Origin of the sequence: Pelagicoccus sp. SDUM812002, assembly GCF_031127835.1 — a bacterium.
In the GTDB taxonomy this organism is placed as follows: Bacteria; Verrucomicrobiota; Verrucomicrobiia; order Opitutales; family Opitutaceae; genus Pelagicoccus.
On sequence record NZ_JARXHX010000003.1, the window covers coordinates 286,738 to 344,408 of the forward strand.

At 52.2% G+C, this 57,671-nt stretch carries 53 protein-coding genes, 1 tRNA gene and 1 pseudogene (2 of these 55 only partly in view); 19 read left to right on the top strand and 36 right to left on the bottom strand.

Going from position 1 to position 57,671, the window contains the following annotated elements; all coding sequences use genetic code 11:
- A protein-coding gene (locus QEH53_RS06785) for a carbohydrate kinase family protein (protein ID WP_309022396.1) crosses the window boundary here: on the bottom strand, positions 1-167 show its 5' portion. It extends 121 nt beyond the left edge of the window; only the first 167 of its 288 coding nucleotides appear in the window; the start codon lies at positions 165-167; its stop codon lies off the left edge, out of view.
- Positions 167-298: a hypothetical protein gene (locus QEH53_RS06790; protein ID WP_309022397.1), complete on the bottom strand. Its 132-nt coding sequence runs from the start codon at positions 296-298 to the stop codon at positions 167-169. The genes QEH53_RS06785 and QEH53_RS06790 overlap by 1 nt, the downstream gene beginning before the upstream one ends.
- 88 nt (positions 299-386) lie before the next feature.
- Between QEH53_RS06790 and QEH53_RS24415 the strand changes: the two are divergent.
- Together QEH53_RS24415 and QEH53_RS24420 are read left to right on the top strand one after the other, a co-directional pair.
- Positions 387-617 (top strand): annotated as a pseudogene (locus QEH53_RS24415) (integrase core domain-containing protein); the annotation flags it as partial.
- Between the two features lie 111 nt (positions 618-728).
- Complete coding sequence (locus QEH53_RS24420) at positions 729-923, top strand: GyrI-like domain-containing protein (protein ID WP_369426428.1); 195 nt, start codon at positions 729-731, stop codon at positions 921-923.
- Here QEH53_RS24420 and QEH53_RS06795 read toward each other — a convergent pair.
- From QEH53_RS06795 to QEH53_RS06840, 10 genes are all read right to left on the bottom strand, one after another.
- On the bottom strand, positions 915-1,793 hold the full coding sequence (locus tag QEH53_RS06795; RefSeq protein ID WP_309022398.1) for a carbohydrate kinase: 879 nt from the start codon (positions 1,791-1,793) through the stop codon (positions 915-917). The two genes, QEH53_RS24420 and QEH53_RS06795, sit on opposite strands and share 9 nt — an antisense overlap.
- A complete protein-coding gene (locus QEH53_RS06800) occupies positions 1,790-3,853 on the bottom strand; it encodes an HAD-IIB family hydrolase (RefSeq protein WP_309022399.1) in 2,064 nt (687 codons plus the stop codon). The genes QEH53_RS06795 and QEH53_RS06800 overlap by 4 nt, the downstream gene beginning before the upstream one ends.
- A 20-nt stretch (positions 3,854-3,873) precedes the next feature.
- Entirely contained in the window at positions 3,874-5,232 is a 1,359-nt protein-coding gene (locus tag QEH53_RS06805) for a glycosyltransferase (RefSeq protein ID WP_309022400.1), read from the bottom strand.
- A 177-nt stretch (positions 5,233-5,409) separates the two neighbouring features.
- Positions 5,410-6,036, bottom strand: a complete 627-nt coding sequence (locus tag QEH53_RS06810; protein WP_309022401.1) for a mechanosensitive ion channel domain-containing protein — start codon at positions 6,034-6,036, stop codon at positions 5,410-5,412.
- Positions 6,037-6,094: 58 nt separating this feature from the next.
- A complete protein-coding gene (locus QEH53_RS06815; RefSeq protein WP_309022402.1) occupies positions 6,095-6,826 on the bottom strand; it encodes a PRC-barrel domain-containing protein in 732 nt (243 codons plus the stop codon).
- A gap of 53 nt (positions 6,827-6,879) precedes the next feature.
- Complete coding sequence (locus QEH53_RS06820; protein WP_309022403.1) at positions 6,880-7,404, bottom strand: hypothetical protein; 525 nt, start codon at positions 7,402-7,404, stop codon at positions 6,880-6,882.
- 20 nt (positions 7,405-7,424) lie between these two features.
- On the bottom strand, positions 7,425-7,601 hold the full coding sequence (locus tag QEH53_RS06825) for a DUF1328 domain-containing protein (protein WP_309022404.1): 177 nt from the start codon (positions 7,599-7,601) through the stop codon (positions 7,425-7,427).
- Between the two features lie 256 nt (positions 7,602-7,857).
- Entirely contained in the window at positions 7,858-9,645 is a 1,788-nt protein-coding gene (locus tag QEH53_RS06830) for an ATP-binding protein (protein WP_309022405.1), read from the bottom strand.
- Between the two features lie 31 nt (positions 9,646-9,676).
- Entirely contained in the window at positions 9,677-11,029 is a 1,353-nt protein-coding gene (locus QEH53_RS06835; RefSeq protein ID WP_309022406.1) for a sigma-54 dependent transcriptional regulator, read from the bottom strand.
- A gap of 52 nt (positions 11,030-11,081) precedes the next feature.
- The gene (locus QEH53_RS06840; RefSeq protein WP_309022407.1) at positions 11,082-11,630 is read right to left on the bottom strand and encodes a DNA starvation/stationary phase protection protein; all 549 of its coding nucleotides are present in this window, start codon (positions 11,628-11,630) and stop codon (positions 11,082-11,084) included.
- A gap of 270 nt (positions 11,631-11,900) precedes the next feature.
- Here QEH53_RS06840 and QEH53_RS06845 point away from each other — a divergent pair, with 270 nt between their 5' ends.
- Both QEH53_RS06845 and nhaC read left to right on the top strand, forming a co-directional pair.
- Positions 11,901-13,190: a glycosyltransferase gene (locus QEH53_RS06845; protein ID WP_309022408.1), complete on the top strand. Its 1,290-nt coding sequence runs from the start codon at positions 11,901-11,903 to the stop codon at positions 13,188-13,190.
- A 216-nt stretch (positions 13,191-13,406) separates the two neighbouring features.
- Entirely contained in the window at positions 13,407-14,927 is a 1,521-nt protein-coding gene (gene nhaC / locus QEH53_RS06850; protein WP_309022409.1) for a Na+/H+ antiporter NhaC, read from the top strand.
- Between the two features lie 39 nt (positions 14,928-14,966).
- Here nhaC and proB read toward each other — a convergent pair whose 3' ends face one another.
- The 5 genes from proB to QEH53_RS06875 form a co-directional block, all read right to left on the bottom strand.
- Entirely contained in the window at positions 14,967-16,055 is a 1,089-nt protein-coding gene (gene proB / locus QEH53_RS06855) for a glutamate 5-kinase (protein ID WP_309022410.1), read from the bottom strand.
- Positions 16,056-16,580: 525 nt separating this feature from the next.
- Positions 16,581-16,655 (bottom strand) — tRNA-Met (locus tag QEH53_RS06860).
- A 140-nt stretch (positions 16,656-16,795) separates the two neighbouring features.
- Positions 16,796-17,758 (bottom strand): alpha/beta hydrolase-fold protein, encoded by a 963-nt coding sequence (locus tag QEH53_RS06865; RefSeq protein WP_309022411.1) that lies wholly within the window; start codon positions 17,756-17,758, stop codon positions 16,796-16,798.
- Positions 17,759-17,839: 81 nt separating this feature from the next.
- Positions 17,840-19,219: a DUF1552 domain-containing protein gene (locus QEH53_RS06870; protein WP_309022412.1), complete on the bottom strand. Its 1,380-nt coding sequence runs from the start codon at positions 19,217-19,219 to the stop codon at positions 17,840-17,842.
- Positions 19,220-19,230: 11 nt separating this feature from the next.
- A complete protein-coding gene (locus tag QEH53_RS06875) occupies positions 19,231-21,756 on the bottom strand; it encodes a DUF1592 domain-containing protein (RefSeq protein WP_309022413.1) in 2,526 nt (841 codons plus the stop codon).
- 481 nt (positions 21,757-22,237) lie between these two features.
- On the opposite strand from QEH53_RS06875, the gene QEH53_RS06880 reads away from it, so the two are divergent.
- Positions 22,238-22,885 carry a response regulator transcription factor gene (locus QEH53_RS06880; RefSeq protein WP_309022414.1) on the top strand — a complete coding sequence of 216 codons (648 nt, stop codon included), beginning with the start codon at positions 22,238-22,240 and terminating at the stop codon, positions 22,883-22,885.
- A gap of 88 nt (positions 22,886-22,973) precedes the next feature.
- Here the strand turns inward: QEH53_RS06880 and QEH53_RS06885 are convergent, their stop codons facing one another.
- The gene (locus QEH53_RS06885; protein WP_309022415.1) at positions 22,974-23,819 is read right to left on the bottom strand and encodes a CbiX/SirB N-terminal domain-containing protein; all 846 of its coding nucleotides are present in this window, start codon (positions 23,817-23,819) and stop codon (positions 22,974-22,976) included.
- Between the two features lie 93 nt (positions 23,820-23,912).
- Between QEH53_RS06885 and QEH53_RS06890 the strand changes: the two genes are divergently transcribed.
- Complete coding sequence (locus tag QEH53_RS06890; protein WP_309022416.1) at positions 23,913-24,488, top strand: OmpA family protein; 576 nt, start codon at positions 23,913-23,915, stop codon at positions 24,486-24,488.
- 304 nt (positions 24,489-24,792) lie between these two features.
- Positions 24,793-25,251: a hypothetical protein gene (locus QEH53_RS06895; RefSeq protein WP_309022417.1), complete on the top strand. Its 459-nt coding sequence runs from the start codon at positions 24,793-24,795 to the stop codon at positions 25,249-25,251.
- 102 nt (positions 25,252-25,353) lie between these two features.
- Here the strand turns inward: QEH53_RS06895 and xerD are convergent, their stop codons facing one another.
- Positions 25,354-26,277 carry a site-specific tyrosine recombinase XerD gene (gene xerD, locus QEH53_RS06900; RefSeq protein WP_309022418.1) on the bottom strand — a complete coding sequence of 308 codons (924 nt, stop codon included), beginning with the start codon at positions 26,275-26,277 and terminating at the stop codon, positions 25,354-25,356.
- Between the two features lie 44 nt (positions 26,278-26,321).
- Entirely contained in the window at positions 26,322-26,594 is a 273-nt protein-coding gene (gene infA / locus QEH53_RS06905; protein ID WP_185659066.1) for a translation initiation factor IF-1, read from the bottom strand.
- Between the two features lie 115 nt (positions 26,595-26,709).
- Here infA and tadA point away from each other — a divergent pair, with 115 nt between their 5' ends.
- Together tadA and QEH53_RS06915 are read left to right on the top strand one after the other, a co-directional pair.
- On the top strand, positions 26,710-27,243 hold the full coding sequence (tadA, locus tag QEH53_RS06910) for a tRNA adenosine(34) deaminase TadA (RefSeq protein WP_309022419.1): 534 nt from the start codon (positions 26,710-26,712) through the stop codon (positions 27,241-27,243).
- A 70-nt stretch (positions 27,244-27,313) separates the two neighbouring features.
- Entirely contained in the window at positions 27,314-27,919 is a 606-nt protein-coding gene (locus QEH53_RS06915; RefSeq protein ID WP_309022420.1) for a superoxide dismutase, read from the top strand.
- 109 nt (positions 27,920-28,028) lie between these two features.
- Here the strand turns inward: QEH53_RS06915 and QEH53_RS06920 are convergent, their stop codons facing one another.
- Positions 28,029-29,201, bottom strand: a complete 1,173-nt coding sequence (locus QEH53_RS06920; protein WP_309022421.1) for a hypothetical protein — start codon at positions 29,199-29,201, stop codon at positions 28,029-28,031.
- A gap of 182 nt (positions 29,202-29,383) precedes the next feature.
- On the opposite strand from QEH53_RS06920, the gene QEH53_RS06925 reads away from it, so the two are divergent.
- Together QEH53_RS06925 and QEH53_RS06930 are read left to right on the top strand one after the other, a co-directional pair.
- Positions 29,384-30,436 (top strand): Mrp/NBP35 family ATP-binding protein, encoded by a 1,053-nt coding sequence (locus QEH53_RS06925; RefSeq protein ID WP_309022422.1) that lies wholly within the window; start codon positions 29,384-29,386, stop codon positions 30,434-30,436.
- A 168-nt stretch (positions 30,437-30,604) separates the two neighbouring features.
- Complete coding sequence (locus QEH53_RS06930) at positions 30,605-30,826, top strand: hypothetical protein (RefSeq protein ID WP_309022423.1); 222 nt, start codon at positions 30,605-30,607, stop codon at positions 30,824-30,826.
- 107 nt (positions 30,827-30,933) lie between these two features.
- Here the strand turns inward: QEH53_RS06930 and rpmG are convergent, their stop codons facing one another.
- The 5 genes from rpmG to hisG all read right to left on the bottom strand — a co-directional run bounded on the left by rpmG (position 30,934) and on the right by hisG (position 35,943).
- Entirely contained in the window at positions 30,934-31,101 is a 168-nt protein-coding gene (gene rpmG / locus QEH53_RS06935; protein WP_008102793.1) for a 50S ribosomal protein L33, read from the bottom strand.
- An 85-nt stretch (positions 31,102-31,186) separates the two neighbouring features.
- The gene (locus tag QEH53_RS06940; RefSeq protein WP_309022424.1) at positions 31,187-32,551 is read right to left on the bottom strand and encodes a PTS sugar transporter subunit IIA; all 1,365 of its coding nucleotides are present in this window, start codon (positions 32,549-32,551) and stop codon (positions 31,187-31,189) included.
- 41 nt (positions 32,552-32,592) lie between these two features.
- On the bottom strand, positions 32,593-32,967 hold the full coding sequence (locus tag QEH53_RS06945; RefSeq protein ID WP_309004687.1) for an NADH-quinone oxidoreductase subunit A: 375 nt from the start codon (positions 32,965-32,967) through the stop codon (positions 32,593-32,595).
- A 215-nt stretch (positions 32,968-33,182) separates the two neighbouring features.
- Positions 33,183-34,832, bottom strand: a complete 1,650-nt coding sequence (gene rpsA / locus QEH53_RS06950; protein ID WP_309022425.1) for a 30S ribosomal protein S1 — start codon at positions 34,830-34,832, stop codon at positions 33,183-33,185.
- A gap of 250 nt (positions 34,833-35,082) precedes the next feature.
- The gene (gene hisG, locus QEH53_RS06955; protein ID WP_345785708.1) at positions 35,083-35,943 is read right to left on the bottom strand and encodes an ATP phosphoribosyltransferase; all 861 of its coding nucleotides are present in this window, start codon (positions 35,941-35,943) and stop codon (positions 35,083-35,085) included.
- A 260-nt stretch (positions 35,944-36,203) separates the two neighbouring features.
- Between hisG and QEH53_RS06960 the strand changes: the two genes are divergently transcribed.
- Positions 36,204-36,953, top strand: a complete 750-nt coding sequence (locus QEH53_RS06960; RefSeq protein WP_309022427.1) for a response regulator transcription factor — start codon at positions 36,204-36,206, stop codon at positions 36,951-36,953.
- A gap of 87 nt (positions 36,954-37,040) precedes the next feature.
- On the opposite strand, the gene QEH53_RS06965 is transcribed toward QEH53_RS06960, so the two are convergent.
- Positions 37,041-37,208: a hypothetical protein gene (locus QEH53_RS06965; protein ID WP_309022428.1), complete on the bottom strand. Its 168-nt coding sequence runs from the start codon at positions 37,206-37,208 to the stop codon at positions 37,041-37,043.
- A gap of 139 nt (positions 37,209-37,347) precedes the next feature.
- Here QEH53_RS06965 and hemF point away from each other — a divergent pair, with 139 nt between their 5' ends.
- The 3 genes from hemF to hemG all read left to right on the top strand — a co-directional run bounded on the left by hemF (position 37,348) and on the right by hemG (position 41,154).
- Entirely contained in the window at positions 37,348-38,277 is a 930-nt protein-coding gene (gene hemF, locus QEH53_RS06970; RefSeq protein ID WP_345785705.1) for an oxygen-dependent coproporphyrinogen oxidase, read from the top strand.
- A gap of 42 nt (positions 38,278-38,319) precedes the next feature.
- A complete protein-coding gene (hemE, locus tag QEH53_RS06975) occupies positions 38,320-39,348 on the top strand; it encodes a uroporphyrinogen decarboxylase (protein ID WP_309022430.1) in 1,029 nt (342 codons plus the stop codon).
- A 447-nt stretch (positions 39,349-39,795) separates the two neighbouring features.
- Positions 39,796-41,154 (top strand): protoporphyrinogen oxidase, encoded by a 1,359-nt coding sequence (gene hemG / locus QEH53_RS06980; RefSeq protein ID WP_309022431.1) that lies wholly within the window; start codon positions 39,796-39,798, stop codon positions 41,152-41,154.
- A gap of 81 nt (positions 41,155-41,235) precedes the next feature.
- Here the strand turns inward: hemG and QEH53_RS06985 are convergent, their stop codons facing one another.
- Genes QEH53_RS06985 through QEH53_RS06995 form a run of 3 tightly spaced genes read right to left on the bottom strand, consistent with a single transcriptional unit; the run spans position 41,236 to position 45,098 of the window.
- Positions 41,236-41,910: a response regulator transcription factor gene (locus QEH53_RS06985; protein ID WP_309022432.1), complete on the bottom strand. Its 675-nt coding sequence runs from the start codon at positions 41,908-41,910 to the stop codon at positions 41,236-41,238.
- Positions 41,903-43,633, bottom strand: a complete 1,731-nt coding sequence (locus QEH53_RS06990; RefSeq protein ID WP_309022433.1) for a HAMP domain-containing sensor histidine kinase — start codon at positions 43,631-43,633, stop codon at positions 41,903-41,905. The genes QEH53_RS06985 and QEH53_RS06990 overlap by 8 nt, the downstream gene beginning before the upstream one ends.
- Entirely contained in the window at positions 43,626-45,098 is a 1,473-nt protein-coding gene (locus tag QEH53_RS06995; protein ID WP_309022434.1) for a hypothetical protein, read from the bottom strand. The genes QEH53_RS06990 and QEH53_RS06995 overlap by 8 nt, the downstream gene beginning before the upstream one ends.
- A gap of 136 nt (positions 45,099-45,234) precedes the next feature.
- Between QEH53_RS06995 and rsmG the strand changes: the two genes are divergently transcribed.
- Complete coding sequence (rsmG, locus tag QEH53_RS07000; protein WP_309022435.1) at positions 45,235-45,873, top strand: 16S rRNA (guanine(527)-N(7))-methyltransferase RsmG; 639 nt, start codon at positions 45,235-45,237, stop codon at positions 45,871-45,873.
- A 65-nt stretch (positions 45,874-45,938) separates the two neighbouring features.
- On the top strand, positions 45,939-48,392 hold the full coding sequence (locus tag QEH53_RS07005; protein WP_309022436.1) for an SNF2-related protein: 2,454 nt from the start codon (positions 45,939-45,941) through the stop codon (positions 48,390-48,392).
- Here QEH53_RS07005 and QEH53_RS07010 read toward each other — a convergent pair.
- From QEH53_RS07010 to QEH53_RS07030, 5 genes are all read right to left on the bottom strand, one after another.
- Positions 48,384-49,100: a class I SAM-dependent methyltransferase gene (locus QEH53_RS07010; RefSeq protein WP_309022437.1), complete on the bottom strand. Its 717-nt coding sequence runs from the start codon at positions 49,098-49,100 to the stop codon at positions 48,384-48,386. The genes QEH53_RS07005 and QEH53_RS07010 overlap by 9 nt on opposite strands.
- An 8-nt stretch (positions 49,101-49,108) precedes the next feature.
- Complete coding sequence (gene ilvB / locus QEH53_RS07015; protein ID WP_309022438.1) at positions 49,109-50,797, bottom strand: acetolactate synthase large subunit; 1,689 nt, start codon at positions 50,795-50,797, stop codon at positions 49,109-49,111.
- A 324-nt stretch (positions 50,798-51,121) separates the two neighbouring features.
- Complete coding sequence (locus QEH53_RS07020) at positions 51,122-52,021, bottom strand: hypothetical protein (protein ID WP_309022440.1); 900 nt, start codon at positions 52,019-52,021, stop codon at positions 51,122-51,124.
- 36 nt (positions 52,022-52,057) lie between these two features.
- Positions 52,058-53,260, bottom strand: a complete 1,203-nt coding sequence (locus QEH53_RS07025; RefSeq protein ID WP_309022441.1) for an aminopeptidase — start codon at positions 53,258-53,260, stop codon at positions 52,058-52,060.
- Between the two features lie 58 nt (positions 53,261-53,318).
- A complete protein-coding gene (locus QEH53_RS07030; protein ID WP_309022442.1) occupies positions 53,319-53,777 on the bottom strand; it encodes a RidA family protein in 459 nt (152 codons plus the stop codon).
- Between the two features lie 125 nt (positions 53,778-53,902).
- On the opposite strand from QEH53_RS07030, the gene QEH53_RS07035 reads away from it, so the two are divergent.
- Both QEH53_RS07035 and QEH53_RS07040 read left to right on the top strand, forming a co-directional pair.
- Positions 53,903-54,679 (top strand): SAM-dependent chlorinase/fluorinase, encoded by a 777-nt coding sequence (locus QEH53_RS07035; protein ID WP_309022443.1) that lies wholly within the window; start codon positions 53,903-53,905, stop codon positions 54,677-54,679.
- A gap of 161 nt (positions 54,680-54,840) precedes the next feature.
- Positions 54,841-56,355, top strand: coding sequence for a hypothetical protein (locus QEH53_RS07040; protein ID WP_309022444.1), 1,515 nt, complete (start codon positions 54,841-54,843; stop codon positions 56,353-56,355).
- A gap of 1 nt (position 56,356) precedes the next feature.
- Here the strand turns inward: QEH53_RS07040 and QEH53_RS07045 are convergent, their stop codons facing one another.
- Positions 56,357-57,671: the end of an insulinase family protein gene (locus QEH53_RS07045; RefSeq protein WP_309022445.1), read on the bottom strand. Its footprint extends 1,571 nt past the window's final position; 1,315 of the gene's 2,886 nt are visible here — the last part of the coding sequence; its start codon lies beyond the right edge, outside the window; it ends in the stop codon at positions 56,357-56,359.

Below are 57,671 nucleotides of genomic sequence, written 5' to 3' on the forward strand. Positions count from 1 at the left end.
ATCGTTAACGCAGCCGTAAAAAAATCGCCCGCCCCAATCGTATCCGCCACCTTAACGGCCTCGCCTTTCCCTGAAAAAACTTCTCCATTACGCAAAAGCATCGCTCCGTCTTTTCCACGCCTCACACAAAGCAATTCAACGGCTGTCAGTTTCTGCAGCTCTCGCATCACATCTTCCAGGCTCCGTCGCTCACGCCGCTTAAAGCGACCAGCTCCTCTTCATTGACTTTCAAGACATCCGCTCGCTTCGCTAATCTCAAAGCCAACTCTACGTCGTCAAACGGCGCGCGCAAATTCACGTCGCACACCTTCAAGCCTTCGAGCGATCAGGCATGATCTCTAAAAGCTGAAGGTTCACATCGCTTCGAGCCGCCAAGCTTCCATAGCCGCTTTCGAAACGACTGCCTGAATCGGGAATGGTTTTTGAACCTTCTCGACGCCCGCTCCTGCATCGAAATATTCCGCGACGAGTACAATACGCTTCGTCCTCACAGCAGCCTTTCATATAAATCACCAATAGAAATATACGCCCCCGAAGGCTTCGCCTCGGCTCAGGCTACGCCTGTCCCTCACCGAAGCCTTGCAATAAACAATAATCCACTACCGATGTTAACCTAGGCAACTTGAGACTAACATTTTGACTGGTCCACCTGCAGGGGGCTTCCCAATCCCGGCGGCCTTTTGCCAAATTCGAACACATCGATCGCGTCGATACGATCGCGATAAACGATGGCCTACATCTACGGAAAATGGTTTCCGGAAAGTAAACGCCTGGAGGCCAACGGTCCCGACCTCGAACGCTACGATAACCGCTTTGATCCAGAGAGCGAACAAAGTGTGCTCGAAATCCTGATCCCAATTTCACGTAATAACCGTGGTGTGGGTCCTACACCTCGGTCCGATGAGGCTAGCCGTTTAAGATAAAACCTTTTTGGCCACGTATTCAGGCTGAGCACCGTCTGCAGACGCGACAAAGGAGCTGAGCTTCAAGGCACGTTTGAGACAAACCTCTAGTCTTCGCTTCTCCAGTATGCCGATTGTGAGGGCAGCTGTAAACGAGTCCCCTGCGCCGATTGTGTCAGCAACCACTACATCTTCGGTGGGCAATGAGAAAAACCTGCCATTCTTCCAAAGCACAGCGCCTTCCTTGCCGAGCGTTACAGAGATGACCTTAACCCCTGTGCGGCGATGAAGGCTCTGCACCTGTTCCAGCAATTCAGCTTCTCCATTCCCACTCAGAACGCTAAGTTCATCTTCGTTCACCTTGAGCACGTCGGCGAACTTCGAAAGTTCCAAAGCACGGTCGGGGTCATCGTACGGCGGACGCAGATTTACATCACAAACCTTTAACGCCTTAGTGCTCTCCAAAATTGCCTTGATGAGCTCGAAATTGGACGGGGAACGGGTCGCCAAACTCCCAAAAACAATGGCATCTGCACTGTCTAGGACTGACTTGTCCGAATCGCCTACATCAATTTCATCCCAAGCAACCTTTTCCACAATTTCGTAGGTGGCGTCCCCTAAATCATCCAAACTAGCCACGGAGACCCCAGTCGGGAAATGCGGATGCTTCTTCAGCAAATCCGTTTCAATCCCAGATGCTTCGATGCGGCGTAACGCCTCGTCTCCCAGAAAGTCCTTTCCCACGGAGCTCGATATGTACGATTTAGCTCCCAAGCGCCCAGCATGATAGGCAACGTTGAGGGGCGCTCCTCCAAGGAAGAGCCCTCTGGGCAGGCAGTCCCATAAAACCTCCCCGAAAGTTACGATTATCTTCGTATTCGTTTCTTTCATACAATCTTGAGCAACTGACAAGCCCTAACAAATTCTGAACAGGACCATGCCTGATACATCTTACCCATCGGCCGTCCCGTCTCACCGTGATTCCATTCGTTGAATTCCCACGATGCAGATATGCCGGTTTCGTTAACTTTCGCTAGTTTCAGCAATTCCGCTACCGCAAGATCGCGAAAACCCAACTTATGGATGAACTGTACCCACATTGCCCCTACAAACGGCCAGATTCCGCCATTGTGGTAGTGATTCGGCAAATTGAGCAAATTCACGGTATAATAGGGCTTCCAATCTGGATCGCCAGCCTGAACTACAGGATACAGATTCCGCACGGGATAAGGATCATTGACCCCTACGCCCCACATAAAGCGGAAGGCCTTCTGAGCCTGATCCGTACCAAGTACATCAAAGAGAAAGGCGAGCACATTCCCATAGACGTCGCATCTCCAATCAAAAGAGAATGGCGTTGTTTGGGCTAACAGATAATGCGTGTCGCCCATGTTGAGCTGCTGGTCAGCGAAGGAATACTCGCCATCTTTGTGACCATTCGTGGATGGCCAAAACTTACGCAGGATGGTGCGCTTAATGTGGCTGGCCCACCTCAGGTAATCGCCAGCCATCTCCCACCGGCCCAGCATTTCCATGAGACGGCCGTAACATATATTAGCTCGGTACCAGAGTACTTCATCATACAATGGATTGTAACTTCTGCCGAAAAGGTCGGTCCAATCCCCCGCTTCCGGTACCTCAATCAAACCGTCGTTGTTAGAGTCTTGAGCACTAAGCCAGTCCATGGCGCGCTGAAGGTTCTTGGCCTGGTCACGCAAAAAGGGTAAATCCCCGGTCGTTCGAACGTATTCAAAAATCGCTATGATCAACCAAATGCCGCTATCGATGGAGCAGATTCCGCCCACTCCAGAGTAGTCAGGCACCTTTGTATCGATTGAGACATTACTCGGTACCTGACCGGTCAGGGAAAGGTGATCTAGTAGAGTCGTCAGCGTTGCTTTCTGACACTCGCGAATGTCTTCGTCGTTCAGCTTCAAGGAGCCGATGACAGTGATCGATCCGTCCCTACCCCAAACGCTCCTATAGTTCGCATCGGTCCCTTCCGTCACGTTATCGTCAAGCGAGCAGGCGGAGAAACCCATTGGAGTCATATTGCGACGCAGACCTTCGACCGCTTTTTTGTAAGCCAGCCTCAGGTATTCGCGATCCGCTTCGCTTATGTCTCCGATATGCTCCTCTCTGATCAACCTCAGGGTGTCCCGATGCATCGAGGGGTCTCGGGGCAAGTCGCAATGATCTTGCTCGGGCTCGCACACACTATCAATCGCACCATAGTGTATTAAACCTTCCAATACGCCATCCGCACAGACCCCGTCTGCTCGGTAGACGTCGAGACCTACGGTGCGTTCGTGAAGCTCCGGCTGGGCATTGCCCACCACAATCCCGCGAATCGACTTCTTACGGAACATCGCGCTGTCGTTACCCGTGTCCCCTGCCACGATAACTTCGCTCGGCTTGATCTTAAGACGCTTGATAAACCAAGTCAGGGCATTTCCCTTGTTCGCGTACTTCGGGACAACGTCCAGATCTCGGTTGGAGGAATAAATAATGTTAACGTCAAGCCCGGCGCGTTCCAAAGACGCCTCAATTTCATGAAGCTGGTCTTGGGTCGCATCGCGGAGAAACCAGCTGCTCTTGTAAGGACCTTGAAAGTGCTTCGGCTGGACACTCGTGTTAGCGAATGAGCCAACCGCTGCAGCGGCTTTGTCCCTATCCCAACCTTCTTCCAAAATTTCCGTGAAGTCCTTGACCTTTTCTTTCTTGCGATAGTCGTAGATGAGCGTGCCCACCCCGCAAATCAGATAGTCGGGCGCCAACAAATCGCCGTGTTCGATCAATTCGAGCATGTCGTCGAGTAAACGACCCGTATTATAGCATAGAAGAGGTCGACGTTTCTCAGGACAGGCCATCCAAGACGCATTGAATCGCTCCAACGCGTCAGGCTTACCAATCAACGTACCGTCGATGTCGGTAGAAAATAATTTTACCATTTGCGGTTTCTAAAAAAGCTCTAAGCGACAGGCATTAGTTTTTCAGGACTGCTCGGGTCGCCATGTATCCCCTCAACAACTGCAATCAATTGCTGAGCGATGCCCGACCAAGTAAATAAGCTACGAGCTTTTTGCGAGCCGTTTTCGGAAATTCGCTGGCTGATCTTCGGGTAAGCTAGAACCTTGCACATCGTAATACCAAAATCTTGGGCATCGAACGAGTCAGCGTACAAGGCATCTTTTCCGTATTCAAGCGTTCGATACAATCCGCCATTCGTGGTAACGATCGTGGGCGCCCCACTTGCCATAGCTTCCACCGCGGTCATACCAAAGGGTTCATAACGGCTGGGTAAACAGAACAGGTCGCTCGAGCGGTAGAAGTCAGGCATGAGCTCGTCGTCAAGCGACTGCGTAATCGTCACACGGTCCTCCAAACCTAGGTCGTGAATCTGCTTCACGATATCGTTAAGCATGGGATCCTCAGCCTGCCCCTCCGCTTCCGATCCCAGAGGCATGAAAAGTCTCACGTCATTGAAACGCTTCGCAACGATAGCGAATGCGTCTACCAACAAATCGAAACCCTTGTTACGGCTCAGACGCCCAATACTCGTGATGACCCTTCCTTCAAAACCAAACTTTTCTCGGAGCGACTCGCGCGATGCGTCGCTAACGGGATAGAAACGCGTGTCGTCGTAGCCTGGCGGGATCATAGCTACCTTGTCTCTTGGAAGACCATAGTCATCGAAGAACATGTCCATTTGTATCGGAGACGTGGCGACAACCATCGCGCACTCGTCATAGACCTTCTGTTCGTGCTCGATGCGCGTGGTGAAATTGTAAACGGAATCGAAGCTTTCCTTATCTTCCGGAAAATCTGTTTCCATCTTGAGTCGCTTCCACGTACCCACGGAGTGAGGCGTGTGGACGTGCGGGCAGCCTACTGCGTCCGATACAATTTCGCCAGCGATCCCAGCATCCCAGTAGTGAGAGTTGACAAACTCATAGCCCAGTCCATCGGCATTCATCTTGGCCAGGGCATTGCGAGACCACTCGGGAATCCACTTGTGCAAAAACTCCTTCGCGATGAACTCTTCTCCTCCACAAGGGACTCGTAGAATACGAACCCCTTCATCCACCTCTTCTTCGCTAGCTTGACCTTCAAACTGCCGCGTCCAGATATCCACTTGGTAACCCAATTGTGCGAGTTTGCGGGACAGCTCGATTACAAACACCACTTGCCCTCCGGTGTCTGGCATTCCCAATGGCGGCTCCGCTGCCACATACCCATGGGTCGAGATCATTGCTATGCGTTTGCCCTCATCGGCAACCTGCGTCTCGAGTTTAAATTTCTCAACGAACGACTCTGGCGTTACTTTCATGTTTTTTTTTCTTTCTAGTTCCCGAACTCCCGACTCAATCGGGCAGCTTACAATACACATGATGCACTTTGCAACGTGGACTTTGACCTCTTAAGCGTTAAGCCTTTCGAAATCAAAGACGCTCCTCCGGTCGCTAGATCCGTGCCAAGCGACGCGGAACCGGAGGGGTATCGAAACCTAACGAGCTGCCGCCTTAGACGGCTTCGCTGTTTCGATGCCTTCCAAGTTCGCCTTCGAATGATCGATGGCGCTCGAGTCATCGTCGTCCACGCTCTTCGCCTCGAAGCGATCAGGGTCTGCAGGTCGCAAGAGACTCTTCTGAAAAAATTGGTTATTCGGAACCTTGTACATATCCCCATTGCCCTTGCGAACTGTCGTGAAAAGGAAATTTATGTCAGTCACTCTCCCCATGACTTCTTCTCCTACGATCGCAACGTAATCACCTAATTTAAAGGGTTGCACCAGCAGGATGAGGAATGTCGCCGATATGTTGCTGAGCACACTCCAAACCGCTACAAAACCAATGGCCACCAATCCAAGCGTAGTGGATACAAGCGTCCAAAAGTTTCCAATGGGAATACCGTAAGCCGTAAGGCAGAGCAGTAAGGCAATCAAAATCACCACGTACCTCGCCAAGAGCCTGAGCGGTAGCACGAGAGCCTGCGACACTTTAGACCTAGAATTGAGAGCTCGGAACGCTCTGGAAATCACCAGCCAAAACGTATACGTGCCCACGATAATCACTAAAGTAGCGAGTGCATCTCCAAGGAAACGCTCCCATTCGAATTCTGTCCAATATTCCATCCTAAGTTTAGTAGTCGCTTGCTAGCCTTTCACTATCCAAGCATCCTTTCAAAGCACACTAGTAGGAAGATAAATCTACTTTTTGCTGATCCCCCAAAGTCAAACGCCCCTCACTAAGATCGGCACTGGGACTCTCTTGTAGGTGATAAGAACTACACTTGGTGCAAAAGCTCTTACTCGCGTAGTCTACGCTCAGCGAGATGTCCTTTTGCTTAGTGGAAACCAAACGTACACCGCCAGACTCGGATGGCTTTGTATCCACTGCCAAATACGCGACGGAGAAGTCGCTCAGATCAAGGATCAAGTCGCATGCACGACCCAGAGATTTTTCTCCATTCCTCACCTCGTAGCCCAGGACCTCTTTCAGCGATCGAAGATTGGGCTCCATTTCCTGGGGCATACTTTCCTTAGGCAATGGATCATCGGCAGGGTACCCAGAGGCTATTCCGGTGGTTTCTCTGCCGGGCGCACTCAGCCAATAGGGGGCGAGCTGATAGTGCTTCAAAGCAGCTGTCTCCACCGCTCGCGAGAATGGCACCTCACTCTCAAATTCCGGAGCTGAGTCGAGTACCTGCTTGCTAATAAGCAATGGAAACACCCCCTGATTCGCCGCCAATTCGACCCGATCAATACTCTCCGGCGAGACCAGACTCCGTTTCTTGAATACAAAGCCTCCATCCACTGCGACGACGTGGCGTAATTTCCAAGCACCGTCCTCGAAGTAAAGATCGTCGCAACTTCCAGACTCCTCCCCTTTGCAATGCAAGGGAAGACCCATCATATAATCCATACTGTATAACATTGTTTCCTCCTCTGTTTTCAGTGAAATGACAAAACCAGCTTCTAATCCGAAACCTTGTTTTTCAATTCCTGCAGCGACTCAGTGAACGAGTCCCATTTCTTCTTGGTTTCGAGCTTCACCTCGCTCCACCCTTTCTCGGTCGCGTTCTTAGTTTTCTCGAGCTGGAGTTTCAAATCAGTCCTCTCCTCTTTCAACGCTTCCAGAGCCTCGCGGGCCTTAACTCGACCCTCCGCAGTGCTTCCTTCAACTTTCTCGGTGAGCAACTCAACTTGCTGGTCGAGGGCAATGAATTGCCTATTCAGAAATTCGACGGCGTCCTCCTTTTTACCATGGGTCAGGTCTGAAAAGTCGCTCCACGCAGATTGGGTAGCATCCTTAGCGTAAGTCGCTGCTTGCTGAGTCGCATCGAAAGCCTTGTTCAACGACTCCTTCGTCGATTCAGTGACGTTCATATCCGTTTCGTCCGACTTATCGTTGTCGCTGCATGCAGAGCCCCATGCGAGACACGCAAGGGCTACCGCGGAATAGGCTAATCTTTTGCCCAGAATTCTATTCGAGTGCTTCATAAAGTGTAGGGAGTAAATGGCTACCTAGGTTCCTCACCGGATCCCCACCGCGCTAAGAGAACGGATACGACCCATACCGACAGAAACAGGAAGAAAAGGACTTGGGCGACGGGAGCGGCAGCACCGGATACGCCACCGAACCCTAGGGCGGCGGAGATTATCGCTAAAATCAAAAATACAGGAGAGTATCTCAACATGCTGTTTTGTCCCTAAACGTTACTCGTTTCCGAAACGGTTGCACAACGCCTCTACGGTTCATGACAGTCCATCCGCAAGTCCTGCGCCAGACGGATGGGAGGGCATGCGTCCCACGTTCGAGAGCAGTGAAAGAAGATATTGAAGTGGAACGACTACTTCTCGCCTTGCAGATTGCATAGGGAGAATGTGGCCATCTTGCCCAATGCAAGAAAAGTGGATCGATTGAGTCTGTAACAAATCCTTGCTAAACAGGAGCTAAACCGCAGCAGAATCAATTTTTTCACGTGAATCTACCGGATCGATCTCCAGGAAAAAATCACACCCTCGCGGGCTTAGCGGAGCACAGCCAACACTCCCGTCGTGTGCGATGGCTATGTCCTTCACAATAGACAAGCCAAGCCCAACACCGTCGATCTTGCGGTGTCGGCGCGAGCGGTAGAACTTCTCAAATACAATCTCCCGATCCTCCTCGCTCAGGCCCGGCCCCTCGTCCCTGACACCGAAACGAACACGAGATCCTACCAAGCAAGCGTACACTTCCACCTTCGACCCCGCAGGACTGAACTTGATCGCGTTCGAGACGTAATTCGAAAGTCCTACCTCGATCGCTTTTAGATCCACTGAAACCTTGGGCAACGTCTCTTCGACCTGAGAAACCAGTTGAATGTCTTTGCTTTGCGAGGCCATCGAAAACGCATCGATCACTGACGAGATTATTCGTAGTGGAGATTCCACGACAGAATCAAGCCTAGGCGATTTGCGTTCTAGACGAGCGATTTCGAGAAAGTGATCCAGTAGTCGTCGCAAGCGAGCCAGATCGTCAACCGCCATTTGCAACATGTCCTCCTGGTCATTGGTCAATTCACCGAGGCTCTTTTCCAAAACAAGGTGCAGCGCCATAGTCGCGCTTGTTACAGGCGTTTTGATCTCGTGGCTGACGGTCGCTACCATGTCGCTCTTCAATTCGTCTGATAGACGCAATTGGGTGATATCCTGCAGTACCAACCCACACTCGATTTCGTCGACAGCGTCACTATCGACTCGCACAAAGATCGGCAGGAAAAAACGGGTCTCGTTTCCGATTTTGACCGATACCGTTTCATCGAAATCTGTTTCCACGATCTCCTCCCCCGTCCCGAAAACCTTCTCGATCCTGTCCGTTAGCTGCGGCAGGAGGGCTGCATCCCAGCTTACGTGCGATAGTAGCTCCAAGGCGGCGGGGTTTTGATAAGCAAGGTCTCGCTCGGTGTTCAGAAATACGACTGGATTGGGCAAGTTGTTGAAGCACTCCTCCATGCGGCGCCGCGTCCGAGCCACCTGCTTGTCGGTCAATCTCTGGTACTCCGCTATTCGCCCGGCCATTTCCACAAAGGCGTTTTCAAGGCGAGCGATCTCGTCCTTACTGCTCGGCGTGTAGCCAGCCATGTCGTATTGCCCATCGCCGATTCGGGCCGCCGATTCTGTCAAGGCGTCTATTGGCTTCAAGATGCGTTGGCTTAATTGGAACGCTACATAACCCATCAGAAAAACGCTAGCGACGATAGCGGAGACCACTACATAGAAGTGAGTCTGCGAATCGCCGCGAAGAACGTCATTCGTATTCTTTATGATCGAATTGTTATCGGAAATTGAGCGAAAGCCGGCAGCTTCGATTTGCTCGACGAGCGGGTTCAAAAGCTTCAAACGTGGACCATTCTTACCTTCGAAAACGGCCGTTCCCATCGACATCAAGTTACGCAGGAATGGAGTCAGGTCTTCCTCAACCTGATCTGACTCCATCCAGTTCTCAAAGACAGGCATGCTGCGCTCGTAGGCGCTTCGGGCTAATTCGTGTTCTCCATCCGCTTCCAGCAATATAGCGCGCTCGAGCTGCGAAGTGGCGAGCAGCACGCGCTCAACCTGCGATATCGATCCATACCGCTCGATTTGCAAGCGGTCTAACTCCCGACTCAATTTCGCGTGATTGTAAACCGAATACAGGCAAACAAGGATCAACAATCCGGCAACCGGAAACATCCCGATATAAAGTTTAGAACGCAGCATCTTATTACGTCTAACTCAGTTTAAGTAAAAACTAAAGTAGGCCAAGTTTCTTTCGCTTTCGATAAAGGGTCGCTGAATCGATGCCAAGGGTTCGCGCCGCTTGCTCCAAGCTATCACAGCGCTCCAGCACCCGTTTAATGTGCTCGTCCTCAAGCGCCTGGAGAGTGACGTCGTTACCGAGTCCATTGATCAGGGCACTTCCACTACCGGTTTGAGCCGCACCGCTGATTTCGTTCGGCAAATCCGACAGTGTCACCGTATTTCCCGAGCAGAGGATCAAACACCGTTCCACAACGTTGTTGAGCTCGCGTAAGTTTCCTGGCCAGTTGTAGGCGAGAATGGCCTCCAAGGCATCCTCCTCGACCGTGGCTACCTCGCGCCCCATCTTGCGAGCATAGAATTCAACGTAATCGGATACTAAGATCTCAAGGTCTCTCTTGCGCTCGGCAAGGCCGGGCAGATGCAACGAGATTACGTTTAGGCGATAGAATAAATCCTCTCGGAAACGGCCCTCCCGAACCTCTTCCTGCAAGTCCTTGTTTGTCGCCGCCAAAATGCGAACATTCGCAGCGCGCGTCTTTGTTTCACCGATACGTTCGTACAAACGCTCTTGAAGCAGCCTAAGCAACTTGGACTGCACCTCTAGAGGAATGTCCGCTACCTCGTCCAAAAAGAGCGTTCCCCCTTCCGCAGCATCGACCTTTCCCCAAGTATCCTTGACGGCTCCCGTGAAGCTTCCTTTCAAATGCCCGAAGAGTTCGCTCTCTAGCAGTTCTTTTGACAGGCTGGGACAATGGACCACCACAAACGGTTCACCCGTACGGTCGCTCATTTCATGTATTCGCCTAGACAATACAGTCTTGCCAGTCCCGCTAGGACCGAGCAACAGAATGTTAGCGTCTGACTTCGCAGCCTTTTCTGCCACTTTATAGATCTGCTGCATTCGGGAATCCTGAGATTCGAAGCGGATTCCCGGAGACTTGTCAGCGAGGCGCGACTCTAGCTCTGTAACCTTGTTTGCGAGCGAAAGACTGTCTTCCAGCTTCCGTAGGGCTTGGCGAATCTGCTCTGGAACGAAAGGTTTCGCCACGTAATCGAATATGCCCTTCCGGGTCGCTTCAATAGCGGTCTCGATAGAAGAATACGCCGTGAACATGATCACTGGCATTTCGAATCCTTGCTTGCGCATCTCGTCGAAGACATCGAGCCCGTTTTCTTCGCCCAAACGCAAATCTAGGAATACCGCATCAAAGCGATCTTCCCCGAGCTTACGTAACGCTTGGCTGCCACTGAACGCAGACACCGACTGGTGTCCCATCGTCTTCAGACTGAGTGCGGTTGTCTTCTGTATATTACTTTCGTCGTCAACGATCAGGATTTTCATATGGAAAAGGGCAGCTCACAACCCAAACGGTTTCGAACGATCCGGGCAACCCCTACAATGCATCGTCGATCAATTTCCTCGATAACGAATCGTGCCCGAGGTAGTGGTCGATCTCATGAGCTCTCTCCTCTCGCTCCATTAACACCCGTTTCAAAAGCGTCTCTGTGCCGTAATCTTTTAGCTCCGAAGCGTTGCCTATCGTCTCGCCGACGAATGAGATCAAGGCCTGTTCGTTCTCTAAGTCACTTTTGAGCATGGCACGGATCGGAAAAACGCCTTCGGGCTCCGGCTCCAACAAGCTCTTTGCTGCTTGCGCTAGCATCGAGGCAGTCGGAACTGCTCCAAGGGTGGTCATCCGTTCAGCGATCGCATCAAGGTGCCTCTGTGTCTCAACATACGATTCCTCGAAAAAGACGTGCAAGTCCCGGTGCTCGGGGCCTTCTACCACCCAATGGTGCTTCAGATATTGGTGGTACTGCGTCGATAGGCTCGAAACCATAGTGTCGAGAAAGCCTGACATTTGCTTGGCCGTAAAGCTCGGGAGTCCTATCGCATTGCGCTCAAGTTCATCTATCTCCTGTAACTGCGTCTTCTCTATCATAGCTGCGCTGTACGCTAGGACTGCGCCAATACGTGCAACATCCCTGCGTTTAGGAGCTTATCAGTTGACTGTTAGAGACTTGCGGAGCGTCAAGGTGGACAACTCTGGCGGTAATTTTCGGATCCCTTGCAAATTGCAGCAAAAAGCCGGTTAGACGAATGCCGATTGCAGGGCTTGAGGCAGGGTTGGTCGAGAACCGCAAGCGACACCGGAATGTTACTTCGCTGCCATCGACAAACTCCGAAGAGCTTCTCTATCTAGCGAACCTAAATGACCATCGTCATCACCACCCACGGCTCGACGGGTGACATCTACCCGCTCATTCGACTCGCGATATCCTTGCAAGATGCCGGTCATACGGTTCGCTTTGCAACGAGTCGCCCCTTTAAGCCCGATGTGGAGTCAGCAGGCGTGCCCTTTTTCCAAATTCCCCCAGATTGGGAAAAGTCGGAGCTGCAATACTGGATGGGCCGGCTTCAAAAACTCAAGTCGCCCGTCTCCCAACTCAAGGAAATGTATAAGGCTGCAACTCCGCATCTCGAGGCCATTTTGGACGCAATGGAGGAAGCGATCGAAGGAGCGGACTGCTTGGTTTCCTCCTACCTGTTTCCCATAAACAAGGCTATCGCAGAGAAGCACAACATCCCCTTCGTCTCCTACGCTTTTGCGCACAATACCGTCCCATCCCGTTTCTATCCACCGCACGAGTTTCCGCGACTGCGCGGCATGCCAGACTGGCTTCAACTTCGTTGGAATCGGCTTTGCTGGAAAATCGGTAATGTCGTAGTGGATACAGCAATCAATACGACGATCTCTCGGGCGTTCAAACGCAAGGGCTTGCCAGGCGTCAAAGACTTCTTCTCCAAATCCGCCGAACTCGTGTTAGTCGCAGTCTCTCCTTCCTTGATGCGACCTAAAATAAAACTGCACCCTCGTTTTCAATTCACCGGATACTGTCGTTGGCAGTACCCCACGTGCGAGCGAAGCGAACGCGCCATCGAAGACTTTCGCGGCAAACAACCGGTCCCGATTATTACATTTGGCAGCATGGTCTACGATCAGCCGGAGGCCGTTATGGCTCGGCTCGTGACCGCCTGGCCCAAAGATAGGAAGTTGATCGTCCAAACCGGCTGGTCGGGCTTCAAAGTTCCTCCCTCTGCCACAAACATACTGGAATTGGGCCCCATGTCCCACGATCAGCTGCTGCGGCATGCTTCTGTCGTCATTCACCATGGTGGAGCTGGCACCACGGCCTCCGTTCTCTACGCAGGAAAACCTCACATAGTAGTGCCTCACATCGGCGATCAGGATTTCTTTTCCGCAGAGGTGAAACGCCTGGGGTGCGGCATCAAGTTGGGTAAAAAGAGTTGGCCTGAAAAATTGGCTGCAAAGGTTGAACAAATCGAAGGCGACTCGAGCTATCAAGTTGCTGCCCAGCAAGCGCTAATCCAACTTGAACAAGAAGACGGGCCAACGGAAGCGGTTCACCAGATTGAGGCATTCCTGCAGCATCGACGACAGCTAATCGGCGAGTTCCTCAGCTCAGACGAAGAATTTTGAGAATCTTCAGTATCCTATTTTTGGTTACAAAACGAAGCAGTAGGTTCGATTACTCGAGAAGTAGAAAGGTCAAGTTTACCCTTGATCCTCGATCTTACGTGGTTAGACGAGTAAGCAGTCAACCCTGATGACGCCCCTGTCATTGCAGGAGTCAAGGCATATTGTCCTCAGGGCAACTCATCCGTATTCCTTGTCCGAATACATGTCACGGCCACCATGAATAAAACCGAATTACAACCCAAATTCACGCTAGCGATTACGCCCGTCATTCTGACGCTCCTAGTCATAGGGCTTCAGATCTTCTACTTCGGTGTGTTCGAACCGCATATCCCGCTCGCTATCGGTCTGGCTATCACCAGCTTGGTCGGCATTCGCCTCGGTCTCAAATGGACCGATATCGAAGAAGGGATTTTTCACGTGATACATGTGGCCCTTCCTTCTGTCTCTGTCTTGATAACAGTCGGTATGATTATCGGCGTCTGGATTGCGAGTGGCACAGTTCCGAGCATTATCTATTTCGGGCTAAAGATATTGTCTCCCGAGTACTTCCTCGTGGCTAGCATGATCATTTGCGCCTTCGTCTCCATCTCGCTCGGCACCTCATGGGGAACGGTCGGGACCGTAGGACTCGCCCTCATGGGCATCGGAGCTGGATTTGAAATACCGATGTATTGGACAGCGGGAGCTGTCGTTTCCGGATCCTTCTTCGGCGATAAGGTTTCGCCTCTCTCAGATACGACCAACCTCGCGCCTGCAGTCACCGGGACGGACGTGTTCTCCCATATTAAGAACATGATACCCACGACGATCCCGGCCATGCTGATCGCTTTGGTCATCTATCTCATTGCGGGATTCCAACTGGTCGGCACCGAAACCGTCTCGTTCGATAAAATCGAGGCAATCACGACAGCTCTGGACGCAAACTTCACAATCTCCGGTTGGCTACTCGTACCCGCGCTTTTGGTCATGGTCTTAGCACTCAAGAAATACCCACCGATTCCCTCTCTCTTCGCAGGCGTAGTGGTGGGAGCGATCGTCGCCATGGTCGCCCAAGGGGCTTCTCTCGAGTCCGTCTTCCAGTACGCAAACAACGGCTACTCGATCGAAACCGGCGTCGCCCAAATCGACGGACTGCTTAATCGCGGTGGAATCCAATCGATGATGTGGACGATATCCCTTATCCTCATCGCTCTCGGATTTGGTGGAGCACTCGAGAGAACCGGCTGCTTAAGAGCCATCATCAACGCGATCCAAAGCAAGGTCCAAACTTTCGGCGGGACTCAAGCCGCCGCCATCGGGACCTCGTTTGCTACGAACCTAGTCGCCGGCGACCCTTACCTCTCTATCGCTCTTCCCGGACGTATGTTTTCACCGCTCTACCGCGGTCTGCGCTACTCGACCCTCAATCTTTCCAGAGGCATCGAAGAAGGGGGTACATTGATGTCGCCACTGATCCCCTGGAACGCAGGTGGCGCTTTCGTGATCACCGCCCTGGGACTCCAAATCGGCGAGGGACACATGGAAAACCTGCTCTACATTCCCCTCGCCTTTGCTTGTTGGCTGGCTCCCTGCATAGGCGTTTTCTACGCGGCTACTGGATTATTTTCCCCCAAGGCAACTCGTAAAGAAATGCGCCGTTGGAAGAAAGATGACGAGGAGATCGCTGCAGGTTACCCTCCCATTTCCGAGAGCGAAACCCGAATGCCCGACCCGCGCAACCATTCAAACTCTGGATAGCGCAGATCCGTAACCAGCAAACTGAGTCCAACGACTTCGCTAGACAAAGGCAAAGTCGTTTTTATGCACGACATCAGGCCGCGTACGATAGCCTAGAACTGAGAAGATATCCGGACTGCGACGTTCGAGAAGAGCTTGTGCTTCGTGGTGATTAAAGGCAACGATACCCCTCGCCACCTCCTGGTCGCCTACGCTGATACTCACGATATCACCACGGTCAAACTCACCCGTCACCTTAAGTAGATCCTCTGGGAAAAGACTTCGTCCCTCCCTCAATCCTGATAGCGACTTCTGGCGAACCTCTAGAAATCCGCGGATATCAAGGCTCGTGGCAATCCAAAGGTGTCGAGCGCTCTCGGGCGTGATATCGGACTCGATTATGGTGTGTACTCGCGAACCATCAATCGCATCTACCACGGGGTTCACACAGCTGCCACTTGTGATGTGCGTACGACACCCCGAAGCGAGGGCGATTTCCGCGGCTTGCAGCTTGGTAATCATCCCGCCCGTGCCCGCTCCAGAAGCACCGCCAGCGAGAGAGAAAACACTTTCGTCCAAGTGATCGACCCTCTCGACGATCCGTCCCTCTTTATCAAGAAGGCCTCCTACGTTCGTCAAAATAACTAAATCGTCTGCTTCCACCAAGTGGCAAACCTTCGCCGCGAGGCGGTCGTTATCGCCCACTCTCAGGTGCTTAGTCGCAACCGTATCGTTTTCGTTTACGATCGGCACGATCCCCTGCTTCAGCAATTCTTCCAGCGTGTCTTCTGCATTCACAAAACGCTTCCGATCATCGAAATCGGAACGAGTGATCAAAATCTGGGCGATGCGCATGTCGTGTTCCGAGGCGAAGTTTTGATACGCGGCCATCAAGGCCGGTTGTCCCAGAGCAGCTGCAGCCTGTTTCTGAGGCAAGGTCAGGCTCTCCTCCGGAGTCCTCGCGCCATAGCGTCGTCCCAAAGCAACCGAGCCCGAGGAGACCAAAACCACTTGGAAATTTCGCGCGCGCAGACTCACCACGTCATTCATGAGGTGATAGAGGAAATCCATGCGCAGTTTTCCCGTTTCGTCGCTCACGAGCAAACTGGACCCTATCTTAATGACAATTGTTCTGTCTCTTGCTTCCATCAGATTTCGTCGTTAACTAGAGCTCAAAAGTCACGGTTAGTTGGGCGTTAGCAGAATACGGCCGCATTTTTGTGCACACTGAATCGGAGTTTTCTTTTAAATACAAAACGATGATGTTCTTGAGTTTATGGACAATAATTGGGCCCACCTTAGACCTAAGCTGGGCAGTAAAGCCACCCAGTACGTGCAATCTCCGAAATTTGTCAAAACAACGATTCGGGAACCAGATCCTAGTCCTGAGCGAAACGAAACTAAAGTATCCTAAGATTTGATACACCGACATGTAATGTTTTCGTAATTCATTTCTCACTACAAAATCCGAGAACATAGGTTTCCAGGCTCCACGCACCTTTCAGGTTCATCACCCGGTGCCAGGCAGCAAAGCATGACTACCTCGACAGCGATGTCGACCGAATAGGCTACTGCAGGGCTTGAAAGGCCCCACACTTGGTTTTTTTCCCAGATCTAAGATTCAAAAACAAAAAAGCCGGTTCCTCGCGGAACCGGCTTCAGAAAGTCAGAGAGTGGTGCCAAGGGGCAGATTTGAACTGCCGACCAAGAGCTTATGAGTCTCCTGCTCTACCACTGAGCTACCCTGGCATCTCTCAGAAAGAGATGGAAAACCTGCTGCTCAACAGGGGCAAGTCAAGTCTCTATTGAACACTTTTCCGGTAATTTTGCTCGTCAGCTGAACGTCGACAATCGATGGGAATCGCCACTATCTTCCGTGATTCGAGCTTCTACAGATCGCTGTAAATCCATCTCAACGCCTCTGGCAAAAGAGCTCCAGCATGGTCGTCGTTATGCACGCCATCCGTCCAAACTGCTTCGACCTCGTAACGAGGGCCTTCGATACCCCTCCTGTCCGCCTTGGCATTCGCATAGTCTAGGGCTGCGAGCATTTGCTGGTTTGCCAAAAACCAGTTTCCCCATTCGTTGTCCAAGTCTTGGTGCCCATCCTGAAGGAACATACGGATTGGACGAATCGGTTCCCTGCGAATTAAGGCGGGATAGTCTTGGCCACCTAAGCGAGGTGGATTTTCGTTCGGGCGAAATCCTATGGAGACATAGCTTCCAATGAAGCTCAAAACCTTCCCAAACGCATCCGGACGATACCAGGCAACTGTGAAAGCGCAAATAGCCCCGCTACTCGTGCCGCCTATGCACCGCAAATCCGGGTCCTCGCTCAAGTTGTAGGACTTACCCACTTCAGGCAGCATCTCATCAAGCAAAAAGCGCGAGTAGCGATCATCCATAGCATCGTATTCAGGCGCTCGATGGTTCGGATTTCCCCAGCCGAGATCGTCTGGATAATGTTCCGATAGGTTTCCAGGAGTGATAAAGATACCAATGGTCACCGGCATCTCGCCTTTACCGATAAGGTTCTCCATCACCTGCGGCACCCGCAGAACCCCTTCGGGATGTGTCGCCCGTTGGCCGTCGTGAAATACTAGCACACCCGCCGGAGTGCTCGCTTCGTACTGTGCTGGAACGAAAAGCCAATAGCGCCGCACTGTCCCCTCGATAATTTTACTGTGAAATTCGAAAGGACCTAAAAATTCACCTTTCGGAATTCCTTCTTGTGGCAGATGGTCTTGCGAAAGTCCCTCCGATGGGGTTCGTATTTCCAGATTCCTCGCTTCAAATGATGTAGTTACAAATAGGATACAAATAAAGGATAACGCTGTTCTCATAATTGACATTCGGATACGAGCGACGACGCGGCCGCCTCTCTCAAACTAATTTCGGGGTTTCTTGTAAAAGCTCTGCTGATCGTGAATAGACTAGACGTTCCCTAACCGAGCGGTGGAGTCTCCGAAACGATCTAGCGACGGAACACCTACCTGATCAGCAAGAGTCAAAAAGAGGTTACTCATCGGCTTCGCCCCGTGCTTAACGTAGCGACCAGTGTTCAGCACACCTCCGCCCGCTCCTGCAAGGATCACCGGCAGATTATCGTGGCTATGAATATTTCCATCCGCATTTCCGCTGCCATAGACGATGCGCGAATTGTGCAGGATCGAATTTCCATCTACGTCCTTCTCTGAATCCAAACGATCAAGAAAAGAAGCAAAACGTTCAACATACCAACGATCAATCGCGGCCACCTTATTCACTCGCTCAGCATTGTTCTGGTGGTGAGAAAGGTCGTGGTGTCCCTCACTAATGCCCATGTGGCTGAAGGAGCGGTTGTCGCCGTCGTGCCCGAGCACAAAGGTTGCGATACGAGTCGAATCCGTTTTGAAGGCGAGCAACATCATGTCATACATCAAATCGACGTATTCCGCGTGATTCTCCGGTATACCAGACGGCGTCGGCATTTTGGGATCTATGTTTGGGCCAAACTGTTCCGCTTTTTGGATACGCGCCTCAACGTCACGAACGCCTGTGAGGTACTGGTCTAGCTTATCACGATCATCGACTCCAAGTCTAGATTTCATGCGGCGTGCATCGTCCATCACGAAATCCAATATCGAGCGCCGGCCCATCATGCGGCGCTTGGCGTTATCGGCTCGCTCTCCGTGGGGGCCTGCCCCGAACATCCGTTCAAAGACGAGTCGTGGATTCGATTCCGGCGTCATTGGCGTATGCTCGTCCTGCCAAGAAATATTGTACTGGTAGGCACAAGAGTATCCAGAATCGCAATTCGAAGATTGCCGACGAGCGTCACAACTTAGTTCCAGGGAAGGGAACCTGGTGAGGTGCCCGACTTCGTTCGCCATGACTTGGTCGATAGAGATTCCTGCACGGACGTCGGTCGCGCTCTTATTCAGGCGAACCCCAGTGAGGTAAACACCATTTCCGCGAGCGTGATCACCTCCCCCATCCTTGCCCGGATTCGCATTTTCATGGTCGAGTCCAGAAATGACCTGTAAATTTTGACGCTGTTCCTGGAGGGGCTGGAGGGTTTCTTTGAATAAAAAGTCGCGACCTACTTCCTCCGGCCACCAACGCGAAGGAATAGCTCCATTGGGGAACATCACAAATGCCGTTCGCAGGGGAGCACCTGTACTCGTAGTGGCGGCTTCGAGGGCTGAGCCAGCTGCGAGCAATTGGCTCGGCATCAAGGAGTGAAGAGCTGGCAACGCGACGCATGCGCCGATGCCCTTGAGAAAATTTCTTCGACTTACTGAATCTTCCGAGAGGTAACGTTTTCTTTTCATAGCAGCATTGGTTAACGTTCAACAAGCGAGCTTGCATCGTGCATGGGTGTGACCCGGCGTTTTTGGAAAGGAGCGGATTCGATTATACCATAAATGAGAGCAGATGGCTTTCCGCCTGATTCGCGTAGGCGATCCACTAAGCGATCAACTGTCTCGACATCGTAGTAGTCGAGCCCGCGGCCCAGCGCATAAGTCATGAGCTTCTCTGTGAAACAGTAGTAGAAGTCGTCACGACGCTCGGTAACAAGTATCTCCTTCAACTCGTTTATGTTGGAAAAACGCTCTCCCGTGATCAGCTGGCCCTCCGGCTCTATCGGCATGTCCATTTCCGATTCGCGCCAACGCCCCATGGCATTGAAGTTCTCCAACGCTAGACCGAGCGGGTCCATACGGTTATGGCAGGAGCGACAGGTCTGTTTTTCCGCGTGGAGGGCGAGAGTTTCCCTCAGAGAGAGCTCCTTGAGTTCGTCAGGACTCGCCGCATCTTCAAGCGAGGGAATGTTTGGCGGCGGCGGCGGAGGAGGCGTTCCCAAAATGTTATCGAGGATAAAAACGCCCCGCTTGACTGGCGAAGTCCGCGTAGGATTGGAAGTGACCGCAAGCACTGTCCCCTGAGTCAAAACACCTCCCCGGACGCTGCCGGACGGCAAATCGAAGCGTCGCATATGCTCTCCACTGACGCCGTCGATTCCGTAGTGCTCTGCAAGCTCCTCGTTCAAATAGGTATAGTCGCTCTTGAGGAGCTCTAGGATGCTGCGATCTTCTTGTAATATATATTCAAATACACTCTCACTTTCTTCTAACATCGCTTCCCTCAAATCCTTTCCGAGCTCCGGTTTGGGTATTCGAAAGGCCGCACGATACACGACTCGCGCCCGATTGATCTCAGCAATATCCTCTTCAGTGCGATCAGAGATGCGAATGTCTCGGATTCTGTCGAAAGTTGCTCGAGCTTCCTCCAATTCGGGGTCTGGATTCTCGCGTAACCACACCGCAAACTCACTGATGGGTACCGATCCGATATCTCTCCCCTGAAGCCACTGTCCCACAAAATTCTCAACGAGGGCGGACGCGTTGGGATGGTCCAGCATCCGAACGATCTGCTCCCTGAGTCGAGAACGTAACTGCCCGCGTTCCGCGAGCTCGAGAAGCGTATCGTCCGGCATGGTCGACCAGAGGAAATACGAGAGCCTCGAGGCCAAGGCCCACTCGTCTACCAGGGCGGCATCACCTTCGAGCGACTCTCCCATTACGCCTTCCTCACGAAACAGAAAACGCGGCGAGGCCAAAATCGCTGCATAGGCCTGGGCAAAACCAGATTCGAATGTGGCTCCGTCCTCAGTGCCTGAATACATCGCCAGAGAAACCAAGCGATCTAGCGTATTTTCGTCAACGGGACGTCGGAAGGCGCGAGTAGCCGCTACCTCGAGCAACTCCCGAACATACGCTTGTTGCGCCGCCTCGCCGTCAGGAACGGGTCGCGGAAAAAACTTCCGGTAATCTCTCGGCTCCACAAAGTGTTCCTGTGCGAAAGGTCCTTTGACGCTTACCGAATTCAAACGAAACCGTAGATCTCGAACCTGCTCTTCGGAGGGCGTTAAAGGCTCAATCTCGACGGTGAAACGGTGAACCCCTTTTTCCCAATTTCGCTTCTGTGTAAAAGAGTAAGCCTGCCAGCCTTCCCGGACGAATTCCCTCCGCAAGACTACTTCGTCGTCCAATTTTAGCGTCAAACGGCAACGGTTCTGGTCGAAAACGTTGTCCACATAGGTCTCGATCGCCATCAGGTCCCAAACCACTTCGTACGTTCCTGGAATTTCAATCATCTGTTCCGCTGTAACCGTCAACGGCTCGTAATAGGAAAGATCTCTAATCCATGACCCTTTGGTAGGGACGGGAAATCCAGCTTCGACGAAATCGCGACCCGGCAATTCTAATTCTGCTACAACTCTGGATTGAGTCGGGATGGTGGCAGCCACGATTTTCTGAGCCGCATCCAAGTACTTCTCCAAGAGCATGGGCGAAATGGTTAGTACCTCGGCTAAGTTGTCGAAACCATGCCCGGTATCGTCACCCGGAAACTCGGCCGAGGTATCGAAGTCGTAGTCCAAAAGATCTTTGATCGTATTTCGGTATTCAACTCGATTGAGCCGACGTAGCACCTGACGTCCAGGATCCGGATTTGTTGGGTTGATCTCAAAAACTTTGGCCTTGATCCAATCTAGAATTTCGGCGCGCTCCTCTTCACTTGGCTGCAGCTCGTCGGAAGGAGGCATCAGTCCGCTCCTCAAATTTTTAAGAGCCCTCAACCAAAGTCCATGATCCTTGAGCTCCATCGCATCATCGAACTCATCAAGAACGACTCCACCTTTATCGCTGCCGTAACCATGGCAGTCATAGCAGTAGATATCGAGAACAGGTTGGACCTCGTCGGAGAACTCTTTGAAAAAGTCCTCTGCTTCAGCAAAAAATGGGATTGCGGTGACCCAAGCGACATAGGCTGCAGCGACAGGGAGACACTGTGAAAAACGGAGCATAGTTAGAGTATTTGGGGTACGAATACGGCGTGTCGGATAAGCCTAAAACCGAGAGTGACTTTACTCCATCGGCTCAAAACTGAACTACGACACCGTGATGTTGGAAGAATGTACGCTGAAAGACGATTAGATGGCAACATCGAGCGGATTAGAGCGGCTGCTTTCTCCACTCTAACTTAATACTAAACGAGACGTCTAGCGAATGCAGCTCGCACCCCTCAATTCCACATTTCTCACTGCCAACAGCAAAGGCGTCGGTTTGGGGAGAAATTTCACTAGCAATAACCCTGACGGCCTTGGTTTCTTAACAGACGAATTACAAACGAGGTCAAAGCGTTAACTAAAATTTGCACCCAAACTTCAAACGAATGTGAATACTTCGCCTGCAGCTTGATGTGAGGACTTATCCTTATACCTTACATTTAACCAAGACCGATACCGAGGCCCAGACAGCCTAGACCACCACAGAATTCTACATCATATGAAACGACTATACATAGTTGATGACCTCACTACCGTAAGGCAGATGCTCGCAGACGTGCTCGAACGTCATAACTACGAGATCATCGGTGACAGCGGAAACGGCCAAGACGCTCTTAAGGAAATCATGGAGCTCAAGCCAGACATCGTCATCGTCGACGCTCGTCTTCCGGGACTCAACGGACTAGAGATCGTCCGCCGCCTCAACCGCCAACTGCCGGACACACGCTTCCTTGTGTTTTCGGCATACCAGAACCCATCTATCGTAAAAGATATGTTGGAAGCTGGGGCTCATGGCTTCATAGAGAAAACCGCGAATCTCCGCGAATTCATCAATGGTCTCGGAATAGTCGCCGAGGGTGGCACGTTCTTCGGACCAAACGTGGCCGAGCTCATCCGCACGGTGGTCGCCAACCCGGGCAACGTCCAACGCTCGAAAGATTCTCTGACCGAGCGAGAAAGGGAGGTCCTACAAATGATCGCCGAGGGACACAGCACCAAAGACATAGCCCTTAAGCTGGGCCTCAGCATCAAGACTGTGGACAACCATCGCACAAATATGATGCGGAAACTCGATCTCCACAACGTCGCCAGCATTACTCGCTACGCGATGCAAAACGGCCTGATCGACCTCGAGCCGGTAATTTAAGCACCGTTCGCGATACTCTTTTCAATTTTGCAGGATGGAGGGCCCCGGGCCTTCCATCTTTTTTTCGCAATTTGCCCCGACGGCTAGGCTAGTCCAGCGAATTGGCGAAGCGTTCAGCGAGCAATTCGATTAGCAAGGGACTTTGCCCAACCAGCGGCGCTGACAATACGACGCCACCGTTGCTCACGAACTCGGAGTTCGCCACAATTTGGTCGATATCACCGCCCTCTCCTGCGTGCCGCCCCGGCGAAAAGAAAAGGTAGCTTAAAACGATCCGTTTCCAACTTTTCTCCAATGCCATAGATAAAGCTGACTCAAGCAGCGGCTCGTTGAAGTCATACTCATCTCCTTCCCGCCGTTCCATCGAAGCTGCAATCACCCCAGCGACACGCCCCTCCAGACGAGATCGCAGCGACTCCGCTACCCTGTCTCGACAACGAGCCACCACCTCCAAAGGACTTCCGTGGTCGACTAAGACGACGCCGCAGTCCCGAGGTCCTACCGTATTCACTTTTTGAATAAGTAGTTCCTCCAAAATTCGAGCAACCGTTTCTTCCCCCTTGGAGGCGGGGTCTAGCAACGTCTTGGCCACCTGCACCGAGGCGTCCGCAATCCCTAAGCTCGCTAGAATTTCGCTCGTCACTTTCGGTAAATAATCGGCGATCGCCGAACTCGGACCAAAAAACAAAGGAACAACTCGGAACCGTGAAACACCCTCCTCTAGTTGATTTATCAAGAAACGCCTCCAAGTCTCGGCTTGCAACCCGTTCAACTTCTCTGCGGGAATCTTGCTGGAGTGCAGCAAGGACACCGGATGCACCTTTTCACCGAGGACACGCTCCAGATTTCTAGCGATTGCCCTGAGGCTAAAAACCGCCTCTGGACGCAGAGATCCGTTATCCAGTAAAACAATACACTCTTCCCTCGCTTCCATAAGTCAAAATCACCTTAAACTCTTGCCAGTAAATTCTTGCCGAACTTTGGCGAATACCGATAGTCCATTAATACGAAGACCAAGCCCTCCATCATGTTCAAGAAAATCGTCCTTATCGCCACCGCATCCCTGATCGCAATCGCATTCTCCGGCTGTTCCAAGAAACCACGCCGTCCAAACCCTCTCGATACCGTGATGGGGCAAGGATACGACTCCGGAAACTCCGGCATCGATGACGGTTTCAATCCTATCGGTCTCGAAGGAGACGGTGCAATGCTAGAGACACGAGCTGACTGGGGAGGCGACATCCAAGCCCTTGTAGACAACGCGGATCGCAGCATGTTCTCACCCGTCCTTTTCCAATTCGACTCCTCTGCCATCGCTCCTACACAACGCGCGACCCTCGAATCGGCTGCGAATTTCCTGAGAAACAATCCAACCGCAAACCTCATCCTGGAGGGACACTGCGACTGGCGGGGCACTCAAGAATACAATCTGGCTCTTGGAGATCGCCGTGCCAAAAGCGCCCTAGACTACCTGATCACACTCGGCATCCAAGGCAATCGCCTCAAAACCCTTTCCCAAGGGGACTTGAAAGCGACTGAAGGCGCGAGTTCCGCTCAGATGACTCAGGAACGCAAAGTCGAGCTTCTGGTTATCCGCAACTAGGATCAATACGCATGTAGATTTTCAAAAAAGGCCCTGCCGCACCTGCGGTAGGGCTTTTTGCTGCCAAAACTTAACAAGCCCTCAAGCTCATCTTATAAGCTTCATTCAGATTTGATTTCTGGCACGTCCATTGCTATTGCAGCACGACAATGGCTAGCGTCACTCACGCGTAACGCGAGAGCGGTATCTGGCTGTTGCTATTGCGCAAAAGTATGTGTTCATTCGCGGAAATCGGGAGTCGGTTGGAAATTCCCGTTCTGCAGAATCCAACACACCAACCGGTACCAAATTAGAAGACAAACTCATGAAAAAGACTACTATCGCCGCTGCTAAAAAAGTTGCCAAGAAAGCCGTCAAAAAGGCCGCCGTTAAGAAGGTAGCCGCTAAGAAAGCTCCCGCCAAGAAGGCTGCCAAAAAAGTAGCTGCCGTGGCTCCCATTAAAGAGGTCGCAAAAAAGGCAGCAGTCAAAAAGACCGCACCTAAGAAAAAGAGCGCCAAGAAAGCTGCCCCAAAGACCACTATCGTCGCCAATGTCGACATTGGTTTCGGGAACACGCTCTACCTCCGTGGCAGTGCCAACGGCCTCTCATGGTCAGAGGGCGTTCCGATGGACTGCAAGACCGACGCCAGCTGGAGCATCGACATTGCTGGCGTAACGACGGCATTCGAGTTTAAGGTACTGATTAACGATGAGTACTGGAATGCTGGATACAACGACGTGGCAGAACCCGGCGTAGTGACAGACATTACTCCCGTTTTCTAATCAGCACCTCAAAGAAAACTTTCCTACGGGCGACGCTTCACGAAGCGTCGCCCGTTTTTGTCGGCACTCCGCGGCCAAAAATAACGCCACACTTCCACTTTGCTAAAGAGCGGTACCCGCCTCTCGACTACGAGGGTGAAATTCATCGTGAGCACTGCGCGTCCGGTCCGCTTCAACAGAGGTATAAATCTGAGTTGTAGAGATATCAGCATGTCCCAACAACTCTTGGATTATTCGCAAATCAGCGCCACCCGTTAGCAAATGCGTAGCAAAGGAATGCCTCAACATGTGCGGCTTAACCGGCTTGTCGATTCCCGCTGCACTCGTGTATTTCTTCACCAGAAACCAAACAGTTTTGCGCGAGATTGCGGTTCCTCGAGAACTCAAGAAAACAGCGCTTCCCGTTTTAGACCTCACCAAATAGGGGCGCCCATTACTCAAATAGGCTCTAATCGCCGAAACCGCCTTACTCCCCATCGGACAAACACGCTCCTTAGAGCCCTTTCCGTAAACCTTTAAGGCGCCCAAGTCCAAATCGATTTGCTGTAGCATCAGTCCCGACAATTCGGATACTCGAAGTCCGGAAGAATAGAAAAGCTCCAACATAGCCCGATCCCTTAAGCCTTGCGGTGTCGTGTCGTCAGGAGCGCTCAACAGCCGCTCTACCTCCTGTATACTCAAAGTAAATGGAGCCTTCCGTCTTAGCTTCGGACCAACCACAATTTCGGTGAAAGATTTCTCGATCAATCGCTCCCTCAGCAGGTAGGAGTCTATTGCCCTCACTGCGCTTAATTTTCTGCACAAACTAGCGTTGGAGTAATCTTCTTCGCTCAGGGCATAGATCCAGTCGGAAACGTCCGCCGCTGTAACCTTTTTCCAACTACTTGGCTTCGAGGTCTGACCCAAGCGGGCCAGAAATTGACCCAAGTCGCCTTGGTAGCCTTGCAGAGTATTCTCTGAAAGCCCCTTCTCTAGCGATAAATAGGCGAGAAAATCATCCACGCCCTCAAGGAGACTGCTAGCCACAGGAACGCAGCGTGACAGCGAAGCCCTACCCCCGCAAGGAACAACTAGCGGCGACGACGCGGACCGAACGAGCGAATCGGAGCGTTGCGATTCTGAGCGGCGTTGCGCAATCGGTAAACGATACGTGCCTTGTTCAAGTCGTAAGGGCTCATCTCCATCTTAACCAAGTCACCCGCAGTGATCTTGATAAAGTGCTTACGAAGCTTTCCTGAGATGTGGGCAAGGACCTGGTGTCCATTTTCCAGCTCTACTCGGAACATGGTTCCGGGAAGCACTTGGACTATCTTGCCTTCTACTTGGATTGTTTCGTCAGCCATATATAATAGAGATCTGGCAGAACCGGCCAGGGCGGAATAGATGAAGCGTCGTTCCTTTCATATCCTTGCCATTAGTCAAGAGTATTCATACCCACCTTACCCCACAGCCTTCACCATGCCCAACCCGACTAAACCAGCTCCGGACTGCCCATTCGAAAAGCGCTACCCATCAGCCCTGAACCGCAACGACCGTTACTACATGGAACTCGCCTACAATCAGGCAATCGATGCTTGGAAGGACAATGAAGTCCCGGTCGGAGCAGTAATCGAATACGGAGGTGAAGTAGTGGGTGCGGCGCATAACCGAGTCGAGTCTACAAATGACCCGACCGCTCACGCGGAGATGCTAGCTATCACCCAAGCTAGCGACGCCATCAAGAACTGGAGACTTAACGAAGCCACTCTCTACGTCACCAAGGAGCCATGCCCTATGTGCTCCGGCGCCACGATGATGTCCCGACTTAAAAGAGTGGTCTACGCCGTGCCCGATCCAAAGATGGGCGGGCTGGGCGGCCTGTTCGACGTGAACAGTTATCCCACCATAAACCACAGCCTCGAAGTCGAAGTTGGCGTCTTTCGCCAAGAGTGCCTCGAGCTCCTTCAAGCGTTCTTCCAACTTAAACGCGGTATGGGTAAAGGTTCGGTTTGACAAAGTTTATTCTTTCTTTAAACAGGAAGCTTCCAATTCCCTAAACCATTAAACCCAACACTATATTATTATGGCATACGAACTACCTGCACTCGATTACGCATACGACGCGCTCGAACCACACATCGACGCCCGCACTATGGAAATCCACCATAGCAAGCATCACCAGACCTACATCACCAAGGTCAATGCTGCCATCGAGGGCACCGACCTCGAATCCAAAAGCGTCGAAGACCTCATCTCCGATCTCGACAGCGTACCGGAAAAAATCCGTGGAGCGGTTCGCAACAACGGTGGCGGCCACGCTAACCACAGCTTCTTCTGGAAGGTCATCGGACCCAACGGTGGCGGAGCTCCTACCGGCAAGCTCGCGGATGCCATCAAATCCGAGTTGGGTGGCTTCGAAGACTTCAAGAAGGCCTTCGCTGATGCTGGTGCTACTCGCTTCGGCAGCGGCTGGGCATGGCTCTGCGTCAAGGATGGCAAGCTCTGCGTTTGCTCGACTCCAAACCAAGACTCTCCGCTGATGGAAGGCGGAAAGCCAGTCATCGGTCTCGACGTCTGGGAGCACGCTTACTACCTTAACTACCAAAACCGTCGCCCCGATTACATCAGTGCCTTCTGGAACGTGGTGAACTGGGAAGCGGCCAACGCCAACTACGAAGCAGCCCTATAAGCTGCCTCAGAATTTAGAGTACAACAAAGCCGAGTTCCGCAGGGGACTCGGCTTTTTCGTAGGGGCGTCACTTGAGACCACGCCCTACCTTTCTAAGACAACCAAATCCCTACTTCACGAAACTCGGCTGAGAGACTTTGATCCGGCTGCCCGAGATGACGTAGCTTTTTCCAAACTCGTTGGGTTCCGCAAATGTATCCATAATCTTGATCTCGCTACGGTTAGCACGACGATGCGTATATACCAGATGTCGACCATCCGCCAACCAATGCGGTTCGATTGCGTCACCGCTGTCGTTGGAAATGATACGACTCTTTCCAGCACGAGAATCAAATATCACGATCTGGCGGCCTGAACCTAGTGCGGCGCTGAATGCGATCTTGTTGTCATAAACCGGATTCCAATCAGGTTGGGCGCAATCACCGCTTACGTTGGTAGCGAGGCGGCGAGAGCTGCCTCCCATTGAAGGCATTACGTAAAGCTGCGGGCCGCCTCGCTCGTCGGAGGAGAATACCAGCCGCGTTCCGTCGGGTGACCACGCTGGCGCTGCTTCCAGCCCCCTCGATTTCGTGAGGTTTTTCATCTGCCCACTCGCTTCACGCACCCAAACGTCAGAATTCGAGCCACCCGAAATGATCATGGCGATGCGGGTGCCGTCAGGGCTAAACGCCGCCCCCGTATTCAATCCCTTGTAGTTTGCGATTACCTGCCTGCTGTTCGTGCGCAGATCCAATTTGTAGATATCGGGAAACCCTGCCTTATAGCTGGTGTAGACAATTGCGTTCCCGTCCGGAGACCACTTGGGGCCGATAGCGCTGACACGGTCATTCGTCAGTTGAATCACGCTTTGAAAGAGCAAATCGGAAACGCACACTTCCGATGCTCCCGATTCCTCGTTTATGAACGCAAGCTTCCCCGCGAAGAACCCCTTGTCGCCACGGCGAGTCTTGTACACGGCGCGATCGATCGCCTGATAGACCGCATTCAGGGAAGAATCTCCTGTGAGCGTTTCCGTAAACATCAACTTTTCGGGAACGCCTGAGTAGATTGACAGGCGAGCGTTGTTGGCCCCAGCGGGATCCACTGCGATGGCAAAGTGCGCCTCGCTAGCAGAGCCGACCAATTCAAATCGTCCGTCTATCCGGAAAGCCGTATCCAAAATTGCCTTGGTGTTTGCGTTTCCTGAACGCACCGCCACTGGTGTAGCTGCGGGAACGCTATCGACAATGACCGCCCCCCCATCGTATTGAGCGATCGCGACCCCCGCAAAGGGGATAGCCATCGTAATTAGCAAGGCAGTTCGGAAGGTTTTTGGTAGTCGGAGATTCATGCGGCAACAACGCAGACTTGACAGTAGAGCGAATGTTTCAGGTTTCTGAGAAAACGCCTTTTATGGACCGTGGCATTGCAAGAGCAAGAGCGGGAACCGCAGGATGGCGAAATTTAAGTAACACATCGACAAGAGTGAGCCTCGAAAAAATAAATCAAGCCCTAGCAACCGTCAAATATCCGGGATTTAGCCGCGACATCGTATCTTTCGGCATCGTCCGTTCCGTCGATTTCCAAGACGGCAAAGCAAGCGTATCGATCGCGATCACCACTTCAGACCATAGCATTCCGCCTGCCATTCGAGATTCGGTGGAAGCTGCCCTCGACGCGATTCCTGAAGTTAGCCAAGTGGACGTCTCCATTGTTCTCACCGCCAGCAAGAAGACCTCCCAAACCGACGGTTCTGCCCCTTCGGAAGGCATCCCTGGCGTTAAGCACGTGATCGCCGTTTCTAGCGGCAAGGGAGGCGTCGGCAAATCCACCTTCGCAGTCAACCTAGCTTGCGCCTTCGCCGAAATCCTCGGGCAGGAAGGCAAGAAAGCCGGAATCATGGACTGTGACATCTACGGCCCATCCGTTCCTCTAATGTTGGGCCTATCCGGGAGGCCTTACGTCGAGGGAGACTCCTTGATCCCCATGGAAGGACATAACCTAAGCGTCATGTCGATGGGCTTCCTCGTCGACGAGGACACTCCCGTGGTCTGGCGCGGCCCAATGGTCATGAAGACCATCCAACAATTTTCCCAAAACGTGAAGTGGGGCGAGCTCGAGCTACTTGTTGTCGATCTCCCCCCCGGAACCGGCGACGCTCAGCTCTCTCTAGTGCAAACGATCCCACTCAGCGGAGCTGTCCTCGTCACCACTCCTCAACCAGCTGCCACCCAAGTCGCGAAACGCGGAGCGCGTATGCTGGAGAAGACGAACGTCAAGATCCTAGGTGTGGCCGAAAACATGAGCTATCTTGAGGCTCCGGACGGCTCACGCCAAAACATCTTCGGCGAAGGCGGGGGTTCCCAGACCGCTATCGACCTGAAAACAGATTTCCTCGGACAAATTCCCCTTGACCAGTCTATTCGAGAAGGCGGCGATGCTGGCATCCCTATCGTGCTCGGAAAACCGGATTCAGAAGCGGCCAAAGTCTTTAGGGAAATTGCTAAGAAGCTTCTAGCGCAGGTACGTAATAAATAAACAATCGTGCGCTAAATGAGCGCTACCCCGATAACAAGCTAGGGCTCGGAGAATGCAAAAAAGGTTGGCCTTGAACAAATTACCCTCAATGCTTTCCATTATAGTGAACGCACTATCGAACCGATTCCCGAAACTCGGGGATTTGGATTGAGCAGCGTATTGCATCTTATGCCATCAAAGAAAATCAAGTCGAGCGGTCAGCACGAGTTCGTCAAGCAGTCGAGCCTCTATCAAGAGTTCCTCGCCGAGCGTGAAGAAATACTGCGCCACAAGTGGCTGGAGTCCGAGCGACTCGGTTACGACATTGGTTTCGAACGGGCCCTCCTCGACTGGATCCGCAAACACCGTGACAGTTGGCGCGCTTCCCGACGCCGCCCTGAACCGAACTGATCCACGCTTGTTAAATTCCCACGCTTAGACTCGCCCTCTCGAGTCAGCACGTAAAAAAAGCGACACTTGAGAGTGTCGCTTTTTTCGTAAAATCTAATCGGAGACGCTTATTTGATCTCTTTGTGGATCGTGTGGCGCTTTAAATGCGGGTTGTACTTCTTCTTTTCGACGCGTTCGGTAACGGTCTTCTTGTTACGAGAAGAAAGGTAACGTGATACAGGCTTACCTTCAGCTTTTGCTTCGGTACATTCGAGAGTGATTACTTCGCGTGGCATGGTGTGTAAAAATTAAGAAGGCGGAACATCTCAGCTCCCCGCCAGAAAGCAAGGGGAAAATGCTCCCTCCAGAGCAAACCGCCAGCTAGAGCGACTTGCCGCCAAAAGAACGCTCTACCAAGGGCAATGCGATTCCGTTACGAAAGACTGTGACCTGCCCCGAACTCGAAGAAACGACAATAGCTAGGCAATCAGTCGCCAGGGAGATTGCTGCTCCCGCAGCGTGACGTGCTCCTAGACCACTAGGCAGGGTTTGATCAAACTCTGGAGTATGGATCAAACTTCCCGCTGATGTCAGTACACCATCACCCTTTATGATGAAGGCACCATCCAAACCCGAAAATTCCTTGACGGTTTCATCCATGAAAGGACTGAGGATATTCCGGTCTTCTTCTTTGTAGCCATAAAATGGATTCAATACGAGTGGCTTGGTCATCCCTTCGACCTTCTTGGTATCACCCAATACGAAAAGCGTACCTACCGGACGCCCCTCCCTACCCTCGATGGAAAGCTCCATGGCGATGCCAATCACTCGCTCCAGCACCTCTGGTGATACGTCGCTCGGCATGAAGTTGTCGCGTTCGGCAAGCAACGCCTGGAATTCATTCTTCATATCGATAACCACCAACGTATCGAATTGGTCACTCCCAGGGATGCCTCCAACACAGCATATCTTGTCCGAGGTCTTGAAAACGCCACGCGTCAAGCCCACCAGAAACGCGGACCTCATTTGAGCTAGCCGGCCATTTGAAAAGGAACGCACTTGAATTACTTCGTTGAATACGGCGTCTTCGACGTCTCCTTCCTTGGCACGACGGGAAATGAGAACGGTCTTGAAGCTCTTAAACCCTTCCGGCGGCTCGACCGGGCTCGAGACTAACGAGTCGCCGAAAACTGCGATCGAATCGCAGTGCGCCCCCTTGGCTACACGCATGGCCTGACGCAACATTAGTCGGTTGATCGAACTCTGACGTATCTTTTTCGGCGAGGACAGAATACCGCCAAATGCTGAAGTCAGTTGATCATGAAGGTCATCCAGAGACTCTGAACGCAGCAGCATTTCGACAAACGCCTGGTCTTTGACCAATCGTGCCACCGCGGCCAATACATTTAGGTAATCCCGTGCGCCTTCTCCGGCGAGCAGTAGCACAACCAAATGCACTTTCTCCTGGTTCTTCGGGCCTTCGTAGTCAAAGCCCTCCTTGGAACGCCCGATTGCAAATACGTACTTGCGCCGCATCTTCACACGCAAGTGAGGCAAGGCAACCCCATTGCCGAGGTAAGTCGTCATAGTGCTTTCCCGCTGCATCAGACCTGGAAGAAGACGTTTGCCCTCCAGATCCTTAAATCTGGACGTGGAAACCTTGAGCAGCTCCTTAAGAGCGCCTTCTAGGTTGTCGCTTGCGAGGTCGAGTGTACGCCTCCGCGAAAAATATCGGTCGAGTCTCATGTCGGGGCAAAACAGCCCCCTGCGACCTGGTTAGGACAGACTTACTTTTCCCACTCCAACGCGCCCTTCTTCAGCTCGTAGAATAGCCCGACGACGAGCACTCCGAGGAAAAAGAGGATGGGGCCAAGAATCGGAAGGCTGTTGGCCACGAAATCGCGGTACACCAGCACCCAGGGGATCAGAAAAAGCACTTCGATATCGAAGAGAATGAAGAGCATCGCCGTCACGTAGAACTTCACGGAGAAGCGGGTGCTCGTTTTGCCATCTGACTTGATACCGCACTCGTAGGCGTAGTTCTTTATCTTGTTCTTGGAACCACGTTGGCCGAATAGAACGCTTCCGGTGAGAATAGCGCCGGCTAGCCCCGCTGCGAGGGCGATCTGGATCAATACAGGTACAAAGTCAGTAACGGTCATGACGCAGGCTAAGATCCCCAATAAACGCCTGATTTCAAGGCAAATGGTAAAAAGACTGCAGGATCTTCCCACAAAAGTAGTCTATGGCGGTAAAAGCCCCTGCCCGCAGCACCTTAACTTTCGATCAATACGTGAACGGATCCAGCTTTTAAATACAAAAAAGCGGACCTCGAAAAGAGGTCCGCTTCGAAAGTATCGAAAAATATGATACAGGACTACTTGTTGGAAGCTTGGTCGAGGATATCGCCCAAGTTCATCAAGTCGCCACCGTCGCTCATGTTGTCGTAAGTGGCAGTTTCCTGAGCCAACTGGCTGTCGTCGTAGTTCGCAGCCTTGATGGATAGGCCGAGGCGGCGCTCTTCGCGGTCGATCTTGATAACGCGAGCAGTGACTTCGGCGCCGATGTCTACGACGTCCTTGATCTTCTCTACGCGCTCTTCGCTGATTTGGCTGATGTGTACGAGACCGTCGATGTGATCCTGCAATTCGACGAAAGCACCGAAAGAAGTGATCTTGGAAACGGTACCGGAAACAACGTCTCCGATGCGAAAACGTCCGTCGATGTCTGCCCAAGGATCGTCAGCAAGCTGCTTCATTCCGAGGGAGATACGCTGGTTGCCAGTGTCCACGTCGAGTACCAAGGCATCGATCTCGTCGCCCTTCTTGAGGACTTCGGACGGATGGTTGATCTTGCGCGTCCAGGACATGTCGGAAACGTGAACCATGCCGTCGATGCCTTCTTCGAGCTCCACGAACGCACCGTAAGTGGTGATGTTGCGGACCTTGCCGTGTACGTGGGCGCCAACTGGGTAGTTGTGAACGACCATGTCCCATGGGTTTGGATCGAGCTGGCGGATACCGAGAGAGATCTTCTCTTCGTCTTTCTGGATTCCGAGTACCACTGCTTCCACTTCGTCCCCAACCTTGAGGAGCTCGCTCGGCTTGGTGATACGCTTGGTCCAAGACATTTCGGTAACGTGCACGAGACCTTCGACACCCTCTTCGATTTCGATGAAGGCACCGTAAGGAACGAGGTTAACGACCTTACCGGCAACCTTGGCGCCGATTGGGTACTTGGCCTCGATGTCTTGCCATGGGTTGCTCTTGGTCTGCTTGAGGCCAAGGGAGACACGCTCCTTCTCACGGTTGATCTCGATGATCATCACGTCGATTTCCTCACCCTGTTTGAGCATTTCGCTCGGGTGGGAGATACGACCCCAGCTCATGTCGGTGATGTGGAGGAGACCGTCCATGCCATCGAGGTCGATGAACGCGCCGAAATCGGTGATGTTCTTGACCACACCCTTGACGACATCGCCAGGGTTGACGCGCTCGAGAAGGTCGCGACGCTTGGAAGCGCGTTGCTCTTCGATCAGCTCGCGGCGGGAAAGAACGATGTTCTTACGCTCCAAATTGATTTTGAGAACCTTGTAGTCGTAAGTCTGCCCTACGTACTGGTCGAGATTCTTGGGAGGCTGGATATCGATGTGGGAAGCAGGAAGGAATGCGTCGACACCCATCGCAACGATGAGTCCGCCCTTAACCTTGCCCTTAACGCGGCCCTGTACGATCGAACCTTCTTCACACTTGGTGATGATGTTCTCCCAGTTCTTCTTTTGTTCGGCCTTATCGAAAGAAAGAAGCGGATTGCCCTCCTTGTTTTCGAGCTTTTCGAGGAAGACTTCGATTTCTTCTCCGATTTGAAGTTCGCCGAGGTCGGCGAATTCTTGACCAGGAACAAGTCCTTCAGACTTACCGCCGATGTCGACTACGACTTCATTCTGACGGATTTCGGTGATGGTGCCCTTTACGATTGAACCTTCTCTGAGCTGGTCAAAGGAGGTTTGGGCGAGAAGTTCAGACATTATTGAACTCATGATATAAATGGCGGTTTCATCTCGGGAGCTTCCAACCTCCTCGACAACCTACCTGAAGGTGAGCCAGCAAGCCGGCTCGGGTTTAGTTTTTGAATAGCTCAGCCGGAAGCGGCGCGACGAGGCTGGGCTTGTTGTATGTCGCAAGCGGGCAGAGATCGCACCCTCGCCTGCTATGGGCAAGCGAAAATGCAAGAAACAGCCGCTAGAATATAGAAAAAGCAGCGTTTTACCCTGTCACCTAGTAGACGACCTTGTTGAGCGGGTACTCGATGATACCTTCAGCTCCGAGCTCCTTGAGACGCGGTATGATGTCACGCACTGCCTTCTCCTCTAGAATCACCTCTATAGCGGACCAACCGCCATCCGAAAGCTCATTTACCGTCGGATTACGAAGGGACGGTAGTATTTCAAGAATAGCAGCCAGCTTTTCCTTCGGCGCGTTGAGCTTGAGCCCGACCTTGTCCGCTGCGGAAAGCGCCGCCTGTAGCATCATGGCGATGTTCTCGATCTTGGCCCGCTTCTTGGGATCTTCCCAGCTCTTCTTGTTGGCGATAAGCTTGGTGTTCGTCTTAAGAAGCGTTTCCACGATGCGCAGCTTGTTCGCTCTGAGAGAGTTACCCGTTTCGGTTAGGTCAACGATGGCGTCCACCATGTCCGGAACCTTAACTTCTGTCGCACCCCAAGAAAATTCGATTTCAGCTTCCACACCATGCTCGGCTAGAAACTTACGCGTCATGCCAACAACTTCGGTAGCAATACGCTTCCCTTGCAGATCCTTGATTGCCTTTATCGGAGAAGCTTCCGGCACTGCCAAGACCCAGTAAGACGGGCGGTTCGAAGCGCGGCTGTAGACGAGATCGCATACTTCGACCACGTCAGATTCGTTTTCGACAACCCAATCGTAGCCGCAAAGACCGCAGTCGAAAAATCCGTGATCTACGTAACGGCTGATCTCTTGACTACGGACGAAGCGTCCATCCAATTCGGGATCGTCGATACTCGGCTTGTAGGAGCGCGAACTTTTGCGTATGTTCCAACCGGCCTTCTGGAAAAGACGGATGGTGGGCTCTTCAAGGCTGCCTTTTGGCAGACCAAACATGATCAGTGGCTGTTCTTGTGACACGAGAGACTCAAAAAACAGAGTCGCCCGAAGCCTCAAGCCAAATCGAACGCAACAAAATTCGATATTTTTACATTTTGTGATTTTACATTTGTTGATTGTGGGTATTGTTGCCCATAACACTTACCATTAAACACCTTGCTTTCTGCTCAGTACACGACCTGAGCGGTTCCCGACCTCTAGGGAATTAGCGAAATGTTGCCCCGTTCAAACAACCTGCAATAAATCAAAGACCCGACATGCCGACAAAACCCAAACCGCTTGTACTGATCGTCGAAGACGAAACCGAACTTGCCAACGTGATTTCGGAACACCTAGAAGCGGCCGGCATGCAAACCCAGGTTTGCAATCGCTGCGCCCTCGCGATGCGCTTCTTAAAGCACAATTTCGCGAATATCCTCCTGCTCGACCTTACTTTACCCGACCAAAATGGCTTCGCGTTCTTAGAGGAGCTGAAACGCGAAGACATAAATATTCCAACGATCTTCCTCACTGGAAACGATTCGGAGATTTCCAAGGTGAAAGGCCTCGAGTTAGGAGCCGACGACTACGTCACCAAACCCTTCTCCGCCCCCGAGCTCGTAGCGCGTATTCACGCCGTCCTACGCCGAGCTGAGGTCGCGCACGACTTCAACGTTACCAAGAACGTGAAGCTTACCGACGCCCCCTTCGAATTCAACACCGCCTCCGTCAACCCGACCAGCATGGAAGTCACCTTCCCCGACGGCGAAGTGGTCAACATCGGACGCAAAGAAATCGGAATACTCTCCTACCTTCACGAAAATCCGGAAACGATCATCACGCGCAAAAACCTCATCCACTCCGTCTGGGGCATCCACGCTGATATCCGCAGCCGCTCGCTTGACCAGTACATCGTGAAGATCCGGGACCTCTTCAAACGGAAGAACGCGCCCCTGGACAACCTCAAGACTATTCACGGCATAGGATACCAATACGAACCGCTAGTCCGCTCCACAGACGCGAATTAGTCGACCGGAAAACATTTCAAAGCAAAAGCCCTGTTGGTGTAACATCCAGCAGGGCTTTTTCGTATCCGAAAATTGTTCGTGATCAGCTTAGCGATCTTCAACCGTGTGGTACTGCTCGTCATCAACTCGGACTGGTACATAGTGAAACCCGTCTTCGTCTTCATACCCAACAGGAGCTTCCGCTACTCCAGTCAGCATCAACCAAGAACCAGCGACGATCATAACGCCATAGATGAGGAAAAACGTTTCAAGCATGATTCCTCTAACGGCCCCAAGAGCATCGTCCTAAATGGAGTCTATTACCTACTTTCGACTCTAGCTTTCCCGTGGCTCTCCTGTCAATCTGACCAATCGCCGCACAAATTACTAGCCCTCACGCTCTTTCCCACTACACATGTGCCGCGTGGAACGAGACAAACTCGAACAAGCCAAAACCTTCCTCCTCGACTACCAGTCGCGTCTTTGCAGTCGGCTGGAGACCCTAGAAACATCAGATTCGACCTTCCTGAGCGACTCTTGGGAACGCGAAGAAGGTGGAGGCGGAACCTCAAAAGTCCTCGAAGGAGGCCAAACATTTGAAAAGGCAGGCGTTAATTTCTCCCATGTCAGGGGTGAAAACCTCCCACCTACCGCCACCGCCAGCCGTCCCCAGCTCGCCGGTCGCCCCTTTCACGCAACTGGCGTATCCATCGTCGTTCATCCGCGCAACCCTTACGTTCCAACCTCCCACGCAAACGTGCGCTTCTTTATCGCACCCGCTCAAAACGAGGGTGAAAAGGACATCTGGTGGGTCGGCGGCGGTTTCGACCTCACGCCCTACTACGGCTTCGAGGAAGACTGCACCTCTTGGCATCAGCACGCCATGCAAGCGTGCGCCCCTTTCGGCGAGCACCTTTATCCAAAATTCAAGAAATGGTGCGACGAATACTTTTTCCTCAAGCACCGCAACGAGCCACGTGGCATTGGCGGACTCTTTTTCGACGACTTCGACGAAGGCGGTTTCGACAACTCACTCGGACTGATTCAATGCGTCGCCGAACGTTTCATGGAAGCCTACGCAGAGATCGTGACACTCAGGCTTAACACTCCCTACTCCGAGCGTGAAAGGAAATTCCAACTGTATCGACGCGGCAGATACGTAGAATTTAATCTAGTCTGGGACCGAGGCACTCATTTTGGTTTGCAAAGCAACGGGCGAACCGAGTCCATCCTGATGTCTCTCCCTCCCGTCGTCGAATGGCGATACGACTACCATCCTGAACCCGGTAGCCCCGAAGCCGAACTCTACGAAAAATATCTCAAACCTACGGACTGGCTCAGATAAATTAGCCGCTACCTGAAAATTTACCCATCTCTTTTTCGATTAATGAACTCCCGCGAACGATTCATCGCCGCCCTCAACTGCCAACCACTCGACCGCCCTCCTATCTGGGTCATGCGCCAAGCCGGTCGCTACCTCCCCGAGTACCGAGCTCTAAAAGAAAAGTTTAGCTTCCTCGAGCTTGCCCAGACACCTGAACTCGCGCTTGAGGTTACCATGCAGCCACTACGACGCTTTCCCCTCGACGCTGCTATTCTCTTTTCTGACATTCTCGTCATCCCCGAAGCCATGGGCCAAGGCTATCACTTCCGAGAGCAAGGTGGCATCGGGATGGACTACACTCTAGAGAATCGCGACCAGATCGAAAAACTCACCTCAAGCTCCATAGAGGAAAAGCTCAGTTACGTGGCAGATGCGCTGAAGCTGATCAGCGCGGAGCTCGACGGATCTAAAATGCTCCTTGGATTCGGCGGCTCGCCTTGGACTCTCGCCACCTACATGCTCGAAGGAGGCAGCTCGAAGGACTTCGCCAAGGTGAAGGCGCTCTTCTATCAAGACCGACCGACCTTCGAACTTTTGATGGAGAAAATCTCCGACGCTCTTATTGCTTATTTTCGTATGCAAAAGGCTGCCGGAGCAGATGCTATCCAGATATTCGACTCCTGGGGCGGGATCATTTCGGGTGAGGACTATGAAGCGGCATCCCTAAAGTGGATACGCAAAATTGTCGATGCCGTCAGAGACGAAGTGCCAATGATAATCTACGCAAAGGGGACCACGCCGCAGTTAGCACGACAAGCTGCTTGCGACCCGAAAGCGATCTCCGTAGATTGGACCATTCCAATCGAAGAAGCAGCTGCACGCATACCTTCCCACATCGCAATACAAGGAAATTTAGATCCCGTGCTGCTCGACACGAAACCCGAGATCGTGCGTGCTAACGCTACACGGATTCTCCAAGCGATGAAGGATCGCCCCGGACACATATTCAACCTAGGCCATGGAATCCACCCCACTGCTCGTATCGAGAATATGGAGACTCTTGTCGATACCGTTACGAGCTGGAATCAGTAGTTATCAGAAAGAGTGACAGACTTACGTTTCATACCGGAGCTAAACTCTCTATATATCAGGCTAGAGGGACCCATAATAGTAGAGAGATTTCCCGAAATCTACGATTCAGTACTTTCGGACAACTGCTTTGAACCAGGCGTCAATCTTATCTGGAATGCGAGCCAAGCCTCGATCGAACAGATAACGATCAAAGACTTGAAGTCGGTTTTCGATCACGTTAAAAAAACCGAAACTTTGAGAGGAAGAAGTCAGTCTGCTTGGATTTTCCGTAGAGGCAAAAGCTATGAATCCGCGTGCCTGTTCAAGGCTGCCTTTGGATCTCGGATCGCAATTCAATACGAAATATTCAGCAACATGGGCGAAGCACAGGATTGGATCGCAAAGGGCGAGCTCCTCAAGCAGCTTAACCCTAAAATAATCTAAGCGGCCGACCCGATTAAATCTACTATGCAAGACGCTATCATATTGGGAGGTGGCATAAGCGGACTCACCACGGCCTACCTCGCCCAGCAAAGAGGATCAGATATTTCAGTCGTCGAAAAGTCCACTCACGCAGGCGGCCCGATAAGATCTAGTAGCGAAGATGGATACCTCTACGAAAAGGGCCCTAACTCGCTCCTTTTACCCGATCCTTGGGTCGAATCTTTCATTGAAGAACTGGGGCTTTCGGACCAACTCCAAGAGACCAACCCCATTGCTGACAAACGCTACATCGTCAAGCGCGGCCGTCCCGTCGCAGTGCCCTCCTCCCCTCTACAAACAATATTTACACCGCTGTTCTCCCTGAGAGGAAAATTGGGATTTTTGCTCGAACCTTTCCGAGAAAAGATATCCGAGAGAGACGCTCGCACGGAAACAGTCGCGAGCTTCGTCCAACGACGCATGGGGAAGGACTTCTTGGACTACGCCATAGATCCCTTCGTCAGCGGCGTGTATGCAGGCGACCCTCACCAGCTCATTCTTAAGCACGCGTTTCCACTCATGCGCGGATTCGAGCGTGACGGAGGCTCCATCATTCGCGGCGCCATAAAACACAAGAAGAAACAAAAGCGTGAAGGTACCGCCTACAAGAAACGCTCGATCAGTTTCAAGGAGGGTCTTGGCATTCTACCGAAGACTATCGCTCGCAAACTCGGTAACCGACTCTGGCTTAACTCCGAAGTCGTGGCCGTCGATCGAATCGACGATACGTGGCAAGTCACTTGGAAACGCGACGGCGAAAATTTCAAAGGCTTAGCAAAGAAGTTGATCGTCTGTCTCCCTTCCCACGCGATCAAACGAATCGCATGGAGTAAAGCAATTGCTGATCCCCTCGAAGCCTCGCCGAAGCTGACCTATCCTCCGGTGCACAGCCTTGCCCTCGGATTTCGCAGGGATCAAATTCAACATTCCCTCGATGGATTTGGAGTACTTGTGCCCAGTCAAGAAACGCCGACTATTCTTGGAGCTCTTTTCAGCTCATCGCTCTACGAAGGTCGCGCACCCGAGGAGCATTGCTTACTCACTGTCATGGTCGGCGGCGTACGTCATCCTGAATTAGCCGCCCTCGTACCCGACAAGCTTCTCGAAATCGCCTTGCACGATCTTCGCCCCTTAATCGGACTCGAAGGCGAGCCAACTTTCTATCGCTGCAGTTCCTGGCCGCACGCAATTCCCCAATACACAAAGGAATTTGGTCCATGGAAAGAAACGCTTCGCGGACTTGAGGAGGAGTTTCCAGGACTGCACTTCGGCGGCAACTGCATAGACGGTATTGCAATGGGAGCCTCTATTCTAAGCGGAAAGAGACTCGCTGATCTGCTCTGACAAGACCAGTAAGAATTCATTGGAATCCGATGTATTGAACGACTGGTCACGCAAACCCCGAAATCAAACGAAAGCCGACTACTAGGACTCGAACCGATAGCCCACGTCTCGAATTGTCAAAATATGCTTCGGGCTCGATGGATTCAGTTCCACCTTAGAGCGCAAGGTAGTCACACACCGGTCCACGCTCCTTTGAGTGACGAGTACGCTACTTCCCCAAACCGTATTCATTATACCCTGACGGGTGAGAGCTTTCCCTTCATTCGTAACCAAGTATTCAAGCAACTGATACTCCTTGCGAGTCAGTTTAACCGGTTCACCCCCTCGAGACAAACCCATCGAATCTCGGTCTAATCGAAAAACTCCAAATTCATAGATACGCTCGTCAATTGATCTATGGCGTCTCAAGAAGGCTTTTACTCGGGCCATCAACTCGCGCACCGAAAAGGGCTTCACCACATAGTCGTCAGCACCTGACTCTAGGCCGCGTACGATATCCCGCTCCTGCCCCTTCGCGGTCAGCATGATGATCGGCATGTCACAACCTTCCTTTCGAGCCGCATCACAGATGGAGAAGCCATCCAACCCCGGCAGCATCACGTCGAGCAGCACCAAATCAGGGCCCTTCTCGAGCAGCAAATCCAAACCTTCGTCACCATCCGCTGAATACAATATTTCATAACCCTCGCACGAAAAATTGTCCCTCAACCCCCTAGCTAGCGCTTCATCGTCTTCAACTATCAATATCTTAGGCATATGGTATCCTTACTCTAAACGTGCTTCCCTTACCGACTTCGCTTTCCAATTCGATCTTTCCACCGTGCTTGGAAACGACGAAGTCCACGATACTCAGCCCTAAACCAACACTACCTGAGTGAACAGAGGCATTTCGATCGAGCTGGAAAAACTTCCTAAAGATGCGTTTCTGATCCCTCTTTCCGATGCCCGGGCCAAAATCCTGCACCTCGAAATCTGCCCCGTGGGCAGATCGTTTCGCTCTTAAGATGATACGACGATCCTTGCCTCCATATTTGAAGGCGTTCTCCAACAAGTTACCTAGCACCGTTGCCAAGGCATCCATATCTCCCGCGATATCCGGCACCTTTTCACTGCGTCGGACCTCAAGCTCGAAACGCTGTCCCTTAAAACGCTCCCGAAATGCTTCCTCTGCAGATACAAGCACTTCCGTAACAGGTGTTCTCGAAATGTCGAAACTCCCCTTCGACCGCTCCATACGCGAGAAAGACAAGAAATTATCAATCAAGCGACCCAGTCGTTGGTTCTCACGCGAAATCAGTTCGATATACTCTTGAGTATTCACTTTTTCGCGGCGCGTCTCGTCCATCAATGTATCCACCAGCAGGCGTATAGAGGAAACAGGCGTTTTCAATTCATGGGTGACGGTCGCGACAAGGTTATCCTTCAACTGCGTCACACTAGCCTGACGTCGTACAGAAAAAACGATAACCGCTCCCGACAAGACCGATAGTCCCAATACGATACCGCCGATCCAAATATATAACACCGCTTTACCGCTAGCCACATCCGAAAACTCTGCTCCCATCTGCGGCTGCAGATATAGGAAATCTAACGGCGCCCTCAAACGGTAAGACCCTTCAACTTCACCGCCATCGAGCCCTAAGGTAAATCGATTGTTATGCAGCGATTCTAGATTCTGGCTAGCTCTCACCAATGATTCATTAGGGAAAATTAGGACTTCGTCCTCGCTCGCGGCTACCGAATAGAAGAAACCATCACCTCGACCTAGTCCGGACGGCGGCGGCCAACTACTAGTGTTTCGCACAAACTCCAACCAACGATCCACAAGCTGTTCAGCTTCTGCTAGTCTCTGAATTTCGGAAGACGAACTGACCTCGGCGTATCGACGAAGGACATACCGCAGCTGACGATTCGGAGAGCCTTCAGACATCTCGCGTAGGATAAGGGCATCAACCGCCTCGAGAAAACTATCCGCAATTTCGCCTCCCTTTTTGATGCGAGAAATCCCTAACTCGACCAGAACCAAATCTAGAGACCGCCCACCTATTAAACGCATCTGGTCAAAGTCAGTAGCAACAATCAGTTCTGCTAGTTTGTCCTGCGCTTCCTTGTCTGTAAGCCTAGATACACGTTCCCTAATTTCAGCGACTTTCTCTTTCGCTTCCTTAGCGTCTTCCATTGCGACCTTTTCGTCAGTTTGGTTCCACGAGTAGCGAACCCCGTTGTTCTGCGGGCTGGGCACCATCCCGAGGGCCGTCAAACGAACTAAATCAGCAGTATCTATCAGACTTTGCTCTTTCGCTTCTTCTACAAGCTGACGTACCAGGGCGTTTTCGCTTTCCACGGTTTTCTGAACCAACCAAATGACGCAAAAAACAGGACTGAAGATTCCGATTCCTAACAACAAATAAGTCACCCAAGCCGAAGCTTGGATGACACTTGGCTTCGCATTACCAGTACGGCCAAACATTCTATGCATTCGTATTCAGACTCATGACGATCTTTTCGAAAATCGGTAGCATGTCTTCCTTATCGCTCTTCGCGATCACAGCCTGGAAAAAGTAGTGTTTCTCCTCACCGAGAAAAATGTAGACGTAAACATCGTCCGCATTTTCGCTACTGTCCTTGGCATCGAAGACATAAGACTGACCTTGCTTTCCATCCACTGAGAGAGCGCGAACGAGCCTAGCTTCCGACTCTACATTCTTGAACTGCCGAGAAATCTGCTTCGACATCTCCTCTACTAAGCCTTCTAGCGAAATAGGATCCTCGCGACGCCAATCGCTATTCAATTCGGAGGCTGCCATGTACTTACCTCGCACCATCGGTTCTGCTAACCAAACGATTTGGTCGCTCGCATCGCTACGGTTCTCTTGGCGGATTGCCGACCAAGACGCTGGATATTCCACCTCAAAACCATGCTCCTCGTTTTCATAGGTGCTGAAGCCGTCCAAATCGACCGTCTCAACCTTCGTCAATCGGCCCTCTACGCCACCGGCTCGATAAAGAACAGGAATTCTCCGCTCGTCAGTGGTGATCACAACCGTCTGCTTTTGCACATGCATGTCGATTTCGACCTCGTAGCATTCGATCCGGCCGATCGCAGTATCCACCTCCTCGATTTTTACTATCTCAAATGATATGTCGATGGGCATTCCCGAGAAGGAAACGAAGATCTTCTTTGTCATCCGGTAGCCAAGCTCGATCGGCATCTGCCGCATCAACTCCGCTGCCTGCTCATTGTCGTAAGCCCTTTCATTAAACTCGAATTCTCGACTCGCGCCGGATTTCGAATACTCAACTTTCACCGACAAGCCATCCTCCCCATACCACGCGCGGCAGTTCCCCATCTCGTCAAAGTACATCCACCCATAGGCCGTATTGAAAGTATCCTTGTCGAACTCCACCGCCGTCGCCCGATTTCCGTTTAACAAATAACGCGTTTCCTTCCTCCAAAGTTGACGCCCTTCCCAATCGTAACTGTAGATCGTGGCGAAGCTGTGCCCAACCACGTTTCCAGTAGGGAGAACCCAATCATAATAAAGTCGCTCGCCGTCTTCCCAAGGAGTGATTTCAGGGACAAACTCCTGCGGAAGCAATGCCGTCGCCTCAGTGACCCAAAGCTCCTCATCTGGGTACTTTTTCACCAAGTCGGATAGCAGGGACATGGCGAGCGCCTGCTTGCCTTGCTCGATGTACACGACCGCCAAACGATAGCTTGCTTCCGCAGCGATCGAGTCGATTAGTGAGCTTTCCTCCAATATCCCGCGAAACGCCTGCTCCGCCTCCGGTAAACGAGCTTCTCCCTCGTGCAAATAGATCGCTCGTTCGAGAGCGTCTGACAACGAAATCGAAGGGGCAGCCTCCTGGGCGAAAAGCGCATTGGCAAAAATGCAAAATCCCGCAGCAGCCCCCGTCAGTCTAAACATATGGGTTGTTTTCATAAGGCCCGTATCCTAACCGCTCTGTGTTACCTGCATGTTACCAACAAGTAACCGATTCATCCTTTTCCGATCAACCCAAGACCTTCGCTTTTGTTTCGCCACCGCTGCCAAACCCATTTTCCTTGGCCAACTTCATATGAATTTCGACCTCTCCATCGTCTCTCAGCACTTTCCTGAGTTTACTTCCGAACAAATCGCCCAGTTCGAAACCTACGCCTCCGCCATCGCGGAATGGAATGAGAAGATTAACCTCATCTCGCGCGCCGATGTGGAAAACCTCCCAAAGCGGCATATCCTCCACTCCCTCGCCATCGCAAAAGTCATGCCGTTTCAACCCAACACCACCGTCATCGACGTCGGCACCGGTGGCGGCTTCCCCGGCGTTCCCCTCGCCATCGCTTTCCCAGAAACCCGCTTCCTCCTAGTCGACTCCATCGGCAAGAAGATCAAAGTCGTGCAGGACTGCCTCGATCGCCTTGGATTAGAGAACGCGGTCGCCATTCAATGCCGAGTCGAAGAAGTCGATCGCCAAGTCGATTTCATCGTAGCACGCGCCGTCACCCAACTACCAAAGTTCATGGGCTGGATTCGCAAAAAGGTAAAACGCTCCAGCCTCAATGCCCTGCCCAACGGCGTGCTCTATCTTAAAGGCGGCGACCTCACCGAGGAACTCTCTTCGATCAAAGAAAAGCCAAAGCCGTATTCCATCCGAGACTTCTTCGACTACGACGAATTCGACCAGAAATACGTCATCCACGTCCCTGTAAAACGCTAGAGCCCTCACTTTGGGAACGCGCGATTCACGCCATTCCTACCGCCTTTTTCCCTATCCGCCTTCAAATGCGACTCCGCATCATCCTTCCGCCCAACATCGAGACGGCCGCCCCTCGCGACGCCATTCCCACCAAACTCGAAATCACCCTCCCGAATGGGAACAATGTCCGTCCGGAAACCCTCACTCCCGACAAGCTAGGCGAACTAGACGAAGCAGGCCGCGTCGCCGCCTTTTCCCTCTTCCAATGGTGCGGCGGAAAACTTTCTTCATTTCTTCAGCTCGATCGCGAGAAGCTCTCCACCCTCGTCTCCACATTATCAGGACAAGCCGATTTCTACTGGGCCAACAACCCTAAAGAGCCCATCGGCTGGAACGGCTCTGAACTCATCGGAGTCACCGAGCACCTCAAGCATGAGGAGGCCGAGAAGCCTGACGAAGACAGCGGCCTAAAATCGGAATCTTTGCAGCCTGAGCCAGAGCTCGACCAGAAACCGTTTCTCTTCGACGGTGCCCCCCTGACCGTCGATGGCTCCACACACTACCTCGCTATTTCGCTGCCTTCTCGCGAACACCCCTATTACGAGGAAATTCGAGAACTCTTACAAACCTACCGGTTCAAGCTCGAACCCGGCAACCGCAAGTGGTGGCTACGCGACCGTCACTTAACCCTCAATTTCCTTGGCGAATACTGGACCGACCTCGAAGAAAAATACCAAGCGGAGTTCACCTCCAATTTCGAGAAGCGCGTCGGAGCTATGCCAGAGGCAAAAATCAAAACCGAAGTCGTCGAGGAACGGAACGGCTATAACCTCACCGTATCCATTTCGGCAGGACACGCATCCCAGCAGGATATCAGTCAAAGCCTCAACACCGGGAAGCACTACATCGAGTCCGGAGAAAAGGTCTTTCTCATAAAGCGTTCTCGACTCGATTCGCTAAACTCAGTGCAAAAGCAACTTACCGGTGACTTCAATGCACCGCTCCTGCACAACGGCAGCTATAAGATCCCCTACTCCCGCAGCCTAGAGATCGAGGAGCCTCTCTCTGAGCTCAATCCAAACTTCAAGCCGCCTTCCACGTGGCGCACGCGCAGCGAAGCCCTCAAGCACCTCGACAAACTTGCGGCTCCTCAGCTCTCAGCATCCCTCGCATCTATCCTTCGTCCGTATCAGAAAACCGGGGTCGCCTGGCTCAACCACCTTTTCCAAAATAAACTCGGAGGAATCCTCGCCGACGAGATGGGCCTCGGCAAAACCCTGCAGGCCCTTGCACTTCTCAGTGCCCTCAAAGACCGCTCATCGTCTGAACCCTCGCTTATTGTCTGCCCGGCCTCGCTTGTCGAAAACTGGCGCCGCGAAGCTGCCAAGTTTACCCCCGATCTCAAAGTATTCGTCAATCAAGGTACCACCCGTATCAAGTCCCCAGTTGAAGCGGCTGCATACGACCTGATTATCACCTCCTATGGCACCCTTATCCGCGACAAGAAACGCTTCGCCGACGTCAATTTCCGCTGTGTCATCGCCGACGAGGCGCAGCACATAAAAAATCGACGCACCCAGAACGCCAAGGCACTCACCGCCCTACAAACAGACGGCCGTATCCTCCTTACGGGTACGCCGATCGAGAACAGTATCCAAGATCTCATGTCGCTTCTGGACTTCATAATGCCGGGCGGCTGGAAACCCATACCCACCGGAGCCCGCGGAGACGAGCGCCGCTGGCACGAACGCCGCATTCTCGACCAAGCGGCCCCCTATATACTTCGTCGTACCAAGGACAAGGTCGCCACCGAGCTTCCCGAAAAGATCGAGCAAGTGCTCTTTATGGAAATGACGCCTGCTCAAAAGAAGACTTACGAAGCGGCTCGCCAACACGCGGAAGCGGAGATCTCACAACTAGAAAAAAACGGTGCAAGCGAAGGAGCTATGCGCATGAAAACGCTTACCCAACTGCTGCGCCTTCGCCAAACCTGTTGCGATCCCCGTTTGCTCGACGACAAACTCGAAGCTGCGGCCTCCTCCAAGCTCAACTCCTTTCTCGAACTTCTCGAAGAATCCATGGATGGGGGACACCGTATCCTTGTCTTCTCCCAGTTCGTATCCCTTCTCTCGATACTCAAGGAAGAGCTCGATTCGCAAAACATTCCTTACTGCTATATCGACGGCTCCACTCGTAATCGCATGGCCGAGGTTGACCGATTCAACGATTCCGACGACATCCCAATCTTCCTCATCTCGCTCAAAGCCGGCGGCACCGGCCTCAACCTCACCGCCGCCGACACCGTCGTACACTTCGACCCTTGGTGGAACCCGGCAGCCGAAGCCCAAGCCACCGACCGCGCCCACCGTATCGGACAGACCAAGGTCGTCACCAGCTACAAACTCATCGTGAGCGACTCCGTCGAGGAAAAGGTCCTCCAACTCCAGAACCAAAAACGCAAGCTCCTCGCCGACGTCTTCGAAGCCAGCGAAGCTGCAAACGCGAAGATCAGTCTTCAGGACTTGAAAGAACTAATCTAAACAAGCGCCGCGTTTACGGCAGAGGTACTCGACCAGGACACCATCTTTCACTTCCTCTAGCTCAACCGAAAACCCACTTCGTTCGAGCAAACCGAGCATCACCCAGCTGTAGGTAGAAAACTCCTCGCGAAAGTGCCCAATCGCATCATCCCGCAAGAATTCGCCACCACGCTCGTCTTGCCTACCGATAAACACGTTCACACATCCAATCGCTTCCTCGTCTGGCATCACTACATCTCGCAGAAACAAAACGCCCTCGTGCTTCAAGCTTCGCCAGATCCTGGACAGTGCCACTCCTTTCCAAAAATCCGGCAAGTGGTGCAGAGAGAAACTGCTCGTCACCACATCTAGGCTTTCATCCGGTACTTCAAAATCGAGGTATCCCGCATAAGCGAAATCAAGGTTCACCAAGTTCGCACCACGCCTTTTCTCGTTCGCCCGCTTCAGCATCTCCGGGGAAACATCGATGCCTAGCACAGAGTTGCTAACCTTTGCCGAAGCCAACGCAAATTCTCCCGTTCCGCATCCAATATCTAAAACGGAAGAGTCCGAACAGAGATTCAGCATTGCGATCAAAGTCGCGTTTTCCGTCTCAACATCTCGAAATTGAGCATGTGACGAATCGTAGTCTTCAACCTCCTTCGGCTGGGAATAGTCCTTCCCGACCTGCTGGTACTCATTGTATTTCCAATTCTGATACGCGTTCATGTATTCTCCTAGATCGCAACTTCTTGCTCGATTTGCTCGTGTATCGCTTCGGAGTTCGCTCCACCAGGCGGAACCATCGGGAATACCTTATGGGTAACATCGATGGGAACGTTTATCAAAACCGTGCCCTCAGCGTTCAAGGCTTCCTGCAACATCGCTCCAGGGTCCTCGGTCTTCGCCAAATCGTAGGCACCAACACCGAACCCGCGGGCAATCATACAAAAGTCGAGGTGGCTGCTGAAGTTAGAAGCGAAGATGTTTTTCCCATAAAACAATGTCTGCTGCTGGTGCACCAAACCCAAGGAATTGTTGTTACATAAAACAATTTTCAAGTTCGCGCCCTCTTCGGCAGCTGTCGCCAACTCTTGGATATTCATCATCAAGCTACCATCACCCGAAAAGCAAACGATTGTCTGTTCCGGAGCCTCTAAAGCTGCTCCTATGGCAGCGGGCAAACCAAATCCCATAGTTCCTAGTCCGCCGGAGGTTAACCAACGACGGGGCTGTTCGAATTTGAACGCCTGCGCTGCACGCATCTGATGTTGGCCAACATCTGTCGTAACGATCGTATCCTTCGGGCAGATACGCTGCGTTTCCTGAATAATTCCATAGGCTGAAGTCGAAGAGGTGGGATCCGGCATTTCCATCGGAAAATCGCGCTTCAACTCCGCTATTCTTTCCATCCAACTTTCCCGCCGAGACTGGCGAGTCGCAGGAATCAATTCCTGCAAGGCTGCGTTCAAGTCCGCTTGAATACCGATGTGGGCAGTCTTAATTTTATGCAACTCGGCATCGTCGATATCGATGTGAACGATCTTCGCGTTTGGACAAAACTGAGCAACTTTTCCGGTAGCGCGATCGTCGAAGCGTGCGCCGAGAGCAATCAAGAGGTCACACTCTTCCAAAGCCTTGTTCGTAAAACGAGCGGCATGCATGCCGAGCATCCCGATGGACTGAGGGTGGCTCGCCGGAAAGGCTCCCAAGCCCATCAGTGTAGTAGTAACCGGAGCATGGATACGCTCCGCGAATTCGCGGGCTTTATTCTCCGCTCCACCATGGATGGCGCCCCCGCCTAAATAGATGATAGGGCGTGACGCTTCGTCGATCATACGGGCGGCCGATTCGATGTCGGCAGGAGCGATGAAAGATTCCAATTCACGCCGTCCCGGCTCCGGCCATTGTTCAACTAGGATGCGTTCCATCTGTACGTCCTTCGGAATATCGATCAAAATCGGTCCCGGCCGGCCAGAGGTGGCTACTCGAAAGGCGTCTGGAATGATTTCGAGCAATTCCGACGCTGATTGAACAAAGTAACTGTGTTTGGTCACGGGAAGGCTAAGCCCGAACGTATCTATCTCTTGGAAGGCATCCGTACCAATCAACGCCTTTGGAACCTGCCCCGTTATGCAAATGACTGGGATCGAATCCAATTTCGCGTCGGCAAGGGCAGTAATCGTATTGGTCGCTCCCGGTCCAGAAGTTGCGAAAAAGACTGCTGCATCGCCCGTAACTCTCGCCTGGCCGTGGGCGATGAAACCAGCGCCCTGCTCGTGGCGAGCCAGGATGTGCCGGATGGATTCGCTCCGTGATAAAGCATCGTACATCGGGAGATTCGCTCCGCCCGGGATACCTGCGATTCTTTGAATGCCCTGTCTTTCGAGCAACTTTATGAGGATTTCTGCGCCTGTGTAGTTCATTTTCGGATTCAGTTAATTTGAGGGTTTGATCACCGACTGTTTCCGACGAAGGCATCCAAAAACGAACAACCCCGCCGGTTTTGCGCCGGCGGGGTTGTTTCGTTAAAAGCTCTTTGCTTCGTTCAACCTCTCGCTGACGCGGTCCATCCGACCACGACCACCACGACCACGTTCACTAGGACGAGGTTGAAAAGGCTGATTGGCTTGATTGCGGATGCGTTCATTGCAAGAGGTTGTCTCGAATTCATCGGACAAGTCCGACGAAGATTGAAGGAAAAAGAGTTGCAGATTGGGCGATGTCAAGCCCGATCCTAGACACTCCACTCATTGCTTCATCTCCTTCTTTTCCCCATCGCTCATCTCTACCATCTCGAGGTCACCCATGGAAATAGTACCCTTGGTGTCTCCTTTCACCTTGGCGATGTCGTCCATTTGCACTCCGATAACACCGGCGATAGCTTCGTTCATCGACTCAAACGCAGTCTCGAAACCGACTCCGATCGCCCGCGTGTTATAGCGTACCCTCCAGACTTGCTTGAGCTCCTTCTCATTGATCAGGTGTTGATAGTCGAACGCATTCAGGATGACAAAATATCGCTCTTCCTCCAATGCTTCCCAAAGATCTTCGTCCGGGGTAAACCCAAAGAGGTTTCGGCTGCGCAATTTTCCCTGTAACCCGAGCAGAGCCATGTTTTTCGAGCGCTGTGAACTGCTATTCGGACCGAGACTCATGCCTCCCCCAGTGTCGATCGGAGCAGCAGTTTGCGAAGCTGCCATCGCTGCACCGGCCGAAGTAGGGTTCACACCACCTCCCTGTTGTTCTGCGGCCTCTCCACCCGTCAAATCGTCAGAGCCAGTGATACCCTGCAACTCCCCCCAATCGGGGTCTAACGAGGTTCTTCCCCAAGAAACCATTATCAGTAAATCCCCTTGGTAGCGATCCTGTTCGGGGTACATGTTTCTAATGCTTAGCGTCTCCGCCAAGGAATCAAACAGGTCTTCGAATTGCGTTGTTTCCAAGCCCCTGTCCCGAGTCGAACCGCCGTGGTATTTACCTTTGATGACGTGGTAGGTCTGGTACTCTAGCTTCTCAGCCTTCGCCATATAATACGCGTCCGCCTCCGCGTTGACGAGGATATTGAAGCGCTTCGCTGAAGCCACGGTAACTACAGCCAACAGTCCAACTACAATGAGCAAACGATACCGTTGAGCAGCGAAAAACATCGGGGGGGGGTAGGAGTAGATGAGGTAAGGAAAGGACTAGATGGTAAATTGCCCGTCCCTGTAGATCACAGCGTGGGTACCATCTTTAAGGTAAGCTGTGACCGTTCGATTGGAAGTTGCAACAATATCAGTATGTACCACGGAGTTGTTGTACCCCATGTCTGCCCATTGCCCTTCGGAAACACTGGAAGGATCTCCCGTGTAGGAGTCTCGGTAGGCGGAGCCGACAGCGATGTGAGTGTTACCATACTCACCTCCAACGTTCTCGTCGTAGAGCGTTTCTCCCATGAACTTGGTGATACGTGAAAACCTGCGATCCGTTAGCGAAAATTCACCCACCTTGTCAGCGTTTTCGACTGCGATCATTTCCTGTAGGAGTTTTTCACCCTTGGTGGCAGTCGCCTTGACGACGAGCCCGTCTTTGAATTCCAAATACGCATTTTCGATCAGGGCGCCATAGCGGTAAAGAGGCTCCGTAAATTGGATACGTCCTTCCGTACCGCGCCAATCAGGCGAAACAAAAAGCTCAAAGCTTGGAATGTTGCGACCCGAGCCGCCTAGCCATTTACGATGATCGCCCAGCTTGACCCATAGGTCCGTATTTTCCGCCTCGACGTGAAGCTTCTCGATGGCCAACGCATCTAGCTTGTCTTTGTAAGAGTACAGCTCTTCGTAGAGCTCCTTCCACTTATCGGCCGGCTTTTCTTCACGCAGGTAACAAGCCTCGATGATTTGTTCCCAGTACTCTTCCAAGCTCATGCCAACTTCGTCAGCCATTTGCTGCGTGCCCCACATCGCGAGGGTCCAAGTGTAATTGCCAGCAGACTCCTTGGCTCGACGCCAGTCCATGTAAGGCTTCAAGGCTTTTTGAGCGGTCATGATCTTTTTTGAATCAATACCGTCCAGCTCCTTTTTGTTTGTCTCGGCAAGGATGGCCACAGTGTGGTCGATCTGGTCGACCGTTCCCTTGTGAAACTTCTCGGCAAAGAAACTGAGCTGCTCGTCGTTGGCTAACTCGAAGAATTCGCGAGCCATGTCATCCGGCGTGAAAAAGACCAAGGGATGCGCACCGGCTTTCAATACGGCTCGCCGCAAGGCCAGGAGGAAGGGCTTAGCCACTTCCGGAACGCGCAACTGTACCACTTCGCCAGGCTTCACCCCTTCCCCGCTGTTCAGGGCGAAGTTAATCATAACATCGGCGTATTTCTCTAGTATCTCATCAGAAGGCTGAAAACTCATATGACCAAAGACTTAAGGTTTTTCGAGAAAAAGCAAGGTCACCAAAACATACATAATTCTAATCCACTTCCGGATTTGCGACAGCAATCAGTTCAATCTCCACGAGCGTGCCGGCATTCTCAAACCCCGCCACTTCCACGATAGTCAAAGCCGGACCTGCGCCTTCCTTGTAGACGATCTGGCGCGCCGCGGTGGCCGCATCGTAGCTCGCTCCCTTCTTTAGGTAAATACGCTCCTGCGCCACGTCACCCATACGCATACCGTAGTTACCCAGCACTGATTGAAGCCTGATGTAGATGGTTCTCAACTGCTCCTCCAACGTGCCGCCAGGCGCGTCCAAAGCCGACACGAATACAACTCCACCGACTCGCACCGCCTGTGGAGTTCGCTGATCCTTGTCGAGGTCCGAGAAAAAGAGCGGCTCCCTGAAGCTTGCCTCTTCGTCTTGTCCGAAAGCGCCGAAAACAAAGAATGTGATAGCCAAAAAGAGTGCTCCAATATTCGCGTTGAAACTCATGGAACGAGCCCTAGCATAATCCCCTCCTTTCGCCAACTCTACCTATCTGCGATGACGCGCCTTCAATAGAGCGCATTTGAAGACCCACCTTGGTATTCGCTCCTCGCACCTCTCCCGCAAACACGATGATTCCAAATCCTCCCATCATAGCCATCCTCACCGACTTCGGCGAGAGCGACTGGTATCTAGCTTCCGTCAAAGCTGTCCTCGCCAGGATCAGCCCCAAGGCAAACGTGATAGACATCACCCATCAAGTAGAGCCTGGCAATATACGTTCAGGAGCGTTTATCTTATCGCAGTGCTACCATGACTTCCCTCGCGGGAGCATCTTTCTCTGCATCGTGGACCCGGGCGTTGGCTCGGAGCGGAAGCCCATTATCCACTACGATGGAGACTACTATTTCGTAGCGCCCGACAATGGTCTTCTCGGCCTGCTCGATTCCGGAATGTGTCGAACCTACCAGATCGAGCCACATCGCTTTGACGCAAAGGTGCGCAACAGCAGCACCTTCCACGGACGCGACCTCTTTGCTCCAGCCGCTGCCTTTCTCGCCAACGGCAAGCTGCCAAGCGACTTCTGCACTCCTCTTCCCAAGTTTGCCCACGAAGGCGTCACCTTTCCAGAAGTGCACGAACTGCCTATGGAAGGCAGGGCCCTTTACTTCGACCGATTCGGCAACGCCATCACGAGCCTTCGCCTCACTCAAAACAGCCCCACTCCCAGTGCTGTTGTATTAAAAAATGGAGACGAAATTCCGTTCGGACTTTCCTTCCACAATGTGTCGAAAGGAAAACCTGTGGCATATCTGGGGTCGGGTGGATTTTTGGAAATCGCGATCAACCTCGGAAGCGCCCGCATCTCCTTGAACTTAGAAGAAGAGTCCGATTTTCAACTAGCATAGCATCCTGAGCCAGCGCTCATTGGAATGACTCATGCCCTACAGCGACTCGTAACGGTTGGCTTTCTGGAGGTTATTGTGTAAGAGTGCACCTCTGTAGGCGAGGCCTTGTTACCTTCGAAATATTGAGTATAGATGGGAATTCTAAAACTCCTTACCCCTAAATGACTTCCCGTACCCTTATTAATACCGCTATCGGTTTCGTTTCACTCTGCCCGCTCAGCACGATGACCTTTGCCAATGCCGTCGGCGACTTCACGCATACCACTGACGTCGGCGATCCAGAATTATCTGGTTCCTCCTCCTATTCCGAATCCACCCAGAGCTACACCCTCAGTGGGGCTGGAATAAACATGTGGGCGGAGCAGGATCAGTTTCAATTCGCCTACCGAGAGATCAAGGGAGACTTCATCATCAGAGCTACCGTCGAATTCGAGGGCGAGGGTGTAGACCCACATCGCAAGATCGGCATCATCGCACGCAATTCCTTGGATTCTGATTCTCCTTACGTGGATGCCTGTGTGCATGGAGACGGACTCACTTCCCTCCAATACAGAGAGGGCAAAGGCGGAGCCACGGACCAAATCGTCTCTCCCCTTGAAGGTCCCACCGAAATACAATTGCAGCGCGAGGGACACCGCTTCGTCTTTTCCGCGGCACGCTTCGGAGAAACCTACCAATCCGTGAGCACAGAGATGGAGCTAGACGAGGAGCTCTTGGCGGGACTCTTCATCTGCTCCCACAATCCCTCCGTCGTCGAGACGGCCCATTTCTCAAACGTTCGGGTCGTACTACCAGCTGATCCCGATTTTCGCCCTTATCGGGACTATATCGGAAGCCGCTTGGAGATTATGAAAGTGGCGACCGGGGAGCGTAAGGTTCTGGCAACTTTTCCAAATTCAATCCAAGCGCCCAACTGGACTCCAGATGGGAAAACTTTGATCTACAATTCTGAAGGCAAGCTCTATAACTATACCCTTAGCGACGGGAGTATCACAGAGCTGAATACAGGACATGCGAACGATAACAACAATGACCATGTGCTTTCGTTTGATGGTTCTCAAATCGGCATCAGTCACCACCTCGGAGATTCCAGAACTTCAGTCATTTACACGTTACCAACCAGTGGCAGCGACAATCCGGTCCAAATAACAGATCCCGAAAACGGGCACTCTTATCTGCACGGTTGGACTCCAGACAACAAACGCTTGATCTTTACTGGCCACCGAAATGGCCAATACGATATTTGGGCCATCGATATCGAAACCAAGGAAGAGACCCCGCTCACGAACTTGCCGACCTTAGACGACGGCTCGGAATACAGTCCGGACGGGCAATACATATTCTTTAACTCCGTTCGATCGGGTAACATGCAGATCTGGAGAATGAAGGCAGATGGAAGCGAGCAAACGCAGCTGACCTTCGACACTTTCAACAATTGGTTCCCACACGTCTCGCCCGACGGCACTTCCTTCATCTACATCGCCTTCCCTTCCGACATCGATCCTAACGACCACCCGTTCTACAAAAAGGTCTATCTCCGACAAATGCCAATCGAAGGCGGCGAAGCGAAGACCATCGCCTACATTTACGGCGGACAAGGCAGCATCAACGTCCCAAGCTGGTCACCCGACGGAACCCACATCGCCTTCGTCAGCAACAGCAAAGAGCTAGACTAAGCTACTCTACTACCCCAGCTCGCTTAGGTTCTTCCCAGTCAGGAACCTCAGCTAGTTTCGAGCTCGCAGCAGGAACTATTGCAACCGCAAGAGCTTCCTCAGATTTGAGGTATTTTCGAGCTACCTCGAGTACTTCGTCAGCTGTAATAGTGGAGAGCAGCCCATCTCTATAGAGCAAGGCCCTGTCTACGACATTTGGATACTCCTGCACCCCAAAGAGCACATGCTCCAATAAATAGCCATTGTCCTGCCACGCTTGTCTCAATCCCTCCTCCAGAGGGGCCACCGCGGAACGAATTTCATCTTCATCCACTCGCCCCTCGCTCAAGCCAGCCGAGATGCCAAGAACCACGTCAAGCAGGTTCTCAGCATCACCCTTAAGGCAATCAACATCGGCACGAATATGCCTCAGAGTATCGTAGGCAGAAAAAGTAACGTAGCGAACGGACGGAGAGTAACTCGCTCCCATTTCCTCGCGCACCCGTTTACGTATTCTCGATTCGAATACGCTGCTCAAAACATACAGAGCGGCGCTCTCACGAATAGAGACCTTATCTTGAATGGTCCAAACGATCACTGAGGCAGCACTGTCGCCCATACCGTTCTGGTACTCAATCGTCTGTTTGCCCGAGCGTGGGTAGGTACGCAATAACCTGGCGCTCGTGTATTCGGGTTTGTTTTCAATACGTTCAGGTAAGGCTCCGATCGTCTCGCCAAACAGCTCGAGCAGTTCCGACTCCTCGATATCTCCTACGACTGCAACTTCCAGGTATCCCTCTTTGAGAGGCTTCGCTAACCAATTCTGGATCGCATCCCACCGGACATTCGCAATATCTGACAATGTCGGAACATGAAAGCGTGGCTCATCAGGGTAGAGAATCCGGTACAAATCCCGATATCCTTCATTCATACCATCAGGTTCAAGCTCTCGGCTTTGCGTCATCTTAGACTGTGCCACCGCGAAGGCGTTTTCGTCCACCGTCGGATCCAGCAAGAACTCAGATACGATCTTAAAAAATTCATCCAGTCCATCGACCTGCGTCACTCCCCGGTAGGTGAAAGCATCATGGTCCTCTACACCAAACATGAAGGAGTTCACGTTCGAGCGAAGCTCCTTGTAGACGTCTTCGATGTCATGACCTCGGAAGCCACTGCGAAAGAGCGAGGTCATGGCCAAGGCGTGGGTTCCTGGGTTAGAGTCGGTGAAAGCGAGCATTCCTCCTCCCACTCGCACTAGGGCTCGGACTGTGCCTTTCTCGTTCTCTGTCTGCAGGAAGGTGAGACGGGCATTGTTCGAGAAGCGATAAGTCTTTGCC

Coding starts and splice junctions, on each gene's coding strand:
- QEH53_RS24420 (WP_369426428.1), top strand. CDS start 729: ATGGCCTACATCTACGGAAAATGGTTTCCGGAAAGTAAACGCCTGGAG.
- QEH53_RS06795 (WP_309022398.1), bottom strand. CDS start 1,793: ATGAAAGAAACGAATACGAAGATAATCGTAACTTTCGGGGAGGTTTTA.
- QEH53_RS06800 (WP_309022399.1), bottom strand. CDS start 3,853: ATGGTAAAATTATTTTCTACCGACATCGACGGTACGTTGATTGGTAAG.
- QEH53_RS06805 (WP_309022400.1), bottom strand. CDS start 5,232: ATGAAAGTAACGCCAGAGTCGTTCGTTGAGAAATTTAAACTCGAGACG.
- QEH53_RS06810 (WP_309022401.1), bottom strand. CDS start 6,036: ATGGAATATTGGACAGAATTCGAATGGGAGCGTTTCCTTGGAGATGCA.
- QEH53_RS06815 (WP_309022402.1), bottom strand. CDS start 6,826: ATGGATTATATGATGGGTCTTCCCTTGCATTGCAAAGGGGAGGAGTCT.
- QEH53_RS06820 (WP_309022403.1), bottom strand. CDS start 7,404: ATGAAGCACTCGAATAGAATTCTGGGCAAAAGATTAGCCTATTCCGCG.
- QEH53_RS06825 (WP_309022404.1), bottom strand. CDS start 7,601: ATGTTGAGATACTCTCCTGTATTTTTGATTTTAGCGATAATCTCCGCC.
- QEH53_RS06830 (WP_309022405.1), bottom strand. CDS start 9,645: ATGCTGCGTTCTAAACTTTATATCGGGATGTTTCCGGTTGCCGGATTG.
- QEH53_RS06835 (WP_309022406.1), bottom strand. CDS start 11,029: ATGAAAATCCTGATCGTTGACGACGAAAGTAATATACAGAAGACAACC.
- QEH53_RS06840 (WP_309022407.1), bottom strand. CDS start 11,630: ATGATAGAGAAGACGCAGTTACAGGAGATAGATGAACTTGAGCGCAAT.
- QEH53_RS06845 (WP_309022408.1), top strand. CDS start 11,901: ATGACCATCGTCATCACCACCCACGGCTCGACGGGTGACATCTACCCG.
- nhaC (WP_309022409.1), top strand. CDS start 13,407: ATGAATAAAACCGAATTACAACCCAAATTCACGCTAGCGATTACGCCC.
- proB (WP_309022410.1), bottom strand. CDS start 16,055: ATGGAAGCAAGAGACAGAACAATTGTCATTAAGATAGGGTCCAGTTTG.
- QEH53_RS06865 (WP_309022411.1), bottom strand. CDS start 17,758: ATGTCAATTATGAGAACAGCGTTATCCTTTATTTGTATCCTATTTGTA.
- QEH53_RS06870 (WP_309022412.1), bottom strand. CDS start 19,219: ATGAAAAGAAAACGTTACCTCTCGGAAGATTCAGTAAGTCGAAGAAAT.
- QEH53_RS06875 (WP_309022413.1), bottom strand. CDS start 21,756: ATGCTCCGTTTTTCACAGTGTCTCCCTGTCGCTGCAGCCTATGTCGCT.
- QEH53_RS06880 (WP_309022414.1), top strand. CDS start 22,238: ATGAAACGACTATACATAGTTGATGACCTCACTACCGTAAGGCAGATG.
- QEH53_RS06885 (WP_309022415.1), bottom strand. CDS start 23,819: ATGGAAGCGAGGGAAGAGTGTATTGTTTTACTGGATAACGGATCTCTG.
- QEH53_RS06890 (WP_309022416.1), top strand. CDS start 23,913: ATGTTCAAGAAAATCGTCCTTATCGCCACCGCATCCCTGATCGCAATC.
- QEH53_RS06895 (WP_309022417.1), top strand. CDS start 24,793: ATGAAAAAGACTACTATCGCCGCTGCTAAAAAAGTTGCCAAGAAAGCC.
- infA (WP_185659066.1), bottom strand. CDS start 26,594: ATGGCTGACGAAACAATCCAAGTAGAAGGCAAGATAGTCCAAGTGCTT.
- tadA (WP_309022419.1), top strand. CDS start 26,710: ATGCCCAACCCGACTAAACCAGCTCCGGACTGCCCATTCGAAAAGCGC.
- QEH53_RS06915 (WP_309022420.1), top strand. CDS start 27,314: ATGGCATACGAACTACCTGCACTCGATTACGCATACGACGCGCTCGAA.
- QEH53_RS06920 (WP_309022421.1), bottom strand. CDS start 29,201: ATGGCTATCCCCTTTGCGGGGGTCGCGATCGCTCAATACGATGGGGGG.
- QEH53_RS06930 (WP_309022423.1), top strand. CDS start 30,605: ATGCCATCAAAGAAAATCAAGTCGAGCGGTCAGCACGAGTTCGTCAAG.
- rpmG (WP_008102793.1), bottom strand. CDS start 31,101: ATGCCACGCGAAGTAATCACTCTCGAATGTACCGAAGCAAAAGCTGAA.
- QEH53_RS06940 (WP_309022424.1), bottom strand. CDS start 32,551: ATGAGACTCGACCGATATTTTTCGCGGAGGCGTACACTCGACCTCGCA.
- QEH53_RS06945 (WP_309004687.1), bottom strand. CDS start 32,967: ATGACCGTTACTGACTTTGTACCTGTATTGATCCAGATCGCCCTCGCA.
- rpsA (WP_309022425.1), bottom strand. CDS start 34,832: ATGTCTGAACTTCTCGCCCAAACCTCCTTTGACCAGCTCAGAGAAGGT.
- hisG (WP_345785708.1), bottom strand. CDS start 35,943: ATGTTTGGTCTGCCAAAAGGCAGCCTTGAAGAGCCCACCATCCGTCTT.
- QEH53_RS06960 (WP_309022427.1), top strand. CDS start 36,204: ATGCCGACAAAACCCAAACCGCTTGTACTGATCGTCGAAGACGAAACC.
- QEH53_RS06965 (WP_309022428.1), bottom strand. CDS start 37,208: ATGCTTGAAACGTTTTTCCTCATCTATGGCGTTATGATCGTCGCTGGT.
- hemF (WP_345785705.1), top strand. CDS start 37,348: ATGTGCCGCGTGGAACGAGACAAACTCGAACAAGCCAAAACCTTCCTC.
- hemE (WP_309022430.1), top strand. CDS start 38,320: ATGAACTCCCGCGAACGATTCATCGCCGCCCTCAACTGCCAACCACTC.
- hemG (WP_309022431.1), top strand. CDS start 39,796: ATGCAAGACGCTATCATATTGGGAGGTGGCATAAGCGGACTCACCACG.
- QEH53_RS06985 (WP_309022432.1), bottom strand. CDS start 41,910: ATGCCTAAGATATTGATAGTTGAAGACGATGAAGCGCTAGCTAGGGGG.
- QEH53_RS06990 (WP_309022433.1), bottom strand. CDS start 43,633: ATGCATAGAATGTTTGGCCGTACTGGTAATGCGAAGCCAAGTGTCATC.
- QEH53_RS06995 (WP_309022434.1), bottom strand. CDS start 45,098: ATGAAAACAACCCATATGTTTAGACTGACGGGGGCTGCTGCGGGATTT.
- rsmG (WP_309022435.1), top strand. CDS start 45,235: ATGAATTTCGACCTCTCCATCGTCTCTCAGCACTTTCCTGAGTTTACT.
- QEH53_RS07005 (WP_309022436.1), top strand. CDS start 45,939: ATGCGACTCCGCATCATCCTTCCGCCCAACATCGAGACGGCCGCCCCT.
- QEH53_RS07010 (WP_309022437.1), bottom strand. CDS start 49,100: ATGAACGCGTATCAGAATTGGAAATACAATGAGTACCAGCAGGTCGGG.
- ilvB (WP_309022438.1), bottom strand. CDS start 50,797: ATGAACTACACAGGCGCAGAAATCCTCATAAAGTTGCTCGAAAGACAG.
- QEH53_RS07020 (WP_309022440.1), bottom strand. CDS start 52,021: ATGTTTTTCGCTGCTCAACGGTATCGTTTGCTCATTGTAGTTGGACTG.
- QEH53_RS07025 (WP_309022441.1), bottom strand. CDS start 53,260: ATGAGTTTTCAGCCTTCTGATGAGATACTAGAGAAATACGCCGATGTT.
- QEH53_RS07030 (WP_309022442.1), bottom strand. CDS start 53,777: ATGAGTTTCAACGCGAATATTGGAGCACTCTTTTTGGCTATCACATTC.
- QEH53_RS07035 (WP_309022443.1), top strand. CDS start 53,903: ATGATTCCAAATCCTCCCATCATAGCCATCCTCACCGACTTCGGCGAG.
- QEH53_RS07040 (WP_309022444.1), top strand. CDS start 54,841: ATGACTTCCCGTACCCTTATTAATACCGCTATCGGTTTCGTTTCACTC.